Origin of the sequence: Faecalibacterium sp. AM43-5AT, from assembly GCF_003603345.1 — a bacterium.
Lineage (GTDB): Bacteria > Bacillota > Clostridia > Oscillospirales > Ruminococcaceae > Faecalibacterium > Faecalibacterium taiwanense.
On the sequence record NZ_QVGZ01000012.1, the window covers coordinates 1 to 57671 of the forward strand.

Below are 57671 nucleotides of genomic sequence, written 5' to 3' on the forward strand. Positions count from 1 at the left end.
GGGCTGTGCAGAACCTGACTGATATAGGCACTGTCCCAATCATACATCTTTTCATCATCAATAAAGCGGCCAAACATCTCTTTCTTGTAGTAACACGGCTTCAAGACTTTTTCATCGTGGAGCCGCTTGGCGATGCGGTGAAGCCCCAGCCCTTCCTCTGCCATTGAATAGATATACTCAACAACGGGGGCGGTGTTCGGGTCGATCACAAGGTGATTGTGGTCGGCAGGGTCTTTCTGGTAGCCAAACGGTGCGCCGCTGGAGATATACTTTCCACTTTTCTTGCGTGTCCGAAGGGCACTCTTGATCTTTCGGGAAGTGTCTTTGGCGTACATTTCATTGATGATGTTTCGGAACGGGGCAATATCCATCTGAGATTGCTCGTTGGAATCATAACCATCGTTGATTGCAATATAGCGGACACCGTGTTCAGGAAAGAAGATTTCCATATACGTTCCGGTTTCGATGTGGTTGCGTCCAAGTCGGGACTGGTCTTTGGTAATGACTGTTGCCACCTTTCCTTCCCGGATATCATCCAGAAGTTCCTGAAAGGCAGGGCGGTCAGAGTTCGTACCGCTGTAACCATCATCAACATAGTACTGGCAATTCCCGAAACCGTTGCGTGTGGCATACTCCATAAGCATTGACTTTTGAGTGCGGATGCTCAGGCTTTCGCTGTTTGAACCGTCATCTTTTGACAGTCGGCAGTATAAAGCAGTTACTTTTTTGTCCTTTTCCATGTGTACCTCCATAATGGAAAAGAGACCTCATCAATCACATTGTAGCGGATGCTGCGTGACGATGCAAGCCCTTTTCCGCAGTAAAACGTCCAATTAGCCAGCGGCGAGATACGATTCGGCAGTTTTACGAATTTCTTCTTCCACAAGCCGCTGAAAAAGCGTATTCATCGGCACATTGCCGATATAATGGCGTTCCACGATCAGGCGCACGGACTTCGGACTTCTCGGCGCACGTTTGCGTGTGGTGGGCTTCTTCTCAGATTTTTCTTTGTTCAAGGGCAGACCTCCTCATTCATGTGGTGCAAATACGGAAAGGAATGGATGGATTCTATTCGTTTTTCTCTTTTTGTTTTATTACGTTGGTTAGGTGAAAGTTTTCTTCGATACAGTCTTAAAGGCTGCTATACTGCATAGGAAAAATATCTTTTGCAGATGCCATTAAGAATCTGCATCACAGAATCGTGATTTTGGCGGTTCTTGAATCGTGAAAAACGCAGAACTATTCAACATTTGGAATTTTCACAAAGATGTGATTGGGCGAAGAAAACCGCGTTCGTCTGCGCTCAATCAATCCCGCAGCGTCCAATTCCTTAAGCGCACTGGAAACACTGACAGTGCTGCGCCCTAGCTGCTCAGCCAAAGAGCAAATCGTAAAAATGACAAACACGAATCCACGTTCATCTATCCAGAGATTTTTCTGCGAGAGTGTGGCACGGTCGAGTAGCAACACATAAGTCATTTTTGCAGTCTGACTCAGGTCAAGTTCCAAAAGGAAGCGTGGGTATGGGAGAAACGGCGGCAGCGGAGTTTGCGTGGTAAGATATTCTGAAATGTTGATCACCTCCAGCTGAAGCAGAAATCAGGAACAAAGAGTATGTAACGAGAATTGGAGGGTTCCAATTCTCCAGTCGCAGAAAAGCACGAAACAAGTGCTCAACTGCGTTAATAAGTTAAGGTCTCCCATATTGGTCCTCGACTTCCCTAGGAGTGGGGAATCGTCCGGCGGCGGGCTTGCACCGCACCATTGGCATTTCAGCCACCCCGTCTTCGTTATGACCGGGCTGCGAGTTACAGAAGTACCTTTTGTGAAGTACCGGACGATTGAACTATTCACTTGTCAAGGAACATATGGAAGATTTCTGGACTTTGACGGACGAAAAACATCCTTCTACTTGGTAGCCGATGAAAAAGGCCATTTCGTAGCATTGCAAGCAATTTTGTAAACAAAACGTCATAATAGTCCGAGAATGGTCTTGAAAAAGATGCCCTACACTTGGTAGGCATCGAGAACGCCTGTTTCGTAGCATTGGTGAGAAACTTGTAATTGAATTGTAATTCTTGAGACCAAATCTCCGCTTTTGAAAAAATCCTCTCAATAGGTAGGCAACGAAAACAGCCCAAAGACAACCATCTTTTTGAGAATTAACAAAAAGGTCACAAATGACCGGCTTTCAAAGAGGCGCTTCTACTATTAACAGAAAAAGTGGCCTAAAATGGGGGGTGTTGGAGAAAATTTCTGCCTTAAAAGTACGCCTCTACTCACTAGCCAGCGAGAATAGCCAAAAGCCAGCAAAAAACAAATGAATTATGTACTTCTGCCACTGATTGCAACGGCATATCGGTGACAGAAAGATCGTTTAGAGCGATTCTTCGCGGTTTGGGGTGGTAGAAATCGTTTTGTAGTTGGACTTTTTCTGCTGAAGCTGCTCCAGCTGTTTCAGCACCGATTCCTTCTCCGGGGGCTTGCCGCCCGGTGTGGAAAGCTGCTGCTTATTCAGCACCATGTCGATATACTTGCGGATATTTTTCAGGGCAGAGACATCCGGCTGCAAGGTTTCCAGTTGGGTGCGAAACTCTGCGCTGCCGGATTGCAGCGCAGAAAATTCGGCATCCAATGCCGAAAAATCTACCGCTGTGCTGCCGTTCAGTTTCATCAGAGTGCGGACAGCTTTATTAAAGGTGTCCAGCTCCTCTTTGTGCTGGGCGGCATAAGCGTCCTTGGTCAACTTGAAGTTCTTCTTGATAAAGGTGTCGTGGATGGGCTTCAGCTTGGCATGGGCGGCGGCAGCATCCTTGATCTGGGCGATTGCCCGCATACGGTTTTCGTTCTGCTTCAACTGCCTACGGAGAGGGGCGGCGGTCTGGTTCAGGTTAGAAATTGCGGTATCCAGATCCTCGATGGTGTTCAGAGAATGGGCTTTCAGATAGTCCACCGCCCGTTTGACTTCCTCAAAGTCTCGGACAGTGCATTTCAGTTTTGCCTTGCCAGACCAATCGCTGCGCTGCTCGTTGCGGAGGTTGAAGTAATCCACCAGCAGGTCGGACAGCATTGGCTCCTTGGCTTGTTCCAGTGCATCCAAAAGAATCTGCTTCTTTTCATTCAGGTCTGCGATCCAGCGTTGCAGCCCACGAATCGCACTGCGGATGGACTGCATCAGGCTATTGGCGGCGCGAATATCCCGGTTCAGGTTGCCGAGAAAAGTTTCCACTCCACGCTTTTCCATCTGGTGTGCGGCGGGACCGAGATGCACGGTCGGTATCTGCTGGATGCCCTGTCGCTCAAAGGAGCGCAGGTCAACACGTTCCGGGCGGCCAGCCGCTTCCAAATAGCGGTTGGTAATGGTCTCCCAGCCATGCCGCCAGACCTCGGCATACTTCTGGTCGTTCCAGTCCACCGTGTTTTCCTTGTGGCACTTCCAGTTGCCGGAAGCGAGCCGGATGCGCTCACCGTTCTCGTCAAGGTCGTACACCTTTCTGGCTTTCGGGAGCCACTTGCCGTGTTCATCTATTGCCCGGAGCGTCAGCAGAATGTGAGCGTGTGGGTTTCCATCTCCCTTGTCGTGGATGGCAAAGTCGGCAATCATCCCTTTGGAAACAAACTGCTCCTGACAAAACTCTTTTATCATGGACAAATACTGCTCCTTCGGCACCTCCACCGGGAACGCCAGCACGATGCGCCGGGCAAGCTGGGAGTTCCACTGGTTCTCCACAGCTTCTACGGCGTTCCAGAGGGTCGCCCGGTCTGCATATCCGGGCGGCGCATAGGATGGCAGCATGATCTCAGCGTGGACAAGCTCTTTCTTCTTGTTGTAGAATTTTGTTCTCTGGTCGTACTCGCTGAACAGCCGTTCGCCGCTTTGGTAAGCGGCCCCGGCAACAGCGGACTGCCCTTGGCTGCGCTTGACGATGGTAATTTTGAAATGCGGACACGGAATAGGCATCACCCCCAAACAAAAAGACCGCCCAGCAAGATTGCTCTTGGTGAACGGTCTGGAATTGTATTCGGTTTTGCTCGCCGCCTTAGAACGGAGTGCCATGCGCTTCGATCTCAGGCGGGAGCCGCAAAAGGATAGCTGCAAAGCAGCGCAAGGAAAATGCAGTTTTCCTTGGGATGGAATCGGGCTGGCGCACAAACGCCAGCTTCGATTTCATCGAGCCGTCTGCAAGACCGCAATTTCACCGGAACGGTGTATAATTGCGCCCTTTATTCTAAAGGGTGCGGAACGCTGCGGCTTTCGTGCAGGTCGTGAATCATCTTTGCAAGAGCCAGCGCAACTTCCGGCTGACGGAACGCAATTTTCAGCAGCTCCATCACCTGATCGTTGGTGAGTTCTTCCGGCGCAATCAGAAAACTTTCCAGCATTCCGGCACGGGTACACAGCCGATGCACACGGGCCTTGCGGGTCAGCTCCGGTATCTGGTGTTCCAGAATTTTCTCCCGGTGCTGGTAGTAGCGCAGCTGCTGTTCTGCTTTGGCTTTCTCGCTGCGGAGATAGGCGAGATCGGTTTTCGGTTGGGTCAATGGCATCACGCTCCTTTTCAAAAGTTGGTTGTATTCGACATTTTTATTGGTTCGTGGTACACTACACACAATCAATGTGAATAGAGGTGACTGCGTTGCTTGCGTTATATCTAAGTGTGCTTGATGATCGAAACTTTGAAGAAGATTTTACCGAGGTGTACAATACATACAAACGGCTGGTTTACCATACCGCTTACAAAATCATGGATGATTCGTATCTGGCAGAGGATGTGCTACAAGAGGTATTTTTGTACGTTGCAAAAAATTTTTCTAAAATTCATCGAGAAAACTGTCACGAACTCGCTGCTTATCTCGTTAGTTGTAGTAGAAGCCGTGCATATGATATGCTTCGCAAACAACGAGAAGAATTGCTGGAAGATGTCCCAAACGAACCAGATGCCGCTCCGGTGCCGGATGATGCAGCAGTTAGCACCGATAACATTGAACGTCTAACAGAACTGATTGGCCAAATGAAACCGATGTACCGTGATCCGCTACGCCTTTTGGCAATGGGATATACAAACCGTGAGATTGCAAAATCGCTGGGATTAACGGATGAAGTGGTACGAACACGGCTCTTTCGAGGACGAAAACTATTATGGAAGGAGATGAACAGCCATGAGTGAGCGGACAGACATTTCATTTGATGCGGCTTTGATGATGGCACTTCGTGCAGATGCGCAAAGAGAACTGGATTCGCTTCCAACGCCAAAGCAGTTTGAGGAAATCTACCCAGATACGTCCCAATGGGACGAACGAATGACAGAGGCCTTAAAGAAGAAAAAGCACCACCCAGTGTTGAAACGAGTACTAATTGCGGCATTGACACTCGTAATGCTGACGGTTGGTGCTCTTGCGGTCAGCGCTGATTTCCGCAGGGCAGTCTATACGATGATTCAAAAATTTCTGCCCATTGAGATGCAGCTGACTTATCAGGTGGATGGCGAACCGCTGGAGTGGCTCCCGGATGGATACAGCGACCATTATGTGCCGAACGGCTTTGAAATGGACGATGTGCAGAAATTTGAGCGAGCAGAAAACTTTTTACATGTTTACTCGTCAAAAGAAACAGAGGAAAGCTACACAGTCCGTTGCTCAATTATCCAGCCAGGGCAGCAGTCCCTGTTTGATAATGAGCATACAGTGTACGAAACCGTAAAGGTCGGAGAAGCAGATGGTGTACTTGGAACCAGTACGGATGAACATGGAAAGAATGTTTATACTCTAAGTTGGGAACATCGGGGGATTACACATACCGTTATGGGAAACATTCCATACGATGAGATTATGAAAATTGCGGAAGGTATCCGTTAAGAAAGCTGGACACTTGTGAGAGTTCACAAATGTCTGGCTTTCTTTTTGTCTGAACTTACAAAGATGGAAAATTTGAAAAATTTTCTCCTGAAAATTGAAACGAAGCGAATGCGAATTGCGTTGATTATACAAAGGCTCTTGATGGGAGCAAAAAAACGGAGGTGTATGTCTATGTCGAAAAAGCGTTTGTTGTCCATTGTTGTTTCAGCGGTGATTCTCTTGAGCTTTGCCTGCACCGCAATGGCCGCTGAAAAGTCTGAACGGTATGTAGGCGATAGTACGGTCAACGGATCTATTTACCAAACATACTATCAGGTTGATGCCCAGACTCGAACTGGAGTAAAGAAAATCAGCGTTTCAGGCGTTCTCTATGAAAAGGGGACAATTGGAACATGGCAAAAAGTAAGTAGCTGCTCAAACAGCAGCACGACCTCAACCTGCATGGTGAGCAGTAGCTTTAACACTAAGCCCGGAAAATCTTATAGGCTTGAGTATTCTGCGACCTTTAGCTATTCCGATGGACGGAGCGAAACCATTACCGGAAGTACCAGTAGATAAGTGGAGTTTGTTATATATTTCAGCAAGTTAGAAAGGTGTGAGGTAATTATAAAGGCGAGACCAACGCGAGTTATCCGATACCTAGCTATAGTCGCACTGTGCTTGCTTTTGGGCTTTATGCTTGGAAGAAAAAGCAAATATGAAAAACGAGATTATTTGAAACAATTCAAAATTGGAAAAGCAACATACTCTGAATCGTTGATATATGAGGCTTATGGCGGATTGCAAAATGATGGGATAATGTTAGCGGTATACTACGATGTGGATGCAGCCAAAATTATTCATCAACTCGATTCATGGGAGAAAATTAATGATTCTCCAACCATATCTTCTATATTAAAAAATGTGTCGTCATATTTTGGATTAGATTTTGTGATTCCTGAAATTGCAAGTGGAAATTTTTTTCTTTATGATAATAGTCAGCATAAGGAACTACGCTCGGAAGCCGAAATGAATACATTGCTTTTACATTCTGAAGATGTGAATTTTAGTCTCGTTGTCTGGGATGATGAGAAGCACACAATTTATATAGTAGAGTACAGAATTTAAGGAGGTTCGTTATGAAGAGGTTCGTATCATTAATTCTTTCAGTGTGTTTTTTGTTTTCGATAAATACTGTGTCTTATGCTGCTAACATAAGCAGCCGTAAAGCTAGCAATCCTGTTATTCAAAGCATGAATGATAAGTATCATGTTGATTTTTCGGGAATGTCGATAGATGAATTAAATAAGTTTATCGATAAGATGAAAGATGAAGATCAAACACGTGCATCTGGAAATTTGTTAAATAATACACAGCTTGCATGGTTGGCAGCTGCGCAAATTGCACGGGATAAGGGATATGAATGTGCGGCTCTTATGGTTGAATTCTCTGTATATAATATTGACTATTCTGAGAGTGTGACGGATTCTTCGACGCCATTGCTTGACAAGTTAAACACGACAACAGTTTTTAATAATTATAAAAACAAAGTACTTAATAGTGGCTTGAAAGATTTTAGTGGAGGAAGTTGGTCTTTTACAATTCAAAAGTCTGATAATGCAGATTTATTCTATGCATTGCATAGGGTAAGCACCTCTGGAACAGGCTTCATGATTGGTAATTCTATAATGTATTACTTGATTACCGTTCATGACACATTTGATTTTGCATATGACAACAACTATGACGACTTGTTTACTACTACAGTGAACAATTGGGCTTGGTTGTGCCAGCAGACGCATGTGTTGAATCCCATAGAGATAAATCTTAGCACGGCTATTGGATAAAAAATCAGTGGTATTTATTTTTTTGCGAAAGTAAAAGTTGAAATCTAAAATAAGGATGGCTCTAACGTATGAAAAATTTTACGGAGGTGTTTCCAATGCAGAGCAACTGATGTATAAGAAATCTTGTGTATACTCTAAAAGTAAAGAAGGAAAATTAAAATAGCTAGTGAAAAAATATCTCGTAGAATTTTTTTGAAAGCAAGTGGGATTGTGGCTCTTTCTTCAATGGAGCTTAACTCTGGGCTGACTGCTTTTGCAGATAATCAAAGTGATGGAAGCAAATCTCATATCGAGAGATACCATAGATACGATTTTGATACAAAAGAAGAATCTATAGAGGAAATTATAGTTGAAACCAATTCCTTCACGGATGGAGAGACAACTGCAGGCTATTTTCCAAATGGAAAGATTTCGGATATTGATCTATCCGATCTGTATGCGATTATCGGAAGCAATGATATCACTGTTGTTGATAATCCAACGGCAACACCATATTGTAGTACGGTATGCCTACAGATAACGACCAATAATGGAGGGACAAATTATGGTTCTGGATTTATGATTGGGCCTAATGCACTTGCAACAGCAGCACATAATCTATACAGTATAAAGGAAAAAGCCTACGTTAAGTCGGTAAATGTCGCACCTGCTCGATCTGATAATAGTAAACCTTTTGGAAGCGAAAATGTATCGGCAAGTTCGATGATTGTTAGTGATTCTTATCTTGCTGGAACAAGTTCGGAGGATTGGGCGATTATTACGCTCAAGAATAATTTAGGAACGAAAACGGGATGGCTTGGGTTACATTGGCAGTCTAGCAATTATTCATCATCACAGTTGGTGTATGCTTATGGCTATCCGAGCCAAATAAATGGTGCCGATGCGAGATATCGGATGTGTAAATCTTCTGGGTATATTAGAAGTCAGACTTCAAAATATCTCAAGGGCGATTGGGATTTGACAGGTGGCTTTAGTGGTGGTCCTCTTGTAGAATATATTTCTGGAGCTGGGTATGTAGCTATCGGAATCCATAAAGATGGAAGCACAATTGATGGTTCTTCATATCCAACTTCTTATACAGGGGCATTGAGAATAACACAATCGCTTTATACGCTGTTCCTTTCATACAGAGGTTGATAAAATGAAATGCAAACGGAAGATTATGGTTGGCATAGCATTTGTGGCAGTGGTTCTCTGCATTCTATTTCAATCGAATACATTCGGAAGAAAAAAATCGGAACTTATAATTGAAGAAGTTGACCTGAAGAACAATTGTATTTATGCGACTGCAAAAAATCAATTATATGATACGGATGACAATTATATAATTTATGGCGTATCAAACTACTTGAAAGGAAATCTTCAGTTGTCGTATCTTAAAGAAGGCGAAAGCATTCTTGTGATATCAAACGGTAAGGTGTTGCTATCAGATCCGTATCAATTTGATAAAATATACAGTATTCAACTGTTGCAATAGCGTTTCATTTTCTCAATAAATAATATAAGCTATTTACAGCTGCCTCCTCTGTTAAGTGGTGGTGCAGTGCTTATTCTCAATAACGATGCGATTGATGAAAATGATAGACCTTTTTGGAATTTAGAATTTTCTCAATAATCAAGCCCCCAAAATGGCAAACTTGAAATCATCGAGAGATACATAAAATATAGGGTTAAATCGACTTTCGTGTCGAAAAAACAAGTGCTAGAAATAGCAAAATCCATTGAATTTTAGAATGACATTTATAAGAAACCAGTAGATTTGCCTGATATTTGTGATTTCTTTGACCGTTGGGCCATTGATTTTGCACTACATTGATTTTGCACTACTATGAGCAAAGGAAAAACTTAAAATAAGCAAACAACCCGCCATTTGCAGCGACTGCAAGTAGCGGGTTGTTTGGCCTATTTAGAGGTTAGTCTTTCAGTTTGCCATGGTCACAGCCAAGTGAGAGATAATGCTCAATCTCACCACTCAGCACAAGCTGGACGCACTCCAAGGGCTTGTTGTATAGTAGCCAATCAAGTTCAGCTCGCTGTGCCGGGGTATTGCCGTATTCGTCCTCGATGGCAAGGCAGTCAATGGCAATGGCAGAGCCATCAGCGAACTGGGCTTCCGCTCGGTTGGTGTCCATATTATAGTGCCAAGAACGTGCTTTTTGAGAACTATTCTGGTCAAAAATTCGATTTTGTTTCATTTGAATGCCCTCTTTGATGCTTTTATGATTTAGTTTTTTGACGAGATGAGGTCTCTTTTTTCTTTCTCTTGAGTCACCCAACCGCACTATCCTGCATCCGTTGCACAGACAATGCTATCCACATCTGGGCGGTCCATCAGCTTTTGCAGGATACCAAACTGCTTTTTGGTGGACGCAGACACCAGATACTGCCACCTTTCCGGCAGGATGGGCAGATCTGCGATGCTCCACTTGACGTATTTGGCATCGTAGATATTGGGCGGAGCAAGCTCCACCAGATGACCCACGCACCAGCTTACCAGATAACCGTTGCCCTCAAGGTAGCCGTCCTGACGGTTGGTGGCACCGAGGACTTTGGCGTAGGACATGGCAACCGAGGGCTTTTCTGCTACAACTAGAATTGAAATAAGCGTTCCCTCCAATCTGTTTTCATTTGGATATGTACGGCGGCAAAATGCCGCCTTGAAATCAGATGGGTTCAGTGTCCTGCTCGTCCGGGGTTTCGTCCTCGTCCGGCACATCGGTAGGGATCTCAAAATCGCCCTTGTCCTCGGTGTAGTTTGCATCGGGGTCGAGGGCTTCTTTTTCGGCTTTTTTCTTCTGCATCTGCTGGTGATAGAAATAGAAGCCGCCACCTGCTGCCAGTGCAATCAGCACCACCACACCCAAAAAGCCGGATGCGATCTTTGTGACCTTGTTTTCCTTGGGCTGTTCCGTGCCGGATGCTGCCGCTTCTTCGGCGGCTTTTTTCGCTTCTTCCTCGGCTTTCAGCCTGTCCTGTTCCGCCTGCGCCGCTGCTTCTTTTTCAGCGGTGTAGGCATCGGCAGCATCTTCCTCCATCAGAGCCAGAAGGTCGGCTTCGTCCACAAGGTTCATAAAGTGAACGGTCTGCTGCCCCTTGGCGTTGCGGTCGATAACCAGATAGAATGTGTTGCCGGACTTACTGACCAGCGTGATAAACTGCTGCCCGGAGCCATCCGAATAATTGGTGTAGTAGTCATCCACCAGTGTCAGATTGCCCTCCGGGGTCAGTGCGCCGGAGGTTTCGTCCGTGACGGTAACAGCATCTTCTTTGCTGCTGTCCGTCAGGACAGGCTGCTCGACTTCTTCAACAGGCTCGCCGCCATAGGCAAATGCCGGAGCCGCCATACCGACACACAGCACTGCCGACAGCAGCAGTGCGCCGACCTTATTCATCATCTTCATCCGAATCTTCCTCCTTGCTGAACGTGGCACCGACTGCGGACAGCGCAGCCGGGTTCGGGGTGCTGGTGGCAGACTGCCGCAGCAGGGCGGCGAGCTGTTCCGGCGTTACCTTGGCTGTGCGCACCATCTCGTTGACCTCGGCGGCTTCGGCCTCCTGAATCCGCCGCTCCAGACTTTCGATGCGGTTGTTGATCTTGATGCGCCGTTCCTTCTCTTTTTCCAGAGAAGCGCGCAGTTTGTCGAGTTTTTCGCTCATAGTGTTCTCCTATTATTTGGATAGCCGCCCGAATCCTGACAGATATTTCTGCCAGTAAGACGAGTGAATGTTTGCGTACTTGATGGGGTCTCCGGCACTGACCATCATGCCGTTTCCGAGGTAAATGCCCACATGGCTCTTCCCGACGGTATCATACGTTCCTTCAAAGAAAACAAGGTCTCCGGGCTTTGCATCGGCCTCGGAAATGTGCTGGCTTTTCTGCCATAATCCGTTGGCGGTGGTTCTTCCCACATCGTAGCCGTTCTGGTTGTAGACCCAGCAGACGTAGCCGGAGCAATCGAACCCAGTTTCCGGGGTAGAGCCGCCCCACACATAGGGCGTACCCACATACTTTTGGGCTTCCTTGTAGATGGCGGCAAATTCGCTGTCCGTCAGGGCTTCTGCCGGAACCTGATAATCAATACCCGGTGCGCCGGAGCCGTCCGAACCACCGGGCGGCAATCCGCCGTTGAACAGATAAGGCCGACCACCCAGCGTATCCTGAAAGATCTCATAGCGTTTCCACTGGTCGTTGTCCAGTTCCTCCCGGATAACCACTTCCAGCCCTTTATTCACCAATTTAGTGTGGAAGATGCGGTACTCATAGGGCACCTGCGTAGGGACTGGGATTCCTGCCGGACTGATGACCCAGACGGTCTTATACCGTATCTGCACCTCCACCCATGTGGTCAGCTTGTACTGCTTTTTGAAGGTTTCCTTCAATTTACCCTGCACCTCCGACCGGGTGTAATCGTCATACAAAGTGGTCAGGAACGAGGTGAGCTGCCACGGGTCGTGCTCGATGGGGTCAAGGTGATACTGGTACTCGTTGTAGCCGGGGTGGTCGGTGGGGGTGCGCTTAATTCTTTTATCCAGTTCCTTTTCCAGCTTCTTGTAGTCGGTTTCGGCTCCCCGGATGTCCCGGTCCTCTGCGGTGTAAATGGTCTGCCCGGATACATGCGTGGTGCCGGAAAACAGAATGGAACAGGACGAAAAGCCGGACATCACCATCAGAATGAGCAAAAGAAAAACGCCCACGATCAAAAGAACGTGCGCGTTGCTTTTTGCAAAATTGGCAATGCCGTTGACTGCGGTGCTGACCACCGATTTTCCTTTGTCAATGACCTGCTCCATGCCGGACTTCGCAGCAGTGGTGCCATTGGATACCGCTTTGCCGCCTGCGGTCTGCGCCGCTGTGCCCGAATGGGCGGCGGCATAGTAACTTTGCCGGATGTCCTGTTTCTGCCGCCATCGGGAGAGCCAGTTGGAGCCACCCTCGCCGGTTCCGGATGTGCTTGCATTTTGTGCCGCAGTCGGCTCCTGCGGGGAAGATTTTGCGATTTTGGCACCCTTCTTGCCCTGCATCTTGGCTTTCTTTTTCAGCTTCCTTACATAACGATTCTTTGAGAAATCGCTGACTGCTTCTTCGGACTTCACGCCTTCATTGAGAGCCTGCGTGCCCACATTATCGTCCTCGTACTGGTCAATCTCCCGATGTGCCGCAGACCGGGCGGCAGCGGCGGCATACATAGCACGTTTCTGCTGCTTTGTCATGCGGGATGCTTCATCCGGGGTGATCTCGGCTTTGCCAAAACGCAGGTGCTGCGCCCTTTCCGCAGCTTTATCTGCATCGGTTTTCAGTTTTTTCTTTCTGGGCACCGACTGTTCCACCCTCGCTTTCTTCGGGGGAGAACGGGTCTTTTTTGCGGACGATTCCTCTTTGATGTTCAGCTTCGGATTACTCATTTCTGTGTGCCCTCCGAGATCTCGTTGAGTTTGGTCGTGAGGATGCGGTAGAGTTCAAGGTCTTTCGGGAAGTGGTCAACGAAGGGCAAAATCACGTTACCGAAAAACAGCAGTCCTTCGCCCTCGCCGGAATGGGTCACATAGGAAAGCTGGTGGGGCGAGATGTTGAGCTGCTTTGCGAGGATCTGCCGGTCTCCGTTCGCCTGATTGAGCATATACATAAAGTCCGAGTTCTCGAAAATGTTCGATACTTCGGGACTTGTCAGAAGGTCCTTCACATTCTGTGTTAATCCTGTCGGAATGCCGCCCCACTTACGGAAACGCTTCCAAATCTCCACAGAATAAGCGGCAGTCTGCTCCTCTTTCAGCAAAAGGTGGAACTCGTCCACAAAATACCGGGTGGATTTTCCGGCTTCACGGTTGGCGGTCACGCGCCCCCAAACGGCATCCTGCACGATGAGCATGGTCAGCGTTCAGCTTCATAAAGCGACTGCGTACCACCTCGGCGGGCTTATCGTCCCCGGCAATGCGCAGCGTCTTGCGGTTGGTGGCACAGGTGTCCACCAGCAAATCTACGATCTGATAGATGGTATCCTCATCGTCCGGGCAGAGCCGGAGCAGAAGGTCTACCTCCAAGGACTGCGAAAAAATATTCTTCCAGTTGGGCGCGTTTGCTCATCCAGTCGTTTTCATCGCAATAGATAGGATCAGTATCGCTTACCTCTGTATTATTTCTCTCAGTCTTATTACATCGTAGTTTGGCCGGGTCTTGAAGCGTATTCTGGACGGTTCCAGAATCGTCATTATCACGATTCAAGTAGGGCGTTTTTGACGATTCTGACGAAAAATTCTTTACATAGATGAGATCGGGCTTGCCCAGCCCCCTCCGTTTGCGTTCAATCAGGCCGTACTCTTCCAGTTCTCGCAGCAGCTTGGTGGCCTTTTTATCGGCACAGCCCAGTGAATCCTGCACCTCCTGCACAGTATAGATGATGAACACCCGCCCAGCTTTGTCCAACCAACCATTCCGGGCTGAAAGGCTCATGCGGTCCAGCAGGATACCGTACAGCGTTTTGGCATCTGTGGAAAGCGGTTGGAAGCGGCTATCCTGAAACAACAGCTTGGGAATCCGGTAGAAGGAGAACAGCTCGCTGGACCGCCCATAGAAGTAATCAAGGTCTGCGGTTCTTGTCGGCTTTCTTTCGGGCATAGAGAATATCCCATTTTTCAGGTGTGGAACGGAATACATTGACCTGCTTCTTATAAGGGCAGTGGGCATACAGGCAGGTGCGGAACTTGAAATCGGGTCGATAGTACGGGCACAGCTTGCAGCTGTCCGGGGCACGGTCGGAACCTTCGCCAGCGGCGATCACATGGTGCATGGAGTGCTGAACATGGCGCAGAGCTTCGTTTCGCTTGTGGCTCACTTGGCATCACCTCGTTTCTCCAGCGGTGCCATCAGGTCTTTGTAGCAGGGAACCAGCACACAGGGCTTTGCCCGCTTGTAGGGGCACCCTTCGCACTTGCTGGGGCCTTTGGGCGGCTCGATCAGATAGTAGCAGTTCTCTTTACCGAGAACGCAGCCCTTCTTTCGATTCTTCCAGAAGAAGCAGTGCCGGCAATCTGCCGGGCGGGAAGCGTGGTAGCGGATACCGTCCATCGTGACGGTCAGAACTTTTTTCATTGGTAAACCCTCCTTTGATGGATTCGGGAAGTTCAGCCCGAAAACAAAAAAGCGCGTTCCTCTTTCTGTTCCGAGAGAACAGCGAGTGAACGCGCTATGTATGGAGAAAAGTGTTTTGCACGGTTTCTGGTAGGAATGTGAAAAATAGATTTACACAGTTTATCTTGTATTTCCATGGATTTACAGGAAAGCGGCTGCCAATTTTAGCAGAGAGCCGGAAAACAGAGTTCAAAAGGTGCTTTATGGGGCTTCATTAGCTGGAAACCTGATTTTATTAGCTGAAACCGAAAATTCTGCTAATGGCATTAGCTGGCTAATTTTGGTGATAGGTTCAAAATGAAAAATGCGAAGATCGTCTTTCACATGGAAAAATGACCTTCGCATTTTCATAAAGGGATACCCCAGACAGGATTCGAACCTGCGGTCTCCTCCTTAGGAGGGAGGCGCTTTATCCAGCTAAGCTACTGAGGCATATTATGTATTATCGTTGATTTTTCGAAATTCAACGTGCTTGGAAACGAATATGCAGAATGATTTTCACACCGAAGTGACCGACTGCTTTGCAACCGGGACGATGGTAAAGTTGTTGCATCAAAATTTGTTGGGAAAATCTCGATCCTCAGCCTTGCTTTTGATTAGAGCAATCACTTCTACCCCCAAGGTATCAGGTTGACCGAATTCTTAGGAGGCTTGCGCTCTATCCAACTGAGCTACGGAGACGGATACCCTATTATAATACAGCATTTTGCGGATAAAATCAAGTTGAACCGGCGGGCAAAATGGTGTATGCTATAGAGGAAATGAAAATAGCCGCGGCAGGCTTTGCCGCGTGCGGAGGAGCTTATGGAAAAAGCAAAAGGGAAAAAGCTGTTTTACCGCCCGGCGGGCAAGCGCAAGGGGATGTATACGCCTACGCAGATCATCTGTGTGAGCTTTGTCATCGTGATCGCGCTGGGCACCTTTCTGCTCAGCCTGCCGGTTGCCAGCAAGCACGGGCGGCTGGATGTGCTGAACGCCATGTTCACCGCCACAAGCGCTACCTGCGTTACTGGTCTGATCGTGCGGGATACCTGGACCCAGTTCACCTACTTTGGGCAGGCGGTGATCCTGCTGCTCATTCAGGTGGGGGGTCTGGGGTTGGTCACCCTCACCAGCTTCTTCGCGCTGGCTATGCGGCGGCGCATGGGCTTCCGCGATCTGCGGCTGCTGGGAGAAAGCGTCTCAGCGGACGGATATGCGCAGGCCAAGGACGTGCTGAAGATCGTGGTGGGACTGGCTGGCCTGTTTGAAGGCATTGGCATTGTGCTGCTGATGTTCGCCTTTGTGCCGCAGTTCGGGCTGGAAGGCATCTGGGTGAGCGTGTTCACGGCCATCTCGGCTTTCTGTAACGCGGGCTTTGATCTGTTTGGCCGGTTCGGCCAGTATTCCTCACTGGCACCCTATGTGAACAATTACTATGTTCAGGCCGTTGTGATGTTCATGATCATCTCCGGCGGTCTGGGTTTCATGGTATGGGTGGAGATCGGTCAATACCGCAAAAAGCACCGGCTTTCCCTGCAGGCCAAGGTGGTGCTGAGCTTCTCGGTGATCCTGTGGCTCGGCGGCGCGGCGCTCATCGCGCTGATGGAGTGGAACAATCCTGCCAGCATGGGCGGGCTCTCTGTGCCCGGCAAGCTGATGGCGGCGCTGTTCCAGTCGGTGTCCACTCGTACTGCGGGCATGAATACCATCGACCTTGCGGCCTGCGGCCCCATCACCAAACTGCTGATGAGCGCGCTGCAGTTCATTGGTGCGGCACCCGGCTCTACCGGCGGCGGCGTGAAGGTGACTACGTTCGCTGTGATCATCCTGACGATCCGCAGTGTGGCTCAGGGCCGCGATGACTGTGTGATCGCAGAGCACCACATCGAGTCCAAGACGGTTTATCGTGCTTTGACCATTATCGTGCTCGGCGGGCTGGCGGCGGTTGGCTCGGCTGTGGTGGTGTACTACAACACTTCGGAGGCGGTATCGGTCATTGACGCTATTTTCGAGTCCTGCTCTGCCTTTGGCACAGTTGGCCTTTCGGTGGGCGTTACCGCTCAGCTGAACCGGGGCGCAAAGATCCTGTATATGCTGGTCATGTTCATGGGCCGTGTCGGCCCGGTGTCGCTGGCCATGAGCCTGACGGCAAAGCCGGATGACAACAAACGGAAGATCATGCCGGTGGGGCATATCAACGTTGGTTAAACGATTTTGAATGCCCTCCTAGAGTTGCGGCTCCCAGCATCCACTTCATGCCTTGAGCGGCATTCGTGTCTTGCTGGCCGCGGCCCCAACAACTCCTCCCTGCTTCTGCCGCAGGCAGCGGTCGTCGTCGTTGTACTCTGGGCATGTTCGGTGGAATTTGATTTTTATTTTTCGCATTTGTCACAGCCCCGACGCTTGTCAGGGCGAATCCCTTCCATCTGCTAACGCAGATCGCTCGCCTGCTTGAAAGCCCCACTGGGGCTTTCATTGCTACGCAACCGCAGGGCTGCTCCAAATGCATTTTCACGAGTGGAGTCGTAGAGATAAGCGTCAGAGTATAATAAAAGTGGGTGCTATCCGAAAATAGCACCCACTTTTTTGTATATTGAAAAATAAAATTTACTCTGCGTACAGCTTGATGATGTTCAGCAAGATCTCGGTGCAGCGGTCCATGCGCTCAGCGGTGATGCACTCGCATACGCCGTGGAAATTGAAGCCGCCGGTGCCCAGATTGGGGCAGGGCAGGCCTTTCCAGCTCAGCATGGCACCGTCGGTGCCGCCGCGCACCGGAATTTCCTCCGGTTCCAGCCCGGCCATGCGGGTGGCTTTGCGGGCGGTCTCTACTAAGTGGAAATGCGGCTTGATTTTTTCCAGCATGTTGCGGTAGCTGTCCTTGATCTCCACGGTCACGGTGCCTTCGCCGTACTTTCCGTTCAAAAATTCGGCAATATCCAGCATGTTGTCCTTCTTGAACTGCAGCTTTGCGGCATCGTGGTCGCGCAGGATGTAGCCCAGCTTTGCGGTGGTCACATCGCCGTACATCTGGCACAGGTGGTAGAAGCCCTGACGGCCCTCGGTGGTCTCCGGCCGGGCCGTGACGGGCAGAGCACCGTGGAACTCCATTGCTACGTTGGAAGCGTTGATCATGGTGTCCTTGGCGGTGCCCGGGTGCACCGAGAAGCCGCGGATGGTCACGGTGGCGGAAGCGGCGTTGAAGTTCTCGTACTCAATGGAGCCGGCATCGCCGCCGTCCACCGTATAGGCAAAGTCGGCACCGAAGCCCGGAATATCGAACAGCTCTGCACCCTCGCCGATCTCTTCATCCGGAGTAAAGGCGATACACAGCTTGCCGTGGGGCAGGCCTTTTTCCTGAATGGTCTCAACAGCGGTCAAAATTTCGGCAATACCGGCCTTATCGTCGGCACCCAGCAGGGTAGTACCGTCTGAGGTGATGAGGGTCTCGCCCTTCATGGAAGTAAGAAAGGGGAACACAGAGGGCTTCATCACCATGCCGGTGGCGGGCAGAGTTACGTCGCCGCCGTTGTAGTTTTCCCACACAACGGGCTGCACATTCTCACCGCTGGCATCGTCGGCAGTGTCCATGTGGGCGATCAGGCCCAGAGCGTGTTGATCCTCACAGCCGGGCGTGGCAGGCAGGGTGCCATAGACGTAGCAGTGCTCGTCCACATGGGCATCCTCCATGCCGAGGGCCTTCATCTCCTCCACCAGCTGGCGGGCAAGGTCAAACTCCCGTTCAGCGGAAGGGTGCGTACCGGAGTTTTCGTCCGAGGTGGTATGCACCCGGACATAATTCAAAAGCCGTTCATAAGCGCGCATAAGGCACACTCCTTTTATATTTCAGTGATGTATACTTCTCAGTTCTTTTATCATACCCTCTTTTCCGACAATTTACAACTGTTTTGCACGCATTCATATGGAAAGATGAATCCTCATTTTTAAGATGAACAAAATTCACGCAGTAAAATGCATCCATCTGTGCAGAACGTGTTACAATAGGTACAAAATAAGCCGGGAGGGAAGTTTTATGGCAACAAAAGTCTTTTTTTACACCCTGCGCCCCTACGATGAGCTGGGTATCGCGCAGCGGCTGGCACCGAAGCTGGATGTTGAGTTTGGCTCTACGCAGGAGTATCCCACGCTGGAAAATGCTGAACTGGCAAAGGGCTATGATGCCGTGTCGCTAACGCCTTGCGATATGAGCGCGCCTATGGTCAAGCGGTTTCACGAGCTGGGCGTAAAGTCCATCTGCTGCCGTTCCATCGGCTACGACCACGTAGACCGCGAGACGGCCCGGGAACTGGGCATGAAGGTGGCCAATGTGGATTATCCGCCAAACGGCGTTGCAAACTTTGCCATTATGCTGATGCTGATGAGCCTGCGCAAGGCAGGGCACATCCTCAAGCGCGGCGAAGCGCAGGACTACTCCCTGCAGGGAAAAATCGGCCGCGATATTTCCAACTGCACTGTGGGTGTGATCGGTACGGGCCGCATTGGCCGCACGGTGCTGCAGCATCTGTCCGGCTTTGGCTGCCGCCTGCTGGCCTACGACCTGTACCCCAACGACGAGGTAAAGAAGATCGCCGAGTATGTGCCGCTGGAGACCCTGCTGGCGGAAAGCGATGTCATCACTCTGCACACCAACGCTACGGAGGAAAATCACCATCTCATCGACACCAAAGCAATTGAGAGCATGAAGCCGGGCGTGACCATCATCAACACCGCCCGCGGCAAGCTGATCGACAGCGATGCACTGATCGCCGGGCTGGAAAGCGGCAAGATTGGCGCGGCGGGCCTGGACGTGCTGGAAAATGAGAACGGCCTGTACTATTATAATCGCATGGGCGATGTGATCCCGAACCCGGAGCTGGCGGCTCTGCGCAGCATGCCCAATGTGATCCTGACCGACCACACGGCTTTCTACACCCACGAGGATGTGGAGAGCATGGTGCGCGGTGTGCTGGAAAGCGCAGCTGCCTTTGAAAAAGGCCAGCCCACCCGGCATGATGTGACGGAAAAGTAAAAAATACCGGTGCAGCTTTTTGAACTGCACCGGTATTTTTGTGTCTGTAGAAAAATCAGCTCAGGTCTTCGCCGTTGGTGGCAATGACCTTTTTGTACCAGTAGAAAGACTTTTTGCGGAAGCGTTCCAGTGTACCAGAGCCGTCTTGGTTGCGGTCTACATACACAAAACCATACCGCTTACTAATCTCCGCAGAGGCTGCACTGACGCAGTCAATGGGGCCCCAGCTGGTATAGCCAAACACTTCTACGCCATCTGCAATCGCACGTTCCATTGCCTGAATGTGGCCCCGATGGAACAAGATGCGTGCATCATCTTCCACCGTCTGCGTGCCATCCTGCAGCATGACCAACTGCTCACGGGCGCCGATCCCATTTTCTGCTACGAAAAGCGGTTTGTGGAAATGCTCGTACAGATAGTTCAGGATATAACGCAGCCCCTCCGGATCAATTGGATAATCGTAGTCCGAAACCGGCACGAATGGATTTTTCAGCCCACGCATCACATTTCCGTTTGCCATCTGATACTTGCTTTCGTCTGCGGCCACCACTTTACTGCTGTAATAACTGAACGAGACAAAATCGACTGTATTCTGCAAGGCGATTCGGTCATCTTCGGTGATATTCAGCTGGACATGGTTTTCCTTCCAGAGACGCTGTGCATAGTAGGGATAGCTGCCGGTACAATGCATTGTGATGAAGTAATCCAGCTCCTGCTGTGAGAGCATGGCTGACATCACATCATCCGGATTGCAGGTCATTGGATAACGCGGTGCCGAAGCTGCCATGCAGCCGATTTTCAGGGTGGCGTCCAGCTGGTGTGCAAACTGCGTCACAAGTGCACTGGCCACCAGCTGATGGTGGGCAGCCTGGTATTTGTCCTGTGCGGTAAGCTTGGATTTTGGTGTCATCACACCGGCCCCCAACAACGGCGAAATCAGGGTCACATTGATTTCGTTGAAGGTCAGCCAGTATTTTACACGGTCATGGTAACGGGTCAGTACTGTCTTGGCATAGCGCACAAAGTATTCGATTGCTTCACGAGAACGGAACCCATCCAGTCTGCGGCACAGCTCCAGTGGCATCTCATAATGGGAAAGTGTGATTAGCGGCTGGATGCCGTATTTCAGGCACTCATCGATTACCTGATCATAGAACGCAAGGCCTGTTTCATTGGGCTCCTGTTCAAAACCAGTAGGATAAATACGGCTCCACGCAATGGAAAAACGGAACACCTTGAATCCCATTTCGGCCAGAAGCGCAATATCTTCCTTGTAGCGATGATAAAAATCCGTACCCAGCAGTTTGAGATTGTCCGGCGTAGGTGCTTCCGTCACCGGACCTTGTACGCCGTGCGGCATGACATCCTGCTGGCTTAGGCCCTTGCCATCTTCCAGATAAGCACCCTCACACTGGTTTGCTGCCAAAGCACCGCCCCATAAAAAATCTTTCGGAAAACTCATATTTTACTTCTCCTGAACCGGATCCTTAAAGGTAATATAGGAAAGGATGAAAGCACTGACCATGGCGATTGCAACAGCGATGCACATATTGATAAACGAGTTATCCTCGCCAAGGTAGACAGCAAGTGCAAAAATGGTAGAAGTACCGTAGGCCCACTGCTTAACATGCATCAGGCCTGCAAACAGTCCGCCAAGAGCGCCGCCTGCCATTGCACAGTACAGGGGTGTTTTATACTTCAGGCCAATGCCATACAGGGTGGGTTCAGTAATACCGCACAGCGCGGTAACACCAACGGTGGAAGCCAGACTCTTGATCTCGGGGTTCTTGCTCTTCAGGGCAACGCCAAAGGTTGCAGCGGACTGTGCCATGTTGCTGCAGACCATGCCGGGAGCCAGAATAGTAGCGTAACCCAGCGTAGCACGCTGAATGCTCTGTGCACTGCCCAGTGCATAGTGCATGCCGGTCATGACCAGCAACGGGCACAAGCCGCCGACCAGCGTGGGACACAGCCAGCTTGCATAAACATCCAGTGCGGTGAATCCCTTTGCCAGATAGGTGCCGATAATGGAGCCCAGAGGGCCAAGCACAACGTAACCGACCGGGACCGTAATCAGAACAGTGATCATGGGGACAAAGAAAACTTTGATTGCTTTTGGCGTTTTCTTTTCAAAGAATCTTTCAACGATGGACTGGAAGTAGACGATCAGAATAATGGGTACAACACTGGAAGTATAGCTTGCCAATGTGACTGGCAGGAAACCGAACAACTTGACTGCTTCACCTGCGGTGCGCAGCGCAATATAATTGGGGTGCACCAGCATTGCGGCAAAGATCAAAGACAGATATGGGTTGCACTTAAACTTCTTGCCCGCAGAGAATGCCAGAAAGAAGGGCATATAATAGAAAACGCCGTCAGCCACCAGATAGAACAGTTGGTAGGTCTGGGAATCCGAGCTGATCACGCCGAACTGGGTCAGAATGGACAGGATGGCCTTGATCATACCGGCACCAGCCAGAGGTCCAATCATCGGCATAACGATGCTTGCCATCGTATCGACCAGGCGGGAGAAGATATTCTTCTTTGCCCCGTCCTCGGCTTCGGCCTCGGCATCTGTAACCGCCGGCTCGCTCTTGACGCCAGTCGTTCTGATCAGTTCATCATAAACTTCGTTCACATTGGGGCCGATAATGACCTGAAACTGCCCTGCCTTGTAAACGCAGCCTGCCACGCCATCGATTTTTTTTACTTCTTCAATATCTGCTTTTTTCACATCAATCAGGCGGAAACGCAGGCGGGTGATGCAGTGCGTTGCGGACGAGACATTTTCCTTGCCGCCAACTGCGCGCAGGATCTCGTTGATAAGTTTTTCGTTGTTCGCCATGAAGGGAACCTCCTCTTTTCTTTCCGGCTCCCCGAATGTGACCGTAAGGCGGCCGCGGCGCAGGGCGGCGGATGCAACATCCGGCAGCTTTGCCACAGCGTTTTCATCGGCCAGACCGGCGTCCTTCAGGGTGATATAGAGCATATCGTCCTGAAACTCGCACAGGCTGGTGTTTTCTTTTCCGCCGATCAGCGGAAAAAGCTTTTCCAGAAACTTCTCACGATCCATAGGGGAAACCTCCGTTTGTGGATAACTCTATCTGAATCCGGCCCGGACGCGCGCATCTCCGGAGCCGGAAACATTCAAAAAATCAATCGCTTTCGCGGTTCTGCACACGGTAGATGTGCAGCATCAGGTACAGCACTTCATCACGGCTGCAATGCCAGCCGTGGCGCTGCTCAATATTCTGTGCCACGGTGCAGGCACAATGATAGACGGCGGGGTATTCGCGGGAAAGCTCGTCCAGCATCTTCCCGCTGCCCTGTTCCATGGCTACCCCGGCGGAAAGCCGCCGCACCAGAAACTGGATGTGCATGGCAAACCGGGCATAGTTGTAGCTTTCGCGATCTAGCACAATGCCAAGCTCCTGCTCGACGGAGGCCGTCACTTTGTCCAGAACTTCCACGGCGGTCAGGGTGCTGGACAGGTCACTGCCTTCCAGCTCGGCATTAACGATATGCAGCGCAATGTTTACGGCCTCGGCGCGGGGCAGGGAAGAACCGGTACGCAGACGCACGGTCTCCAGTGCCCGCAGGCCTAGCTCGTATTCATGGGGATACAGATGCTGCACGTCGTAATGCAGCGGAGCTGCCATCCGGATGCCCTGCTTTTCCCGCTGCTGTGCAAAGGCGATGTGGTCGGCCAGCGTGAAGGGCAGGTTGGGGTTCAGCTCGGTGTGCAGGGTGATCTCGGCCTGCTCGGTAATATCTGCCGCTGCCAGAAGCGCTTCTTCCGGCAGGCTGGCCAGCATTTCATAATACTGCGGGTCTACGTCGTAAAACGTGCGGTAGACCACAGAAAGATCGGTCAGCTCATAGGGCATCGGATGGAAGCCTACCCCGCGGCCCAGAACGACCATCTCACGGCCGCGATTATCCTGCGCCACGGCAGCGTTGTTGTTGATCTTACGCAGCAGCTTCATGGACAGCTTCCTCCCGACAGAATGTTGAAAAATACGCAATAAAAAGAAAAAACCTCCGAAAGCATCTACCTGTGCAGAACCGATAACACACCCATAGTGTCTTTCGGTTAACTGCCAGTAGCGCCTCCCGAGGAGTAACGACTGGTTTAATTGTCTGCAAATATCTTACCAGAACAGACAGAGAAAATCCATTCGCGATTTCGACAAAAGATATTCTGAAAAATCAGACGGGTTACCCAAATGTTGGATACAATAAACCCCTGCCGACAGGAGAAATGCCATCGGCAGGGGGAAAGCATACTATTTGAAGAAAAATCAACCCAGACTGATGCCCATGCGGCGGGCGACGGTGAGCAGGTCGCAGTTCTCCGGCACATTGCGGGTCTTGCCTGCAATGTCGGCCAGACGGTTCTCGGTGACATGGCGGTTCACCATGGCAACGGTCACGCCGTAGCGCTCGATCTCCACCAGCTTTGCCGCATAGCTGCCGAACTGGGTGGCCAGAACACGGTCGTAGGCACTGGGGCTGCCGCCGCGCTGCATGTGGCCCGGGATGCACACACGGGTCTCCATGCCGGTTTTTTTCTGCACGGCCTGTGCAATGCGGTTGGTGGCGGTGGTGCCAAAGCCTGCCTCGGCGCGTTTTGCCATCCATTCCTTGCGCTTCATGCCGGCTTCCTCGCAGTTGATGGCACCCTCGGCCACAGCGATGATGGAGAAGTTGGAACCCTTCTTTGCGCGGCGTTCCACGGCAGAACACACACGGTCGATATCATAGGGCTGTTCCGGCAGCAGGATAATATCTGCACCGCCTGCAATGCCGGAGTACAGCGTCAGCCAGCCAGCCTTGTTGCCCATGATCTCAATGCACATCACGCGGCTGTGGCTGCCTGCGGTGGTGTGGATGCGGTCGATCACATCGGTGGCAATGTCCACGGCGGTGTGGAAGCCGAAGGTTACGTCGGTACCATAGATATCGTTATCAATGGTCTTGGGCAGGCCGATGATGTTCAGACCCTCCTGCGAGAGCAGGTTTGCGGTTTTGTGGGTGCCATTGCCGCCCAGGCACAGCAGGCAGTCCAACTTGGCTTCCTTGTAGGTCTTTTTCATGGCGGCAACCTTATCAATGTTGTCGTCCTCCACCACACGCATCATTTTAAAGGGGGTGCGCTTGGTGCCCAGAATGGTGCCGCCCAGCGTCAGGATGCCGCGGAAATCGTCCTCGCACATCTCCTTGTAGTCGCCGTTGATCAGGCCGCTGTATCCGTTCAGGATGCCAATGATCTCCACGTTATCGCCCATGCGGGCATACAGTGCTTTTGCTACGCCGCGGATGGTGGCGTTCAGACCCGGACAGTCGCCGCCGGAGGTCAGGATTCCAACACGTTTTTTCATTCAAAAGCCCTCTTTCATTTGGTATTCAGCGCCGCGCGTTCTGCCTTTTAAAGTCAGTCTGCCCGGAGACCTACCTGTTTATAGTATAAGATTATTCCGGATGGGGGCCGCTGTCAAGAGAAGCGCAGAAAATTTACACGCTTCCACGGTGCATTTCTGCGGGCAGGAGAACAGCGGGAAAACTTTTGCAGAAAAAATAAAAAAATGGTTGACAAGCGCGGGCCTTTTGAGTATAATATCCCTTGTCAGCAGCGCACGGCGCGGCAGACAAACAGAATAATGGGGATTTGCATAGTGGTAGTGCGGTAGACTCTGACTCTACTTGTGGGAGTTCGATTCTCTCATCCCCAACCAAGAAAACCGCAGTCTCAACTGGCTGCGGTATTTTCGGGGCATAGCGCAGTTGGTAGCGCGCCTCGTTCGGGACGAGGAGGCCGTGGGTTCAAATCCCGCTGCTCCGACCAAAAAGAACCAGTACACATTCGTGTACTGGTTCTTTTTTTGTCTCTGTGCGGGATTTGAACAGGGCGGCGGTGCGAAGCACCGCAAACAAAGCCATAGTATGGCTTTGTTTAGCCCGCGGGTCCCAACCCGTAGGAATGTCTAACAGGGTGCATGCTGCTAACACATTCGTGTACTGGTTCTTTTTTGTCTCTGTGCGGGATTTGAACAGGGCGGCGGTGCGAAGCACCGCAAACAAAGCCATAGTATGGCTTTGTTTAGCCCGCGGGTCCCACCGGCTAGGAATGTCTAACAAGGTGCATGCTGCTAACACATTCGTGTACTGGTTCTTTTTTGTCTCCGCGCGGGATTTGAAGGAGCACGGGCCGCGCCGTAGGCGAGGTAATCAAAGCCCCAGTGAGGCTTTGATTAGTGCGCGGGTCCCAACCCGTAGGAATGTCTAACAAGGTGCATCCCGCCAGGAGTAGCGGGATCTGCAATCCGCAAAATTTTGACTTGTGTTCTAAATATGATATACTGGAAGAGCAAAGCCATATCTGGCTGCAGAACGGACAAAAAAGCGAGGAAAAACAGAAACTATGCAGGAAACAAAAAAGAAAAAACGGGCGGTCGCGCTTTTTGTGATCGTTCTGATCTGCCTTTGCGGCTGGTGGGCTGTGCGGAAAGAGGGCTTCTTTCTGGATGAGATCTACTCCTACGGCCTTGCAAACAGCAGTTATGTTCCGTTTTTAAGCTGGCTCCATGGTGGAGAACAGGTGGCAAACGGCAAGCTGCCGGAGGCAGTGTTCACGCAGAGCGAGTTTCTGAATTATGTTGCCCCGCAGGGAAGCACACGGTTCGACTATGCGTCGGTCTACTATAACCAGACGCAGGACGTTCATCCGCCGCTGTTCTACTTTTTGCTGCACACGGTGTGCTCATTATTTCCGGGCAGCTTTACAAAATGGACGGGTCTGGGGATGAATTTTGTGCTGCTGGGCGGCACGCTGGCAGCGCTGTATGCGCTGGGCATGGAGCTGTTTGCAGACTGGAAAAAAGCGTTGTTCGTCTGTGCATTGTATGCGTTCAACCGTGAAATGATCTCGAATGTGACGATGGTGCGCATGTATATGCTCATGACCTTGCTGACGATCCTGCTTGCGCTGCTGGTGGCAAAGTCTCTTCGCAGGCCGTCTGTGCCCAGATATCTTCTGATCGGTGTAACCATCTATCTTGGCATGATGACCCAGTATTTCTTTGTGGTCTATGCCTTCCTGCTGTGCGCAGCGTATGACCTTTACCTGATGTTCCGGCGCGAATGGAAAAATGCTGCTGCATTTTCGCTTCCGGCGCTTGCGGGCGTTGGCGGAATGCTGCTCACCTTTCCGTGCTGGTATGCACAGCTGCACTCGCAGGATACGGTTTCGCTGGAGTCAACAGCAAACAATCTGCTGGATCTGGCGCAGTACCCCAAAGGCCCGCTGGAGCTGATCGGCTGGAGCATCGTCGGTTTTGCTGTAGGCGCAGGCATTATGGCCGTGCTGGTCCTGACGAAGCTGGGGCAGCGCTGGCTGCCGGGCAAGTTGCGCGGCACTACGCTGATCCCCGAGGATGTCAAGCTGATCGCGGTCCCGGCGCTTGCTGCATTTCTGGTTATCGCGGTGATCTCGCCGTATAAGTCGCTGCGGTATGTGTATCATCTGCAGCCGCTGGAAGCGCTGTTTTGCGGCTGCGGCCTTTTCTCCATTCTGGATACGCTGCGTGCAGGCACCAGAAAGCGCGTTCTGCAGATCGTGTGCCTTGCAATGGTCGTGCTTGCATTTGTGATCGAGCCGGAGCGCATGTACAGCGGTACTTATAAGATAGACAAAGAACTGGAACAATACAGTCAGGCCGCCTGCGTGGATATTACCGGGGACCTTGGCAGTTTCACCTCCGGTGTGCAGGAGCTTCTCAAATTTCAGGAGGTCTGTGTGGTGCCGGACGATTCCAGTGAGCTGCTGGTGCAGTATAACACCGGCGAAAATGATACGCTTGTGCTGTTCATTGGAGGCCGGGGGCTGTGGCAGTTCGTGACGGCAGAACAGGTGGAGCAGATCACGGCCCAGAACATGGAAACTGCGTGGAACGTTGCCCGACAAGGCGACTATGAGGATGTTTCGCTGCTGGCAACGCAGGAGTTTGAACAGATCTTTGTTTTGAAAAAGTGAACGCTTTGCCGCACAGCAGAAGGGAAAACTGCCTTTTTTGCGTGTGCTATATCGTTTTAAGGTAAAGTGTGCTAGAATAGTACCATCAACGATTCAGGAGGGTATCCCATGCTCAAACGACTGCGCAAAGCGCACCCGATCTTATTCTGCGTTCTGGCAGAAGTGATTTTTCTGGCAAGCCTGTTTGTAACAGATCTGGTCTTTACCATTGCATTGGTTCTTTTCCGGACGGATTTTGCGTCCATTGATACATACCTCTACAGCACTCTGCAGGAGCTGGTGGGGGCCATGGTGGCGGTGCTGTTTCTGGTACGGACAGACCGTGCCGGGCTGCTGCGCCGCCGCGGCAGCGGCTTTTTCAATGGCCTGCTGGTGGGCATGTACCCGCTGGTGTTCATTGGCTACAATGCCTTTGGGTCGCTGGTGCTGGGCCGGCCGGAGAACGGCGTGCTGCAGCCTGCGGCACGCATCTGCACCTTCCTTGTCAGCATGGCCATGGTGGGTGTGGCCGAGGAATTCATCTTCCGCGGTGTCATTGCCCAGACCCTGCTGGAGCACTTTGGCACCAGCCGCGCCGGTGTGTGGAAGGCCTGCCTTTTGTCCGGTGTGCTGTTTGGTGCGGCGCACCTGACCAATATCCTCAGTTCGGCACCGTTCGGTGTGCTGATGCAGTGCGTGTTTGCAGCATCGCTGGGCACTCTTTTTGCGGCAATCTACTTCCGCACCGGCAATTTGTGGGTGACGGTATTCCTGCATGGTGCCATGGATATTTCGTCCATGCTCATCGGTGGGCTGTACGGCACCACTACCGTGGCCGATGCGGTAAGCGGCTACGATGCATCCATGCTGCTTTCGGTGCTGCTGTATCTGATCCCCACCGCAGTTCTGCTGCGCAAAAAGAAGCTGCCGGAGGTGCAGCTGTACTGGCACCAGTACGTAAAAAAATAAAGGCAGGATGCAAAAAATATCCTTGCATTTTGCACAGGGTTCTGGTATACTGTATCTGTTACCGTGGTACGGGGTTGGGAGTATGCCCGCTTTTTGGGAATGCCGTTTCCCGCCGCTGTTCCATTGGCACATAAAATTTTATAAAGAGGTATGTAACTATGAACAAGCAGGAAGTTATGGCCAAGGTCGCTCTGACCGAGAAGGACACTGGCTCTCCCGAAGTGCAGGTCGCTCTGCTGACCGCTCACATCAACGAGCTGAACGAGCACCTGAAGAAGAACCCGAACGATCACCACAGCCGCCGCGGCCTGATGAAGATGGTTGGCCGCCGCCGCAATCTGCTGGCTTATCTCCAGAAGAAGGACATCGAGCGTTACCGTGCTCTGATCGCAACTCTGGGTCTGCGTAAGTAATTTAAACAGAGGGCAGGTACCGCAAAGGTGCCTGCCTTTTGCTTTTGTATACAAATGGCAGCGGCTGCGTATTGCAGCAGTAAATCGAACGCCTGTGCCCCGAATGCTTTTTCATGGCGCGGGCGGCTCACATCAACGGCAGAGACATTCCCCCGGTGGGGGAAATATCTCAAACAAAACCGGATGTGAACGGCACGGACGCTGGATTTATTGCTATGATGCGCGTGCCACCGCCTTTTGGATAGAAAAAAATCCGAAAAAACAAGGAGGCAAAAACAATGGCAATTGAATTTGGTTCCCGCAGAGAGACCTTTGAGAACTACAAGGTCTACGAGACCATGCTGGCAGGCCGCCCGTTCAAGGTAGAAATGGGCAAAATGTGCGGTCTGTCCAACGCCAGTGCACTGATCCGCTACGGTGAGACCTGCGTGATGTGCAACGTGGTCATGAGCCCCAAGCCCCGCGAGGGCGTGGATTTCTTCCCCCTGAACGTGGAGTATGAGGAAAAGCTCTACGCCGCAGGCCGCATCCCCGGCAGCTTTATGCGCCGTGAGGGCCGCCCCGGTGAGCGCGCCATCCTGACCAGCCGCGTGGTGGACCGCCCCATGCGCCCGCTGTTCCCCAAGGAAATGCGCAACGACGTGTGCATCACCATGACCGTCATGAGTCTGGACCCCGACTGCAGCCCTGAGATCGCCGGTATGATCGGTGCTTCTCTGGTCACTGCCGTGTCCGACATCCCGTGGAACGGCCCCATCGGCGGCGTGCAGGTGGGTCTGGTGGACGGCGAGATTGTGCTGAACCCCACGCAGGAGCAGCGCAAGGTGAGCGACCTTGCCCTGACCGTTGCCGCCACCATGGATAAGATCGTGATGATCGAGGCCGGTGCCAACGAGGTGGACGAGGACACCATGCTGAACGCCATCAAGGCCGCTCACGTGGAGATCAAAAAGACCATTGAGTTCATCAACCGCATCGTGGCCGAGCGCGGTAAGCCGAAGATCGACTTCCAGGTGGTGGGTCTGGATATGGACGTGTTCCACGCCATCCAGAACAAGTATCTGGACGACTTCAAGGCCGCTATGGACACCGACGACAAGAATGTGCGCGATGCCGCTCTGCTGCCCATCATGGACAAGATCGCCGAGGAGTACCCCGACCTGACCGCTGCTGACCTTGATCTGGTCAGCTACAAGATGCAGAAGTTCGTGGTGCGCCGCTGGCTGCTGGACGAGGGCAAGCGCGTGGACGGCCGCGGCATCAACGAGATCCGCCCGCTGGCTGCCGAAGTGGGCATCCTGCCCCGCGTGCACGGCTCCGGCATGTTCACCCGCGGCCAGACGCAGGTGCTCACCACCTGCACTCTGGGCGGCACCAAGGACAACCAGCTCATGGACGACCTGACCGATGAGCAGACCAAGCGCTATATCCATCACTACAACTTCCCGCCGTACTCTGTGGGCGAGGCCCGCGCACCGCGCAGCCCCGGCCGCCGCGAGATCGGCCATGGCGCACTGGCAGAGCGTGCTCTGGTGCCCGTGCTGCCCTCTCTGGAAGAGTTCCCCTACACCATCCGCTGCGTGTCTGAGGTGCTCTCCTCCAACGGTTCCACCTCTCAGGCATCTATCTGCGGCTCTACGCTGGCCCTGATGGATGCAGGCGTGCCCATCAAGGCACCCGTTGCCGGCATTTCCTGCGGCCTGATCACCGAGGGCGACCGCTGGATGACCATGCTGGACATTCAGGGCGTGGAGGACTTCCACGGCGATATGGACTTCAAGGTGGGCGGCACCCGCAAGGGCATCACCGCCATCCAGATGGACATCAAGATCGACGGCCTGACCTACGACATCATTGCCGAGGCTTTCGAGAAGTGCCGCAAGGGCCGCCTGTATATTCTGGACGAGATCATCAAGCCGGTGATCGCAGAGCCCCGCCATGAGCTGAGCCGCTACGCACCCAAGATGTTCAGCATGATGATCCCCACCGATAAGATCAAGGACGTGATCGGTAAGGGCGGCAAGGTCATTCAGGACATCTGCGCTACCTGCAACTGCAAGATCGACGTGCAGGAGGACGGCCATGTGTTCGTCTCCGCTGTAGATCAGGAGGACGCAAAGCGCGCCATCTTTACCATCAAGACCATTGTGGAGGACCCCGAGATCGGTGCCATCTACAAGGGCAAAGTGACCCGCCTGATGAACTTTGGTGCCTTCGTTGAGATCGCACCGGGCAAGGAAGGTTTGGTGCACATCTCCAAGCTGGACACCAAGCGTGTGGAGCGCGTGGAGGATGTGGTGGCTGTGGGCGATGCCATCGTTGTCAAGGTGACCGACATCGACCAGCAGGGCCGCATCAACCTGAGCCGCCGCGATGCCATTCTGGCGCTGGAAGCCAAGCGCGCCGAGCAGGCACAGCAGCAGTAAACCCTGACTGCATAAAAGAAACCGAAAAAGAGGACCCGATGCATCTGCATCGGGTCCTCTTTGTTGTATCGAAAGAAAATTATACTGTGCGGTATTTGCGATCCAGCGCCCAGCCGAATGCAAACAGCACCACACCGCTGACAGCCAGCACCGGCACGGGCCAGTTCAGCTGACCGGTCTGCGGCAGACCGCTCATTACCGGATTATCCGGGTGGCCCGGCAGAACGGGGCTGTCTGGATTACCGGGTGCTACCGGATGATCCGGGTGGCCCGGAGCCACGGGATTGTCCGGATTACCGGGAGAGACCGGGTTATCCGGGTTGTCCGGGTTGTCCGGCGGGGTAGGCGTATCAGGATGATCGGGCGTATCCGGCGGCGTAGGCGGGGTAGGGGGCGTAGGCGGCGTGTCCGGCTTGGTGGGGGTGTAAGCACCCACCTTGGGGCTGGCATCCACCGCATAATTCCACTTGCCATCCTCCGCCATGGGCAGAGAGACAAGGAACGGATTGATCGGCTCATAGCCCTTGGAAGCCTCGGTCTGCACGATCAGATACAGGCCCAGCTCCAGATCACGGAAGGTCACGCTGCCGTCCTCGTCAATGGTCTTCGCAGTGCCCTCGGCGCTTTGGGGCAGATACTCCTGCAGCTGGGCCGCAAGGGTGCTGTCAGTCAAATCGCCCAGCGCAATACCGCAGCCGTAGAAATCGCCGCAGTATTCGTAGCTCAGGTTGCCGTTTTTGCGCTTTACCTCGGCCACACGGTACAAAGTGAGCTTGCCGCCGCTCAGCGCCTTATCGTTGGCGCTGTCGTACAGCGTAACGCGGATGGTGCCGGTAGTGGGATTGCCGCTGCTGTCCACCAGCTTGATGTTTGCGCTGGTGGCAAGGGCAGGCAGCGCACTTGTTACCAGAAGGCACAGCACCAAAAGCAGGGCCGCAGCGTGCTTTTTGAGATCAGTGCGTTTCATGTTTTTCACCTCTTGTAGATTTGCGTTTGCGGTTGGAGAACAGCAGCCAGAGCAGCAGCACCAGCAGCAGGGGCAGTGCCATGATGGGAGCTGTGATGATCGGTTCGATCTTGACGGCATCGGCTGTTACACGGATGTGCTTGAGCTTGTCCGGCGTGGTGATGCGGCGTCCGCGCACCAGCAGGCGGTGCGTGTTGATGCCGTAGGGGGTGCAGGTCATCAGGGTGACGTAATCCTTGCCGTCCACCACCTTGAGGTTGTCCGTCTCGGTGGGCAGAACGATGGAGATGTTGTCCACCTCGTAGGTGAGCACGCGGTCCAGCACGGTGATGGTAAAGGTATCGCCCACTTCCAGCCGGTCGAGATTGGTGAACAGCTTGGCGCTGGGCAAGCCGCGGTGGGCCGAAATGACCGCGTGGGTGCTGCCGCCGCCCACCGGCAGGCTGGTGCCCTCCAAGTGGCCTGCGGCGATCTGCAGCACGCTATCGCTGGTGCCGTGGTAGATGGGCAGCTCCACACCGATCTTTTCAATGGTGATGTAGCCCATAATGCCGGTGCCGGTCACATCCAGCGTGCTTTCGTAGGTGGGAAAGCGCTGCGGGAAATACAACGCATCCGGGTCTGCGGCGATCTGCGCATTGAACGCATCTGCCGCCTCGAAATAAGCGGAGTAGTCGGCATCGGTCAGCTTGTCCACGTCCTCGGCATAGGTGGCCACAGCACGGGACTGATGCAGCTGGTTGACGTAATCGCTGAGGGTGGGGTATAACATCACGGATAGACCCACGAAAAAGACGAGGATCAGGATGATGGTGCTTTTGTTCTTTTTCATGGGCTACTCCCTAATGTTATAAGGATAGGAGCGGGGGCCTTGCGGCCCCTTTGCTCCGGGTTCTTGGGGGAAATGGAGCTTACTTGTTCTCCATGCGCTTCTTGGTGACCAGCAGAACGATGGCCGCAACCATCAGGCCGCCGCCGACCACATAGAACAGGGTAGTGCCCATGCCACCGGTGGAGGGCAGAGTAGTGCCGGTCTTGTTCTCAACTTCAACGCGATTTTCAGTGCTGGTAATGTTGGTAGCGGAGTCTTCAGTGCCCTGCTGCTTATAGGTGATCGTTGCACTCGCGCTGGTTTCATTCATCGTGCTATGCTCGATCTTGATTTCGATGGGGCTGGTCAGAGGATTATAGCCGGTGGGAGCCTTGGTCTCTTCCAGATAGTAAGTATCGGCATCCAGACGGCTGATGGCGATTTTACCTTCTTTATCCGAAGTCAGGGGAGTGGCCTGCTCTTTCTCGGTGACCCACTCGATCTTATCAGCGGAAATTTTTGCATACTCGGGGATGTTAGAAGAATTCTGACGGTACAGTACGAAGGTTGCGCCCTGCAGGGGCTTCTTGACAGCGGTGCTATCCTGGAAGTATTTGTAAATATCGATCTTCCAGGTATAGGTCTTGGTGGAGCTGGAAGTGCCTCTGGTGCCATCTTTGTATTCCAGGGTAGCCTCATTCGGGTTGCCAGTGGAACCAATCACAGCCTTTTCGTTGATAACAGCGGTGTACTCAACCACCACCACGTCATTCGGCTTCAGAACGTTCTCTTTGAAAGCAAGCTCAAAGGTGCAATTAGGATCAACGGTGACGCCGGCACCCTGCTTCAGCGTATAGTGAGTATTCTCGTTCAGCGTATCACTAGTAGAAGTGCCTGCGTTGGTACGGGTCACGCTGGTGATGCCTTTGAAAGTCAGACCATCGGACATCTTATCGTGCAGAACATAATTCTTGGGGTCGCCATCCGTAACTTTGATCGTAGCGCGGAAAGTAACGGTATCGCCCACATCAGCGTCATTGCCCTTGCCGTAGGTGTTGGTGCTGTCCTCGAGCACTTCCTTATCCACAGTGGGAGCGCCGTTCTTTTCGTTGATGGTCACTTCCTTATCGGTAGTGCCGATGGAGCAGATAGCACCATTGCTCAGAGAGGAAACAACCAGATACCAGCCGAGGGGCAGGTCGGTAAAGGTAACAGTGCTGCCGGAAGCTTTTTGGGAACCATCGTTTGCAATGGTATTATCACTTGCCCACTTGCCGGCAGCATCTGCAAAGTTCTGAATAGCGGAAGAATTGTTATTCTTATCACTATTTACCCAGGTAACAGTGCCGGTTGCATTGTCAACCTTTAAGTCACTGGAACGAGTGTTAATAAAGGCATTCCAAGCTGCAACTGCCGTATAGCGGTATGCGTTATTGGTTTGATCGTATTCCAGCTCCAGAATACGATAAATCGTGTAAGTCTGGCCAGAAACAGCATTGTTGATGGTGATTTTGCCATCGTTGCTGCTAGATGCCGCAAACGCGGGTACTGCCATGGCACACAGCATGGCAACTGCCAGCAGTGCGGCCAGCAGCTTTTTGATTGCTTTCTTCATCATGATTTGCGAAAGTCTCCTTTCAAGTTTTTCTGATTTTTCTGATTCCTATTTTCAGGGTCTGCTTCCGGCGCAGAATCAATTTTGCCGCCGTGTCAGGAAGGATGCAGGCTTTTTAACGTTCCCTCCTCTCGTGTCTGCGCTTTCTGCAAACCCCGCACACCAGAGCGGCAAGCATCAGCGCGCCGCCGCCTGCTGTATACAGTTTGGTACCGGCCCCGCCGGTAGAGGGGAGTTCGTATTCGTCGGACTGCGTAGAGCGGTTGACCACCTGCGCATTGACACCCTCCGACGGGGTAAGCGTGATCTGCGGGCAGCTCTCCGAGGCCTCGCCGCTGCCGATCACATAAGAGGTGGTGTAGCCATCGGTAGCGGAAACCTCTTCCAGCGTGTACCAGATGCTGCCGTCCTCGCTGGTGGGTAGGTCGCTCCAGGTATAGGTCCATTTGTTATCATAGCGCAGCTCTGTAATCGGGTAGGCATAAATGAAATCTTCCCACGTATAGGTTCCCTCATTGCAGGCCACAGCAGATGGGAACCAGCTATCCAAAGGAGATTCGACCTGAATTGTGACATCACCCTTGATATTGGTAATATAAACATTTCCGTTAGTGGAGTCTGCGCGAGTGATTGTGGCGTTATCAGCGGTTTCTGGGGTGGCAGTAAACTTTTGGGTACCATTCCAGTTAACAGTAATACTGCCGTTGCGGTAAACAGAGCAGGAATAAGAGAAGCCGTTTGTACCAACAAATGTCACAACCGCTTTTTTAGCGTGTTTGACCAGCTTTACATTGACCGGCTTCAGCACAGTCAGAATGGACTTATCGGTGATCTCATCACCGTTGGAGTCCTGCCAGACCTTGGTCACCTTCAGGCTTCCGGGCTTGACGTAGTGGGGTTTGGGGGCATTGTTGCAGTAGTAGTAAAAGCTTCCGAACGACTCATTTTCCCCCAGCTTGTAGAGGGCGAAGGAGTCACGGCCTTCGACAAAGCCCGAATCTGTCGGCAAGGTATAGGCAGTTTTGGAAATGACAAAATAGTGATACGGAGTGGGGTCTGGCAGCAGGTAACCTTCCGGCGCAGCGGTTTCATGCAGACGGTAAAGCGTATCCTGCATAAGACCGGACATGACGGAATTGCCGCTCTGAGAGGTGACATACTGCTTTACATCAGTCCACTGGCCATTTTCATAGGCTTCCAGCTGGAACTTTGCATCCGACAGCAGATTGCTCTGGGTACCGGAGTACTTCACGATCGTAACATTGTTGGTGTTGAAATCGATGCCTGCGTTACCGGAAGAATCGCTCTTGAAATCTACATTTTCATCGACGTAAGAATTATAGCCCTCCAACTGCACGGTATTCTTGAACTTATAGTTCTTAGCGGGCAGATTCTTGGTATTGACCGTATAGTGGAAAACCAGAACCAAAGCCTTGCCGTCTGGTACCTTCGTCCAGACTTGAATCTGGTTTCGATCCTTATTCCGTTTGGTGTAGTAGGTATTCCCAGTAACGTTTTCCGGAGCAGAGCTGCTGTCGTAATCTCCTTCAATCGGGGCGAGATCCTTGAGGAAAGTCGTTGCTTCCAGAGAGCCATCTGCCTGCAGCTCACCCTCAAAGACAGAGACACCTGCCAATGTTACACGGTCGGAGGTGGTACCATCTTTGCTGTACAGACCATCCGGAACAGACATGAAATCATACAGAGTCAACGACACGCCATTGTTCAGTGTGACGCTGTTAGGATTGACCTGTACCTGATAGGTCAGAAGGCCGGTTGCTTCATCATAGTTGCCGTGTTTGCCCACAACATTTCGGGTGACAGTTTCCTTAAAGGAATCACTGCCGCTCTGTTCGCCGTTCCGCTCGAATGTAGCGTTGTTGACAAAGGAGGCAACATTGCCACCGTTCCAGACCTCTGTGTTATCAGGGTCCAGTGTGGTGTCGTAGGTGATAAAAACACGTTTGCTGAGCGTTTTGTTCCCATTGACTGTAAGCGTATAGCACTCCGGCTGAAGAGTGACCACCAGTTTGGTGCTGCCGTCTGCCTGCTTTTCAGCAGAAACGGTATAGGAATTGCTTGAAACTGCGTTACCGTTCAGCTCGACCCGGACGCTGCTCTCATCCAGATTCAGGCCGGCAGGGATGAGGTCCTTAACGACCCATTCTTTGTCTTTTTCAGCATCCCATACAAGACCCTCATCCGTGGTATCGTTTATAGCGATCGTCCACGGAATCTTCTGTCCGGGTTTCAGGGTGATGGTGTCTTCTGTTTTGTTCCAGTTGCTGGAATCGCCTGCAATCTTCCGGAAGTATTTACGCTGCTCGGAAGAGTTGGTGAAATCATACACATCCGAAACAATATCGCCCTGATTCAGCTGTCCGTAGTTCGTGATCTGACAGCGTGTGCCAGATGCCACCCAAGACAAATCGGCTGTGGTCTGATATTTGATGGTTGCAGGCCCCTGAATGTTCTTTTCTTTGAAATCTACCGAGAACAGTCCGACTTCAACACCGTTTTCGGTGCGCGAATACTGATAGTTGATGGTCACCTTGTCGGTTACTTCAAGATCGGATGCATCAAAAACGTGTACGCTGTCAGCAACGATTTGCTGCAGGCGGACGCTCTTGGAAGTGTCGGCATCCCAGCGGGTGCTGCTCCAATCGTAATAGACGAGGGTGTTAAGGTCTGTTGCATTGACAGTTGTGACCCAATCCATAGTTGCGGTTTGGGTATCATGACTGCCGTTTTCCAAGTGCTTACTCAGCAGGGTAGAAGGAATTTTCACGTTGAAAGAGTCGGAACCATTGATGCCGGTACCATCGATCTTACCGGTGTTCTTGACGACCGTCTCGGATTCAGATGCGTTTTCAGGTGCTTTGGTACGATAGGTGATCTCGTAAGAATGGAAACCTTCTTCCAGAGGGTAAGTAAGCAGCTTGCTGCTGCTGTCATAGATGGTGTTGTCCAGTGTGACATCGGTGGATTTTCCATCCTTCGTGACGGTGATCTTATTGTCAACGGGATCATCAGGAAGCGTATCAGTAAACTTGGCATCTTTCGGCAGATAGCGCAGAGAGGTGTCATCCTGATCGATATTGATCTTCACGGTCCAGATGATCTCGCCATTCTCAAGCTTGCCGGACTTGTCGATCAATTTTGTGGTGAGAGAGGTCTCTTTCGTTTTACTGGTGTCCTTAAAAGTGACAGTGTTTTTGACCTTCTCGTTGTTGACGTAGTCAACATTGCCGAAGTTAGTAGCCTTTACCTGATAGGTGATCGTATAGGTTCCTGCAGCGAGGGTCTCGCCCTCCTGTCCCAGTGTGATGGTTTTTGTGCTGGAGTCAGTCCCATCCGTCCAGGAAACGGTCGTGTTGGACGCACCGTTCGAACCAGAAACATCCGGCGTACCAGTATACTGGAAGTCGGCATTGGCAGGACAACGCAAGGCATCGGTCAGGGTCAAAGGAGCAGCCATGTCATCCTTTAATTTGAGCGTGACCGTGTAGTCAATGTAGGCATCATGACTATCATAACGCAGAGAGCCAGCGTCCTTGGACAGGGAATAGTTCTTTTTATCGGACGGCTTATCTTCGCTCTGATCCTTGATCGTGATCGTGATGTCTTTGCCGTTAATGGTGAACTTATTGGATTCATCTGTGCTGATTTTAGCGGTATCCCACTGAAAATCGAAAGAAACGTCGGTTTTGACTTTACTGTCTTTCGTCGTTTCCTGCTGGTTGATGTAATCTTTATCATAAGTAAAGACAACATACCAGTCTCCGTCGGCATCCTGCACGAACTCGTAGGTGCCACAGATGGTTCCGTTGGGGCCGGAATAAGAAGAGTCCTTCAGACTGCCTTTTTCAGCGCCGCCATTATTCAGCTTGTCGAGACCCTCTGGAATCGGGACATATACTTTATAATTATTGTCCTTGATGCGGTCAGCCGGGATATCACGCAGATCGATAAAGCCATGAAGCTTATCGGTTACGGTACTCTCTGTGACGTCAGAGTAGTCGGAGTCCTGCAGCTTCTGAATCTTGAAATCGGTTACATACTGAGAACCATTCAGCATCTTTGAAAAATCAAGATCAGTGCCATCCATCGTATCCGCTCCGCTCTCCGCGGCCTGCACAGATGCCACGGGGATCATGCCGGTGAGCTGGGACGGCGCAAGGGACACCTCGGACACCTTGCCGTCCACGTTGCCGGAGATGACCGTCAGCGTGCCGGAAGCTTCGTCCACAGCCGACACGATGCCCACGGTCTCACACGAGACAGTGCGCTCTTCGGTCTGCGGCTCGGCCGCTGCCGGGGCGCTCAAAGCCTGCAGCAGCTCGGTGTCAGCATCCGGGGAAAGGTCCTCGATCTGCGGCTCGTCTGCCACAGCGACCGTCTCGGTCGTGGTGGCGTTATAGAACACGATATCACCGGGCTGCAGGCCAGTAACAGACATGTCTGCGTCCATTTCATAGGCCGCAATGTCGCTGTCCGGGTCCAGCAGATAACCGGTGGAACGCAGCTCGCTGCGCAGGGCCAGCGTACTGGCGCGCTGCGGGATCGCGCGCTGCGGGATATTTGCATAGTTCAGGCAGTAGGACAGGAACATCACGTCCCACTCGCCGTAGGGGTTGCCGTACCACTGGCCGTAGCGGGTGTAGTAGCGCAGGGTCTCGCCGTCATCGGTATCAAGCTTGAAATTTTTCTCGCTCTGCTCATAGCCCAGTTGACCCTGTGCCACGGTGAGCAGGTCTTCGTTCCACATGCCGGACAAGGCCGTGCCGGTCTTGTCCAGCCATTCGTCTTCGTCCTGCGTGCCGTCCAGCGGGTCGGACAGGCAGTTCACCGTGTGGTGATGCTCCGGCAGGCCGCAGACCAGCACTTCCTCGTAGCAGGCATCGGTGTGGTGGTGCACCGGGGTCTCGATCACAGGATCGACCACCACGGGCTTTGCGGCCACCGGCTCCTCAAACAGGGCCACCGGGTCATAATCGGGGTTCACTTCTTCTACAAGCTCGCCCTCTTCCAGACCGCACACCAGCTCATAGGTGGTGGTGTAGCAGCTGTCGTCGTGGGTGTGCTCGAACAGATCACAGATCAGGCTGCCGTCCTCGGGGTCAAAGCAGTCGTCGGTGTGGGTGTGCTCTTCTTCCAGGCAGGTCAGCTCCTGCACTTCCTGGTAGCAGTCGTCGGTGTGCTCATGGGGCACAAAGATGTACTCCGGCTCTGCGGAATAGGCTGCAATGCCGGGATCATCCGCATCCACGCCGAACGCATCATCATCCATGCCGAATGTATCATCAAAAGACATGCCGTCGTCCGTCATGGTAGCGTTCCAGTCCTCCGGTTCGCCTTCCTCATAGCCGCACACCAGCTGCTTTTCATAGCAGGCAGCGGTGTGCTCGTGCTCCAGCTCGCCGCACAGATATTCGGCCGTTTTGGCAATGCCCACGCCGTGCAGCTGCCAGTTCACGAACAGGCTGGTGGTAAGCGCCAGTGCCAGCAGCAGCGCAGTATAGCGTCTGGCGCGCTGGTGGTTCCGACGGAACTTTTCCTGATATTCTTTCACAATATCCCGCATGATTCCTAAACCTCCTTAGGGGATCAACCAGAAGCTGGATAAAGGCCATACCCGCAAAAAAACCTTGCCCACGATCTGACTTTTTTCCACACAGCCGATCACACTGCTGCGGCTGTCAATGGAGGTGGCCCGATGGTCACCCAGTACGAAATACCGGTTTTCCGGCACCTGATAGGGAAATTTGATGTCGCATTCGCCCAGAGCCAGTTCATCTACATAGGGCTCATCCAGCGTCTGGCCGTTCACAGTGACCACACCGTCCTCGTCCAGTTCGATCACATCACCGGGCAGGCCGATGATGCGCTTGAGCAGAAGTTTGTTCTGCCAGTAAAATCCGCAAAGGTCGCCGGTCTTCATGTCGCTGCCTTTGACCAGCAGAATGATGTCCCGGTCCTGCAGAGTGGGGTTCATGCTGTCGCCGGAGACCTGCAGCACCGGCAGAAACAGGGTGGCCACCAGCACGGCAACGGCCGCGACCACCAGCAGCGTGTAGACCGTGCTGCGCAGCACCCGCATATAACGGCTGCGGTAGGCCAGACGTTCGCGCTCTGCTTCCACCTCTGCTGTGGATGGAATGGGCGTGAACCTGATCTTTTGCTCTTTCATTTGGCACGCTCCTCCGGCAGGAATTCCGTGCTGTGATAGCCGTCCAGCAGTTCGCTGGCCCGGTGGTCAAAAGCGGCCCAGCGCTGTTGGATCTCCTGCTGCGTCCGGGCAAGCATTGCCTTGCAGTCCGCTTCGGTCTGGGCGCGCTTGCGTGCGGCGGCTTCCACTTCCGCGTCGCACTGCTGCTGGGTGCGGGCCTTCAGGTTCGCGGCCTCAGTCTGTGCCTGTGCAAGGATCTGCTGGGCTTCGGCTTCCGCCTGAGCGCGCAGAGCGCTGGCGGCGGCATTGGTGTTTTTGTTTGCTGCGTGCACCGATGCAACGTATTCATCGGCCGCAGCCTGCGCCGCTTCAAACACCTTGTTCAGCTCCAGTGCAGCCTGCGCAATGGAACCTGCGTTTTCAATATGGATCTGCCGTTCCTGCAGCTGGGCAGACAGGGCAGCGTTTTCTGCCCGGAGCTGGTCCTCGCTCTGCTTGAGCGCCAGAATGATCTCGACTAATTCGGTGCGGCGCATGTGCCGCAGTTCACGGTCCGGCATAATGATCGATTTCTCCCGCAAAAAGTGGTCGGATCAGGCGAACGAAAACTTTCGACAAATCCGAAAATTTTCGCACCACAAAACCACATTTGATATATTAGTTTTCGACGTGACAGCGCCAGTTTGATGGATAAACTTCTACCCTGTATGTTAGCACAACATGCGCAACAGAAGCGTAACAAAAATGCTTTTTCTGTGCATTTTTTTGCCAAAGAATAAAAAAATTGTTTCTTTTGATGTAAACGATTACGCCGGATACACCGGACTGAAAATGCATTAAAAACAAAAAGAACTGTCCCCACAACGGAAACAGTTCTTGAAAAACAGATGAAAATAGAAGCCGGATCAGAAGCTCTTCAGCAGATCGCCCAGAGTCAGGAAGGACTGGTAGATCACGTTGACATTGTTGATGATGGAGCTTGCACCGGAGAAGATGCGGGCAATGGCGTTGAACACCTTACCGATATTCAGGAAGCTGTTGTAAGCGTCGCTGGCACCACCGTCCAGATAGACCATTTCCTCTTCGCTGATGGAGGCATAGTTTGCAGGCAGTTTCATAGTAGACATGGAGATTTTCCTTTCTATTGATAAAATTGATACAGTGCGTGGAAAGACTTAAATAAAGGCAGCCACGGCCAGCGTGGTGATCAGAGCACCGGCTACCGCCAGAACGCTCAGAACCGGGCCGTCATCGTATTCCTGCGCGGTCTGTTCCGGCTGAGCGGGTGTGGATGTGCTGGTGGAAGTGGTGGCATTTTTCACGGTCCAGTGTGCGTACACAGTGGTATCACCGGTAAACACCGTAGAGGTGCTGATTTTTGTGCCGCCCACCGGCTCGGTATACCAGCCGTCAAAGGTGTAGCCTTCCAGCGTAGGCTGCGCGGGCAGGGCACTGAGTTTGCCGCTCAGATTGGTGGTGACTGCCACAGCGGAGCTGCTGCCGCCCATGGCATCCAGACCAATGGTGTAGACCTGCGAATCCTTGTCTTCTGCGGCAAAGGCAGAGGGCAGTGCACAGCAGAGCAGTGCAGCGCTGAGCAGACCGAGGACCAGCATTTTCAAGATCTTTTTCATATGACTCCTCGCTTTCCTGACGAATTGGGATGTGGTGCCTGCCGGGAACGGAAACACCAGAACAGACCTCGATGTCCCCGCCATGAGGCAGTAGACGAAAAAGCCGGGAAGAGGAGGTTTATTCAATCCTATATTTACCACATATAATGCAACAAAAGTGCAACAAAATGGGCGTATTTTGTTGCTATGATGAAAAAAATTGGTTTTTCACAAATTGCAGGCTGCAAAAGGCATCACAGAGCCGCCGCAAAAGCGGAAAAGTGGAACCTTCCCCTTGTGGAAAAACAAAGAATATGGTATAATATCTTGCATGATGCGCCATCGCCAAGCGGTAAGGCAGGGGACTTTGACTCCCCCATCGTAGGTTCGACTCCTGCTGGCGCAACCAAAAGCCCCGTCATCCTGAAAAGGCTGACGGGGCTTTTTGCGTCACTTTTCCACAAAATGCGGCTGAACGGTACAAAGCTCAGCGGCGGCGGATCTTTCTGGTGGGCTTGCGGCGGTTCCAGTTGTTCAAAAGGACCCACGCAAGGTAGATAATGATGGAAATAATACTCAATGTTATTACAACTTTGAGGTACAGACTGCCTAAGAATTCCTGAAAACGCGCCACAGTGAACAGCAGCGGGTTGCGGCTGACATCCTGCCCGGCGATCAGGTCCACCACGCCAATGGTCTCACCGGCAAGCTTCAGCTCCACGGTGCCCACCACATCGCCCTGCTGGACGGGGGCACACACGTGATCCGGCAGGTGGAAATATTTCTGGGTCACGCTGCCGTCGCCGGTGGAGGGCAGCAGGGTCATCATGCTGTCGGCGGGATACAGCTGCAGGGAGCTGGTATCGGAGGAATACTTCACCGGGATCTCAGCCAGCGTAAGGTCGGTATCCAGCGCGGCCTGAATGGAAAAGCTGTCGAACACCCAGTCCATCAGCTTCACGGTCTCGCACAGGGCCGGGCGGCGATTGGCGTAGCCGAAATCGTCGCAGGTGTCCGGGCTTTGCATCACGCAGAAAATATAGGTGGCACCATCCTTATTGGCCCATGAAACATAGCTCTGATTGCCACTGTCGTTTTTGAATGCGGTCACATCGCACATGCCGCCCTGCATGGCGCTGCGGTAGTATTTGCCGCCGCTGGATTTGCTCAGCGCGGCGTTCTGGCTGACCAGAACAGACGAAGAACGGTGTTTTTCTTTGGCGGGCATGGTAAAGCTGGGCGCACCGGAAACCTCCACAAAGGCATCAAAGCTCATCAGATAGCGCAGGATCAGGTACATATCCACGGCACAGGTCACGTTGCCGCTGTCGATGCCGCAGGCATCCGTCCATGTGCTGCCGGTGGTGCCGATGCGCTGGGACAGGGTGTTCATCTGGCTCACCCAGCCCGCGAGGTCGCCGCCGGAAAGGGCATAAGCAAGGCCCATGGCGGCTTCGTTGGCGTTGCGGGTCAGCATGGCGTACATGGCTTCGCGGTAGGTAAAGGTCTCGTTGGAGCGCATATCGGCGTTGTTGGTGTTATAAACGTAATCCGAGATGGCAAAGGGCATCTGGAAGGTGTCGTCCAGATGGTCGGCATAGTTGGTCAGCAGCAGGGCGATGGTCATGTACTTTGTCAGACCACCGGCGGATACCTGCTTTGTGCTGTCCTTATCATAGACGATGATATTGGTATCGGTGTTGACGATATAGGCACTCTGTGCCTGCACCTGATAGACCGGGGTGGGGTCGAACATAGCCCCGGCGGGCAGCACAAGGCAGCTGAACAGGACAGCGAACGACAAAACCAGCGCAAAAATACGTTTCATGTGGACAATTCCTTTAAAAAGCGATAATATAAAACAACAGGCAGCACGGCACAAGCGCTGTGCGCCGGGTAAGAACGAGATCACAGCGGAAGGCTGTATTCTTTATAATAACAGGTTTGGCGGGGTGTGACAAGGCTTATTGTGCCGATTTCACATCCGGTCAGGGAGGACAGGAATGGTATATCTGACAGGGGACACCCACGGCGACATCGACCGCTTCAAGCACGGCAAGCTGCGCTGGCTGGGCAAACGGGATACCGTGGTGGTACTGGGCGACTTTGGCTTTGTGTGGGACGGCAGCAAGGAGGAACAGAAAAAGCTGGATTGGCTGCGCAAGCGCCCGTATATCCTGCTGTTTCTGGACGGCAGCCACGAAAACTACGACCTTTTAAAGCAGTATCCCACCGAGGAACGCTTTGGCGGGAAGGTGCAGGCACTGGGTGGCAATGTGTACCATGTGTGCCGCGGCAGCGTGCTGGAATTGGAGAATAAAAAATACCTGTGCTTTGGTGGTGCGGAAAGCCAGGATGTGGAGGATCGGGAACCCGGCGTGAACTGGTGGAGGGAAGAAATGCCTTCGGAGGAGGAATACGCCTTTTGTGAGGAGAACCTTGCAGCGTGCGATTACAAAGTGGATTATGTGCTGACCCACGATGCGCCAAGCAGATTTTTGGATTTTACCGCCCTTGCCAGCGGCGAGACCAACCAGCTGCACAGTTTTCTGGATAAAATTTTGTTGAAGCTGACTTACGACAAGTGGTTTTTTGGCTGCTACCATAAGGATACCCAGCTTTCCACCAAAAGCCGCTGCGTGTTCTGCGATGTGATAAGCATGGGCGAACGGCACGCAAAGCGTTCTGTTCGATAACAGGGGCCGCTGCACCAGCCGTGCAGCGGCTTTTGCATTTGCTGCTTGTGCGCAAAAAACCTCCGGATCAGTTCATGGCTCCGGCTTTCTCGAACATCTGCTGCACCTGCTGTTCCAGCAGTGCGTGCTCCGGCGCTTCCAGCAGAGGGTCGTCGGCCAGCATGGCAACGGCTTCCGCCTGCGCAGCGTGCAGGGTGCGGGTGTCGTTCATCAGGTCGGCGATCTGCAGGGTGGGCAGGCCGTGCTGGCGGCTGCCGAAAAAGTCGCCGGGGCCGCGGGTCTCCAGATCGTACTGCGCCACCGCAAAGCCGTCCGTGGTGCTGCACAAAAATTTCAGCCGCTTTTGTACGTTTTCGCTTTGGTTATCGCTGACAAGGAAGCACCAACTTTCCGCCGCACCGCGTCCCACGCGGCCGCGCAGCTGGTGCAGAGCGCTCAGACCGTAGCGCTCTGCGTTTTCGATCACCATTACGCTGGCATTGGGCACGTCCACGCCCACCTCAATGACGGTGGTGGACACCAGTGCGTCCAGCCGTCCGGCTTTGAAGTCCTCCATCACGGCAGCTTTCTCCTTGGGCTTGAGCTTGCCGTGCATCAGGCCTACCCGGCGCTCCGGCAGCAGGGCTTTGGCAATGTCCTCGTAGTAGCTCTTAACGGCGTTCAGCCCGCCATCCGGTGTGTCCTCGATGGCGGGGCAGACCAGATACACCTGCCGCCCGCGCCCGATCTCCTGATCGAGAAAATGGTAGAGGTCGCGCCGCTTTTGGCCGGTGATGCACCGGGTCTTGACCGGTGTGCGGCCCGGCGGCAGCTCGTCCAGAATGGAGATGTCCAAATCGCCGTAGATGAGCAGGCCCAGCGTGCGGGGAATGGGCGTTGCGCTCATCACCAGCAGGTGCGGATTCGCGGCCTTTTCGGCCAGCATTCCGCGCTGCCGTACCCCAAAGCGGTGCTGCTCGTCGATCACGGCAAGACCCAGCCGGGCAAACTCCACGCCTTCGCTGAGGATGGCGTGGGTGCCCACCACAAGGTCGGCTTCGTCGTTCCGGATGGCGGCAAGGGTGGTGCGGCGTGCAGCGGCCTTCATGCCGCCGGTCAGCAGGGCCACCCGCATCCCGAAGGGGGCAAGCATCCGGTTCAGGCCTTCGGCGTGCTGGGTGGCCAGAATTTCTGTCGGGGCCAGCAGCGCGGCCTGATACCCCGCCCGGATGCAGGCCCAGATGGCAGCAGCCGCCACCAGCGTTTTGCCGCTGCCCACATCGCCCTGCAAAAGGCGGTTCATGGAAGTCTCGCCCGCCATGTCGGCCAGAATCTCGCTCACGGCTCGGCGCTGGGCACCGGTGGGGGAGAAGGGCAGGCTGGCCCAGAACGGGGACGGGTCGGCAAGCTGCATGGGCGCACCGGTGGCAGCGGCACCCCGGTTTTTCATCCGGCCAATGCCCAGCTGCAAAACCAGAAGTTCTTCATAGATCAGCCGCCGTCGGGCTGCATAGGCCTGCTCTTCGGTGGCAGGGCAGTGGATGGCCCGCACCGCATCTGCCTTGGAGAGCAGACGGTATTTTGCCAGCATTTCCGGCGGAAGAGGGTCGGGCAGAAGTTCTGCATGGGGCAGCAGCTGCCGCACGCACTTGGCGATGGCATTGCTGGTCAGGCCCTCGGTCTGGGGGTAGACCGCTTCAAAGGGAGAAGCCTTGATCTGCTCGGCGGTGCGCACCTGCGGGTTGACCATCTGGCGGCGCAGCATCCCGCCGGTAACGATGCCCTGAAAATAGTATTCCTGCCCCAGCTGCAGCTTCTGGGCGGCATAGGGATTATTGAACCATGTGATCTCCAGACTGGACACATCGTCCCCGGCAGTGATGCGCTCCATCCGCCGCCCGCCCGGCAGGATACGCCCACCGGGTTTGGCGAACACCTCGGCCCTGACGACGCACTCCACATCGGTGGGCGCTTCGGCGATGGAATAGGGTTTGGTGAAGTCGATATATCTGCGCGGGTAGTGGCACAGCAGGTCGGCCAGCGTCACGATGCCCAGCTTCTCGAACCGCTCAGCGGTCTTGGGGCCAACGCCCTTCAGGTAGCGCACCGGCGTATCCGGGGTGAGGGTGGTATGGTTTTCGGCGGGCACAGGCATCAGCTCCTTTGCAAAGTAGTATAGCCATTGTAGCACCTTCCCGTTTGCAAATCCAGCTAAACCGGCGATAATCATTCCGGGAACAACGCAAAACAAAAAATCCCGGAAGCCGAAGCTTCCGGGAATCTTTTGGAGGTGACGACCAGATTTGAACTGGTGGATGAGGGTTTTGCAGACCCTTGCCTTACCACTTGGCCACGTCACCATATTTAGGAGTGAATTTCCACTCCTGTTGGAGCGGCCGACGAGGCTCGAACTCGCTACCTCCACCTTGGCAAGGTGGCGCTCTACCAGATGAGCTACGGCCGCATATTCGGTGCATTTTACCTTGCACCCATCATTTCTGATGCCCTGAAAACAAGTTTCAAAGTAGGTGAAAGCTTACGCTTTCTTGGTGGCGACCCGGATCGGGCTCGAACCGACGACCCCCAGCGTGACAGGCTGGTGCTCTAACCAACTGAGCTACCGGGCCATATTGGAGCAACTGTTGCTGCTCCGTTATGGAGCGGCCGACGAGGCTCGAACTCGCTACCTCCACCTTGGCAAGGTGGCGCTCTACCAGATGAGCTACGGCCGCATATTGGAAACCCTGCTGGGTTTCCTTGACTGGTGCCTCCGATCGGAATCGAACCAATGACACGGGGATTTTCAGTCCCCTGCTCTACCGACTGAGCTACAGAGGCGCACCGGACGATGATTATTATACCTGAAATTTCGATTTTGTAAAGGGGTAAATCCAAATTTTTTTCAGAAAATTGAAACTTTCTTGATTTTGGTCGCTCCAGCGCGTAAAATAAGAATGACTTTTTCAACCTGCTTTCGGCTCATCCGGCATAGGACGTGCTGTGTGCGGGCGCGCCAAACAGAAATTGACAAATTCAACAACCTATGGTTTAATGAAAATGAAATGATTCAGGCACTTTTGCCCTTTTTCTCTGTGTATACCTATATTATAGTAAGAAAAGGGCAGAGGCGTTTTATGATTTGACTACAGACGGCCCGCTTTTTGCAAGAAAGGCCGGGCCGGGAGGAGCAGCATGGCAAAAAAACAGGAATATGGCAACGAGAGCATTACTTCTTTGAAGGGTGCCGACCGTGTGCGTAAGCGCCCGGCCGTTATCTTTGGCTCAGACGGCGTGGAGGGCTGCGCCCACTCCATCTTTGAGATCGTCTCCAACTCCATCGACGAAGCCCGCGACGGCCACGGCGATACCATCAACGTGACCCGCTGTAAGGATGGCAGCGTTATCGTTGAGGACTTTGGCCGCGGTATGCCCGTGGACTGGAACAACGGCGAGGGGCGCTACAATTGGGAGCTGTTGTTCTGCGAGATGTATGCAGGCGGCAAGTATGGCGAGGGTGAGGATAACTACGAGTTCAGCCTTGGCTTGAACGGTCTGGGCCTGTGCGCTACCCAGTATGCTTCTGCATGGATGACCGCCGATATCTACCGTGACGGATACCACTATCACCTTGATTTTAAAAAGGGCGAGAATGTGGGCGGCCTGCAGAAGGAAGCCTACAAGGGCCGCCGCACCGGCAGCATCATTCACTGGAAGCCGGACGACGAGGTGTTTACCGACATCGATGTGCCTGGCAGCTACTATAAGGATACCCTGCGCCGTCAAGCGGTGGTCAACGCAGGCCTGACCCTGAACTTTACCGATGAAAAAGAGAAAGACCCTGCCACTGGCAAGGCGTGGTACGAGAGCTGGTGCTATGAGCACGGCATCGCGGACTATGTGGCCGAGGTGGCAGGGGAGGATACCCTGACCCCGGTGTTCAGCTGCGAGAGTGAGGCATCCGGCCGAGACCGCGAGGACCAGCCGGATTACAAGGTGCGCATGAGCGCGGCGTTCTGCTTCTCCAATAAGGTGCAGATGCTGGAATATTACCACAACTCTTCCTGGCTGGAGCACGGCGGCAGCCCGGAGCACGCGGTGCGCACCGCCTTTGTCTACCAGATCAACAAGTACCTGAAGGAAAAGAACCTCTATAAAAAAGGTGAGAGCGCCATCAGCTTTCAGGATGTGCAGGACTGTCTGGTGTATGTCTCGTCCAGTTTTTCCACCCGCACCAGCTACGAGAACCAGACCAAAAAGGCCATCACCAACAAATTCGTCTCGCAGGCTATGACCGACTTCCTCAAGCATTATCTGGAAGTGTATTTTCTGGAAAAGCCGGACGAGGCTCAGAAAATCTGCCAGCAGGTGCTGGTGAACAAGCAGAGCCGCGAGCACGCGGAAAAAACGCGCCAGAGCATCAAAAAAACCCTGTCCACCCAGATCGACCTTGCCAACCGGGTGCAGAAATTCGTGGACTGCCGCACCAAGGATGCATCCCGCCGCGAGCTGTATATCGTGGAGGGCGATTCCGCTATGGGTGCGGTCAAGTCCAGCCGCGACAGTGAATATCAGGCCATCATGCCCATCCGCGGCAAAATTTTGAACTGCCTGAAGGCCGACTATGCTCGCATCTTTAAATCGGATGTCATCGTGGATCTCATCAAGGTGATGGGCTGCGGCGTGGAGCTGGGCGGCAAACACAACAAGGAGCTGGCGACCTTTAACCTCGACAATCTGCGGTTCAATAAGATCGTCATTTGTACCGATGCCGATGTGGACGGCTACCAGATCCGCACGCTGGTGCTCACCATGCTCTACCGCCTGACCCCGACCCTGATCGAGAAGGGCTATGTGTATATCGCAGAGTCGCCGTTGTATGAAATTACAACGAAAGAACGAACTTATTTTGCCTACACCGAGCCGGAAAAGACAGCGTTTCTGGAAGAGATCGGCGAGAAAAAATACACCATCCAGCGCTCCAAAGGTCTGGGTGAGAACGACCCTGAGATGATGTGGCTGACCACCATGAACCCGGAGAGCCGCCGTCTGATCAAGGTGATGCCCACTGATGTGGTGCAGACCGCGCAGGTGTTCGATATCCTGCTGGGTGATAACCTTGCAGGCCGCAAGGAACACATTGCGCAGCACGGCGCAGAATATCTGGACGATCTGGATGTGAGCTGATGATTTTAAATTGCCTCCGCTTGCGCTCTGGCAATGACAGAGGTAACGTTATTTTAATTTGGTGATTTGTCGCAGCCTGCGGGCTGCTCCAAATCACGTTTTCACGAAGAAGGCCCCAACGGGTCACGGCATTTTAAGGGAAAAATGCAGAAAACCGGAACGGCTCCATCTGTGAAAGAGTAGCTCAGGATGGCCCGCAGGCCATCCTGAGCTGCAAAAATAAAAAATATTTTCCGCTAAATATGGGCAGAGCGAGAGTGGCGCCCATTTAAAATCGTCAAGAGGTTAGAAGATGCCTAGAAAATCGACCAAGAAAACACTCAAGCCGGTGCGCCCGCAGCTGGGCTACGGCGTTGAAATTTTAAATGCCGGCAGTGTGCTGGAGGATCCCATCACCCGCACGCTGGAAACCAACTATATGCCCTACGCCATGAGCGTCATCGTCAGCCGCGCGCTGCCAGAGATCGACGGCTTCAAGCCGGCGCACCGCAAGCTGCTGTACACCATGTACGAGATGGGCCTGCTCAAGGGCGCACGCACCAAGTCTGCCAACATCGTGGGCAGCACCATGCACCTGAACCCCCACGGCGATGCCGCCATCTACGACACCATGGTGCGCATGGGCCGCGGCAACGAGAGCCTGCTGGTGCCCTTTGTGGACAGCAAGGGTAACTTTGGCAAGGCCTACAGCCGGGATATGTCCTGCGCTGCTGCCCGTTACACGGAGGCAAAGCTCGAGGGTGTATGCGAGGAGCTGTTCCGGGATATCGACAAGGAGACCGTGGACTTTGTGCCCAACTACGACAGCACCACCACCGAGCCTACCCTGCTGCCGGTCACCTTCCCCACCATTCTGGCCAACAACACGCTGGGCATCGCGGTGGGCATGGCATGCAACATCTGCTCGTTCAATCTGGCAGAGCTGTGCGCCACCACCGTGGCCCTGATGAAGGACGAGCACCACGACATCTCCACCACCATGCCCGCCCCGGACTTCGTGGGCGGCGGTCAGATTTTGTATGATGAAGCGCAGATGCGTGAAATTTACGAGAACGGCCGCGGCAGCGTGAAGGTACGCGCCCGCTACAATGTGGTACCCGGCGAAAACATGATCGAGGTCACCCAGATCCCGCCCACCACAACGGTGGAGGCCATCATGGATAAGATCGCGGAGCTGGTCAAGGCCGGTAAGGTCAAGGAAATCAGCGACATGCGTGACGAGACCGATCTGAACGGCCTGAAGCTGACACTGGACCTCAAGCGCGGCGTGGATGCCGATAAGCTGATGGCAAAGCTGTTTAAGGCTACCCCTCTGGAAGACAGCTTCAGCGCGAACTTCAATATTCTGGTGTCCGGCCAGCCCCGCGTGATGGGCGTGCGCGAAATTCTCAAGGAGTGGACGGCCTTCCGTGTGGAGTGCGTGCGCCGCCGCACCTACTACGACCTGCACGGCAAGGAAAAGCGCCTGCACCTGCTCAAGGGTCTTGCTGCTATCCTGCTGGACATTGACAAGGCAATCAAAATTATCCGCACCACCGAGGAAGAGACCGAAGTGGTGCCCAACCTGATGATCGGTTTTGGCATCGATGAAGTGCAGGCCGACTATGTGGCCGAGATCAAGCTGCGTCATTTGAACCGGGAATATATCCTCAAGCGCACCAGCGAGATCGAACAGCTGGAAAAGGACATTGCCGACCTGAACGATATCCTTGCAAAGCCCGCCCGCATCCGCCGCATCATCATCAATGAGCTGAACGATGTTGCCAAGAAGTACGGCCAGTCCCGCCGCAGCGAGATCTTGTACGATCTGCCTGAGGAAGAGAACGGCTCCGAGGAGGAAGAAACGCCGGATTACCCCGTGACAGTGTTCTTTACCCGCGAGGGCTACTTCAAAAAGATCCCACCGCAGGGTCTGCGCACCGCCGGTGCCCATAAGCTGAAAGAAGGCGACGAGATCGTGCAGCAGATCGAGACCCGCAACAACGTGGAAGCACTGTTCTTTACCGACAAGCAGCAGGTGTACAAGGTGCGTCTGGCAGAGCTGGAGGACGGCAAGGTGGCCCAGATGGGCATTTTCATCCCGGGCCGTCTGGGCATGGACGAGGGCGAGAACGTGCTCTCCATGGTGATCACCAGCGACTACAGCGGCTATATGCTGTTCTTCTTTGCCAGCGGCAGGTGCGCCAAGATTCCCCTCAGCTCCTACGCCACCAAGCAGAACCGTCGCAAGCTGCTGAAGGCCTACTGCGACAAGGAACCGCTGGCGAAGCTCTTCTTCCTGCCGGAGGAGACCGAGCTTGCCATCCGCACCAGTGCCAGCCGGATGCTGCTGGTTGGCACGGCGCAGATCGCGGCCAAGGCCACCCGCGACAGTCAGGGCGTGGCAGTGGTTACTTTGAAAAAGAACCAGACCATCGCTTCGGTGGTGCCTGCGGACACGCTGGAGCTGGCGAACCCCCACCGCTACCGTGTGCGCAGCCTGCCCGCTACCGGTGCGCTGCTCCGCGCCGAGGACGAGGGCGAGCAGATGAGCCTGCTGTAAAAAAAACTCCCCCAGTCTCGCATTCGCTCGACAGCCCCCTCTAGGATGGGGCCTTTGGCATGGCGGCAAAGCCTCTGGTTGAATTGCAAAGTATCCGGTTTCGCCAGAGGCTCCCTCTCCGAGGGAGCTGGCACGGCGTAAGCCGTGACTGAGGGAGTTCAAGCAGTAGCGGAGACAATTTTAAATCGTTTCTATATAAAAGAGGAAACTGCAATGCAAAACATCGACCTGATCTGTGTGGGCAAGCTGAATGCAAAATATTTCGCCGAGGGCGTGGCCGAGTACCAGAAGCGCCTTGCCGCCTTCGCGTCCTTCCGCATCATCGAGCTGCCGGAGGAAAAGATCGAGGAGAAGAACGCCTCGGATGCCGTGGTAAAAAAGGCACTGGACAAGGAGGGCAAGGCCATCCTGTCCAACGTGCGCAAGGGTGCTGCCATCGTGGCCATGTGCATTGAAGGCAGGCAGATCTCCTCCGACGAACTGGCCCAGTTCCTTGCCGACCGCGCAAACAGTGGGGCAGGAGACGTGGCTTTCGTCATCGGCTCGTCCCACGGCCTGTCCGATGAGGTGAAAAAGGCCGCTGCACTCAAGTTCAGCATGGGACGCATCACCATGCCCCACCAGCTGGCCCGCCTTGTGCTCACGGAGCAGATCTACCGTGCCTGCACCATCAATGCAGGGATGAAATACCATAAATAAGTGCAAAAACCGGTCTGTTCCCCAAAGCAGGCCGGTTTTCGGCTTTACAAGCGGCGCAAAACATGGTACAGTAAAGATACTGTGCTTTCCCTTTGAAAAGCACGCCCGGCAGTGGGGAAAGCTGCCGGAACGATACAACAACGACACGGCAAACCAGCCGCGGACGGAAAGGATGTACTACAATGGAACAGAGCGAAAAGACCCTTGATATGATCGTCAATCTCTGCAAGAACCGTGGTTATGTGTTCCCCGGTTCCGAGATCTACGGCGGTCTGGCCAACAGCTGGGATTACGGCCCGCTGGGCGTCGAGTTCAAGAACAACGTCAAAAAGGCATGGCTGAAGAAATTCGTGCAGGAGAGCCCCTACAATGTGGGTCTGGATGCAGCCATCATCATGAACCCTCAGACCTGGGTGACCACCGGCCATGTGTCCAGCTTCTCGGACCCCCTGCTGGACTGCCGCGCCTGCAAGGCGCGCCACCGCGCCGACAAGCTGATCGGCGAGGAGCACCCCGAGGTGAACGTGGATGCCATGAGCTTTGACGAGATGGATGCTTTCATCGCAGAGCATGAGGACATCGTCTGCCCCGTCTGCGGCAAGCACGATTTTACCCCCATCCGCAAGTTCAACCTGATGTTCAAGACTGCCATCGGCGTTACTGAGGATAGCTCTTCCACCTGCTATCTGCGTCCTGAGACCGCACAGGGCATCTTTGTCAACTTTGCCAACATCCAGCGCACCACCCGCCGCAAGCTGCCCTTCGGCGTGTGCCAGGTGGGCAAGGCCTTCCGCAACGAGATCACTCCGGGCAACTTCACCTTCCGCACCCGCGAGTTCGAGCAGATGGAGTGCGAGTTCTTCTGCAAGCCCGGCACCGATCTGGAATGGTTCGCTTACTGGAAGGACTATTGCGAGAACTGGCTGCTGAGCCTTGGCATCAAGAAGGAGCACCTGCGCCTGCGTGACCACGAGCCTGCAGAGCTGGCCTTCTACAGCCGCGCTACCACCGATATCGAGTACGCCTTTCCGTTCACCGACTGGGGTGAGCTGTGGGGCATCGCGGATCGTACCAACTATGACCTGACCCGCCATCAGGAAGCTTCCGGCAAGAGCCTGGAGTACTTCGACAGCGAGACCAACGAGCACTACATCCCCTACGTCATTGAGCCGTCTCTGGGCTGTGACCGTGTGGCTCTGGCCTTCCTGTGCGAAGCATACGACGAGGAGCACCTGACCGACAGCAAGGGCAAGGAGGATATCCGCACCGTGCTGCATCTGCATCCGGCTCTGGCTCCCTACAAGTGCGCCGTGCTGCCCTTGAGCAAGAAGCTGGGCGAGAAGGCCATGGAGATCCGCAACGAGCTGAGCAAGTACTTCATGGTGGATTACGACGATACCGGTTCCATCGGCAAGCGTTACCGCCGCGAGGACGAGATCGGCACCCCGTACTGCATCACTGTGGACTTTGATACCGTGGGTGACGAGGCCAAGGGCATTGCCGCCGACAACTGCGTCACCGTCCGTGACCGCGACACCATGGAGCAGGTGCGTATGCCCATCTCCGAGCTGAAAGCTTATATCGAGAGCAAGATCGAGTTCTAAACTGCTTTTTCAAGGAGCCGTTCCCGGCAAAAAAGGGAACGGCTCCTTTTGCTTGTTTTGGGCACCGGTTTGCGGTATACTGAAAACAAAAAATGCGTTTTGCACCGCAGGAGGTTCTACCGTGGAAAACTTTGACGAACTGCTGAAAAAATATGCCGATTTCATCGTCCGGGTGGGGGTGAACCCGCAGCCGGGCCAGACCCTCATCATCAACTGCCCGCTGGAGGGCGCGCCGCTGGCGCGGCTGTGCGTGCGCAGTGCCTACGAAGCCGGTGCCCGGGATGTGCAGGTGAACTGGAGCGATGACGCTGTGGCCCGCGCCCGCATGGAGCTGGGCAGCGAGGAGGCCCTGACCGACCTCAAGCCATGGCAGCTGCGCCGCTATCTCGACTATGCCGAAAGCGAGGGCGGCGTGTGTGTACTGCATCTCATTGCAGACGACCCGGAGCTGTATGCGGGCATTGACGGAAACAAGATCAGCCGGGTGAATGCTGCCCGCCGCGCCTTTATGGAGGAGTGGCAGGAGTACACCATGAACGACCGGGTGCAGTGGTCCATTGCGGCCCTGCCCAGTGTGCCGTGGGCAAAGAAGGTCTTCCAGGAGCTGGACGCGGATGCCGCAATGGAGGCTTTGTGGAAGCTGATTTTTGACGTCTGCCGGGTCACCGGCGGCGACCCGGTGAACGAGTGGCAGGCCCATATGGAGCGGCTCAGCACTCTGCGGGATAAAATGAATGCGCTGGACTTGGAAAGCGTGCATTTTGAGAGCAGCAACGGCACCGACCTGACCGTGGGTCTTGCGGATCAGGCTGTGTGGGAAAGCGCCGCCAGCAAGAGCGAAAAGGGCGTGGTGTTCCTGCCCAACATTCCCACGGAGGAAGTGTTCACTGCGCCCCACAAGGACAGGGCAGAGGGCATCGTCTACGGCACAAAGCCCTATGTGTTCAACGGCCAGCTCATCAAGAACTTCCGTGTCACCTTTGAGAAGGGCCGGGTTGTGGACTACCACGCCGAGCAGGGACAGGTGCTGCTGGGCCGTCTGCTGGACGGCGACGAAGGCTCCCGCAGCATTGGCGAAGTGGCACTGGTGCCGGCAAGCAGCCCCATCAACCGCAGCGGCAAGCTGTTCTACAGCACGTTGTTTGACGAAAATGCCGCCTGCCACATCGCGTTCGGTGCCAGCTACCCCGGCACTACGAAGGGAGGAACGGCGCTGACGAAGGAAGAGCTGCTGGCCCGCGGCATGAACCAGTCCCGCCTGCACGAGGATGTGATGATCGGTGCAGAGGACAGCCATATCACCGGCAAATGCCGCGATGGCCACACCGTGGAGCTGTTCCGAGACGGCGTGTGGGTGCTGTAAAAGACCCTGCGGCGAAAAAAATCTGCGAAAATGCTTGCATAATCGCGGGATGTATGGTATATTCTAGTAGTACGATATAGTTTAACCTGAAACGTGGGCCGCAAGGTCCGCGTTTCTTGTTTGTTTGGAGGTTTTTTATGGCGAAGCAGTCTGGCGGCAACACCGCCCAGAGAGTCGAAGCGCTTGTCCGCCCCACCGTGGAGGGCATGGGCCTGCGCCTGTGGGATGTGGTTTTTGAAAAGGAAGGTCCAGACTGGTATCTTCGCGTGCTCATCGACAAGGACGGCACCATGGATACCGACACCTGCGCGGATGTTTCCCATGCGCTGGACCCCATCCTTGACGAGGCAGACCCCATCGACCAGAGCTATTATCTGGAAGTGGGCAGCCCCGGCCTTGGCCGTAAGCTGACCCGCCCGGAGCACTATGAAGCCCTCAAGGGCCAGAAGATCCGGGTAAAGCTCATCCGCCCGAATGCAGACGGCGTGCGTGAGTTTTCCGGTATCCTGACAGGCCGCGAGGGCAGCACCGTTACGGTGAACACCGATGCGGGCGCTGTCACCTTTGAGGTGAACGCCGCATCCAGCGTGAACCTGTGCGACGATGAAGACCTGTTTGACTAACATAGATAGAGAGTAAATTACAGGAGGAACCCGAAAAATGGCAGCAGCGAACAATGAATTTTTTGAAGCTCTCTCCATGCTGGAGCACGAGCGCGGCATCACCGCAGAATACCTGATTGAAAAGATCAAGGCTGCGATCATCATTGCCGTCAAGAAGAACTATGAGGT

General features: G+C 53.5%; 45 protein-coding genes, 9 tRNA genes and 3 pseudogenes (1 of these 57 running past the window's edge). 23 read left to right on the plus strand and 34 right to left on the minus strand.

The features are described 5' to 3' along the window. The 4 genes from DW937_RS12115 to DW937_RS12135 all read right to left on the minus strand — a co-directional run. Positions 1 to 740: recombinase family protein (locus DW937_RS12115; protein WP_243111479.1), on the minus strand; the 740-nt coding region annotated here is incomplete at its 3' end. Positions 741 to 833: 93 nt separating this feature from the next. After that, the gene (locus DW937_RS12120; RefSeq protein WP_005945116.1) at positions 834 to 1016 is read right to left on the minus strand and encodes a hypothetical protein; all 183 of its coding nucleotides are present in this window, start codon (positions 1014 to 1016) and stop codon (positions 834 to 836) included. A gap of 1361 nt (positions 1017 to 2377) precedes the next feature. Further along, positions 2378 to 3961 (minus strand): MobQ family relaxase, encoded by a 1584-nt coding sequence (mobQ, locus tag DW937_RS12130; protein WP_181967591.1) that lies wholly within the window; start codon positions 3959 to 3961, stop codon positions 2378 to 2380. Positions 3962 to 4224: 263 nt separating this feature from the next. After that, on the minus strand, positions 4225 to 4548 hold the full coding sequence (locus DW937_RS12135) for a DUF3847 domain-containing protein (RefSeq protein WP_005924694.1): 324 nt from the start codon (positions 4546 to 4548) through the stop codon (positions 4225 to 4227). An 80-nt stretch (positions 4549 to 4628) separates the two neighbouring features. Between DW937_RS12135 and DW937_RS12140 the strand changes: the two genes are divergently transcribed. The 6 genes from DW937_RS12140 to DW937_RS12165 all read left to right on the plus strand — a co-directional run bounded on the left by DW937_RS12140 (position 4629) and on the right by DW937_RS12165 (position 8819). Then, positions 4629 to 5168 carry a sigma-70 family RNA polymerase sigma factor gene (locus DW937_RS12140; protein WP_223383315.1) on the plus strand — a complete coding sequence of 180 codons (540 nt, stop codon included), beginning with the start codon at positions 4629 to 4631 and terminating at the stop codon, positions 5166 to 5168. Next, positions 5161 to 5856 (plus strand): DUF4367 domain-containing protein, encoded by a 696-nt coding sequence (locus DW937_RS12145; protein ID WP_005924698.1) that lies wholly within the window; start codon positions 5161 to 5163, stop codon positions 5854 to 5856. Before DW937_RS12140 ends, DW937_RS12145 begins: the two co-directional genes overlap by 8 nt. Positions 5857 to 6027: 171 nt before the next feature. Next, a complete protein-coding gene (locus DW937_RS12150) occupies positions 6028 to 6414 on the plus strand; it encodes a hypothetical protein (RefSeq protein WP_223383317.1) in 387 nt (128 codons plus the stop codon). Positions 6415 to 6570: 156 nt separating this feature from the next. Then, complete coding sequence (locus tag DW937_RS12155) at positions 6571 to 6963, plus strand: hypothetical protein (RefSeq protein ID WP_223383318.1); 393 nt, start codon at positions 6571 to 6573, stop codon at positions 6961 to 6963. An 11-nt stretch (positions 6964 to 6974) separates the two neighbouring features. After that, positions 6975 to 7682, plus strand: coding sequence for a hypothetical protein (locus tag DW937_RS12160; protein WP_015536562.1), 708 nt, complete (start codon positions 6975 to 6977; stop codon positions 7680 to 7682). Between the two features lie 210 nt (positions 7683 to 7892). Then, positions 7893 to 8819, plus strand: coding sequence for a trypsin-like serine protease (locus DW937_RS12165; RefSeq protein WP_005924705.1), 927 nt, complete (start codon positions 7893 to 7895; stop codon positions 8817 to 8819). Positions 8820 to 9595: 776 nt separating this feature from the next. On the opposite strand, the gene DW937_RS12175 is transcribed toward DW937_RS12165, so the two are convergent. The 10 genes and pseudogenes from DW937_RS12175 to DW937_RS12215 form a co-directional block, all read right to left on the minus strand. Beyond that, positions 9596 to 9877 carry a DUF6061 family protein gene (locus DW937_RS12175; protein ID WP_015536560.1) on the minus strand — a complete coding sequence of 94 codons (282 nt, stop codon included), beginning with the start codon at positions 9875 to 9877 and terminating at the stop codon, positions 9596 to 9598. Positions 9878 to 9966: 89 nt separating this feature from the next. Continuing rightward, a pseudogene (locus DW937_RS15440) lies at positions 9967 to 10284 on the minus strand (toprim domain-containing protein); the annotation flags it as partial. Between the two features lie 61 nt (positions 10285 to 10345). After that, entirely contained in the window at positions 10346 to 11083 is a 738-nt protein-coding gene (locus DW937_RS12185; RefSeq protein ID WP_120121078.1) for a DUF4366 domain-containing protein, read from the minus strand. Next, entirely contained in the window at positions 11067 to 11339 is a 273-nt protein-coding gene (locus DW937_RS12190) for a DUF4315 family protein (protein ID WP_120121080.1), read from the minus strand. The genes DW937_RS12185 and DW937_RS12190 overlap by 17 nt, the downstream gene beginning before the upstream one ends. 12 nt (positions 11340 to 11351) lie before the next feature. Next, positions 11352 to 13085 carry a C40 family peptidase gene (locus DW937_RS12195; RefSeq protein ID WP_120121082.1) on the minus strand — a complete coding sequence of 578 codons (1734 nt, stop codon included), beginning with the start codon at positions 13083 to 13085 and terminating at the stop codon, positions 11352 to 11354. Further along, positions 13082 to 13549 (minus strand): annotated as a pseudogene (locus DW937_RS12200) (conjugal transfer protein TraE); the annotation flags it as partial. The gene DW937_RS12195 and the pseudogene DW937_RS12200, both read right to left, overlap by 4 nt. Then, positions 13548 to 14295, minus strand: a pseudogene (locus tag DW937_RS12205) (replication initiator protein A); the annotation flags it as partial. The pseudogenes DW937_RS12200 and DW937_RS12205, both read right to left, overlap by 2 nt. Then, positions 14258 to 14512 (minus strand): hypothetical protein, encoded by a 255-nt coding sequence (locus DW937_RS14750; RefSeq protein WP_005924919.1) that lies wholly within the window; start codon positions 14510 to 14512, stop codon positions 14258 to 14260. The gene DW937_RS14750 and the pseudogene DW937_RS12205, both read right to left, overlap by 38 nt. Then, complete coding sequence (locus tag DW937_RS12210) at positions 14509 to 14769, minus strand: hypothetical protein (RefSeq protein WP_005945283.1); 261 nt, start codon at positions 14767 to 14769, stop codon at positions 14509 to 14511. Before DW937_RS12210 ends, DW937_RS14750 begins: the two co-directional genes overlap by 4 nt. A gap of 397 nt (positions 14770 to 15166) precedes the next feature. Then, positions 15167 to 15240, minus strand: a tRNA-Arg gene (locus tag DW937_RS12215). 372 nt (positions 15241 to 15612) lie between these two features. On the opposite strand from DW937_RS12215, the gene DW937_RS12220 reads away from it, so the two are divergent. Beyond that, complete coding sequence (locus DW937_RS12220; RefSeq protein ID WP_118529298.1) at positions 15613 to 16998, plus strand: potassium transporter TrkG; 1386 nt, start codon at positions 15613 to 15615, stop codon at positions 16996 to 16998. 399 nt (positions 16999 to 17397) lie between these two features. Here DW937_RS12220 and pepT read toward each other — a convergent pair whose 3' ends face one another. Next, entirely contained in the window at positions 17398 to 18615 is a 1218-nt protein-coding gene (gene pepT / locus DW937_RS12225; RefSeq protein WP_120121084.1) for a peptidase T, read from the minus strand. A 208-nt stretch (positions 18616 to 18823) separates the two neighbouring features. Between pepT and DW937_RS12230 the strand changes: the two genes are divergently transcribed. Further along, positions 18824 to 19819: a D-isomer specific 2-hydroxyacid dehydrogenase family protein gene (locus DW937_RS12230; protein WP_120121085.1), complete on the plus strand. Its 996-nt coding sequence runs from the start codon at positions 18824 to 18826 to the stop codon at positions 19817 to 19819. Between the two features lie 55 nt (positions 19820 to 19874). Here DW937_RS12230 and DW937_RS12235 read toward each other — a convergent pair whose 3' ends face one another. The 4 genes from DW937_RS12235 to DW937_RS12250 all read right to left on the minus strand — a co-directional run bounded on the left by DW937_RS12235 (position 19875) and on the right by DW937_RS12250 (position 25200). Beyond that, entirely contained in the window at positions 19875 to 21281 is a 1407-nt protein-coding gene (locus DW937_RS12235) for a family 1 glycosylhydrolase (protein WP_118529295.1), read from the minus strand. 3 nt (positions 21282 to 21284) lie between these two features. Further along, entirely contained in the window at positions 21285 to 22892 is a 1608-nt protein-coding gene (locus DW937_RS12240; RefSeq protein ID WP_120121087.1) for a PTS transporter subunit EIIC, read from the minus strand. 82 nt (positions 22893 to 22974) lie between these two features. Then, positions 22975 to 23805 carry a PRD domain-containing protein gene (locus DW937_RS12245; RefSeq protein WP_120121089.1) on the minus strand — a complete coding sequence of 277 codons (831 nt, stop codon included), beginning with the start codon at positions 23803 to 23805 and terminating at the stop codon, positions 22975 to 22977. A 315-nt stretch (positions 23806 to 24120) separates the two neighbouring features. Next, the gene (locus DW937_RS12250) at positions 24121 to 25200 is read right to left on the minus strand and encodes an ATP-dependent 6-phosphofructokinase (RefSeq protein WP_097776657.1); all 1080 of its coding nucleotides are present in this window, start codon (positions 25198 to 25200) and stop codon (positions 24121 to 24123) included. A gap of 280 nt (positions 25201 to 25480) precedes the next feature. Here DW937_RS12250 and DW937_RS12255 point away from each other — a divergent pair. The 6 genes from DW937_RS12255 to DW937_RS12280 all read left to right on the plus strand — a co-directional run bounded on the left by DW937_RS12255 (position 25481) and on the right by DW937_RS12280 (position 31638). Continuing rightward, positions 25481 to 25554 (plus strand) — tRNA-Gln (locus tag DW937_RS12255). 34 nt (positions 25555 to 25588) lie between these two features. Continuing rightward, a tRNA-Pro gene (locus DW937_RS12260) sits at positions 25589 to 25664 on the plus strand. Between the two features lie 576 nt (positions 25665 to 26240). Continuing rightward, positions 26241 to 27851 carry a glycosyltransferase family 39 protein gene (locus tag DW937_RS12265; RefSeq protein ID WP_120121090.1) on the plus strand — a complete coding sequence of 537 codons (1611 nt, stop codon included), beginning with the start codon at positions 26241 to 26243 and terminating at the stop codon, positions 27849 to 27851. 108 nt (positions 27852 to 27959) lie between these two features. Then, a complete protein-coding gene (locus DW937_RS12270) occupies positions 27960 to 28799 on the plus strand; it encodes a CPBP family intramembrane glutamic endopeptidase (RefSeq protein ID WP_118529220.1) in 840 nt (279 codons plus the stop codon). Between the two features lie 158 nt (positions 28800 to 28957). Next, complete coding sequence (rpsO, locus tag DW937_RS12275; RefSeq protein ID WP_005933138.1) at positions 28958 to 29212, plus strand: 30S ribosomal protein S15; 255 nt, start codon at positions 28958 to 28960, stop codon at positions 29210 to 29212. Positions 29213 to 29490: 278 nt separating this feature from the next. Next, positions 29491 to 31638 carry a polyribonucleotide nucleotidyltransferase gene (locus DW937_RS12280; protein ID WP_097776654.1) on the plus strand — a complete coding sequence of 716 codons (2148 nt, stop codon included), beginning with the start codon at positions 29491 to 29493 and terminating at the stop codon, positions 31636 to 31638. Positions 31639 to 31717: 79 nt separating this feature from the next. Here DW937_RS12280 and DW937_RS12285 read toward each other — a convergent pair whose 3' ends face one another. The 8 genes from DW937_RS12285 to DW937_RS12320 all read right to left on the minus strand — a co-directional run bounded on the left by DW937_RS12285 (position 31718) and on the right by DW937_RS12320 (position 42834). Beyond that, on the minus strand, positions 31718 to 32605 hold the full coding sequence (locus tag DW937_RS12285) for a SpaA isopeptide-forming pilin-related protein (RefSeq protein ID WP_120121092.1): 888 nt from the start codon (positions 32603 to 32605) through the stop codon (positions 31718 to 31720). Beyond that, entirely contained in the window at positions 32592 to 33437 is an 846-nt protein-coding gene (locus DW937_RS12290) for a class C sortase (protein ID WP_120121095.1), read from the minus strand. Before DW937_RS12290 ends, DW937_RS12285 begins: the two co-directional genes overlap by 14 nt. 79 nt (positions 33438 to 33516) lie before the next feature. Beyond that, entirely contained in the window at positions 33517 to 35034 is a 1518-nt protein-coding gene (locus tag DW937_RS12295) for a SpaH/EbpB family LPXTG-anchored major pilin (protein WP_120121124.1), read from the minus strand. A gap of 112 nt (positions 35035 to 35146) precedes the next feature. Beyond that, the gene (locus DW937_RS12300; protein ID WP_120121097.1) at positions 35147 to 40615 is read right to left on the minus strand and encodes a SpaA isopeptide-forming pilin-related protein; all 5469 of its coding nucleotides are present in this window, start codon (positions 40613 to 40615) and stop codon (positions 35147 to 35149) included. A 15-nt stretch (positions 40616 to 40630) separates the two neighbouring features. Next, positions 40631 to 41221, minus strand: coding sequence for a signal peptidase I (gene lepB, locus DW937_RS12305; RefSeq protein ID WP_120121099.1), 591 nt, complete (start codon positions 41219 to 41221; stop codon positions 40631 to 40633). After that, the gene (locus DW937_RS12310; protein WP_118529226.1) at positions 41218 to 41760 is read right to left on the minus strand and encodes a hypothetical protein; all 543 of its coding nucleotides are present in this window, start codon (positions 41758 to 41760) and stop codon (positions 41218 to 41220) included. Before DW937_RS12310 ends, lepB begins: the two co-directional genes overlap by 4 nt. Before the next feature lie 345 nt (positions 41761 to 42105). After that, positions 42106 to 42327, minus strand: a complete 222-nt coding sequence (locus tag DW937_RS12315; protein ID WP_242959145.1) for a hypothetical protein — start codon at positions 42325 to 42327, stop codon at positions 42106 to 42108. 48 nt (positions 42328 to 42375) lie between these two features. Further along, the gene (locus DW937_RS12320) at positions 42376 to 42834 is read right to left on the minus strand and encodes an InlB B-repeat-containing protein (RefSeq protein WP_242959143.1); all 459 of its coding nucleotides are present in this window, start codon (positions 42832 to 42834) and stop codon (positions 42376 to 42378) included. A gap of 314 nt (positions 42835 to 43148) precedes the next feature. On the opposite strand from DW937_RS12320, the gene DW937_RS12325 reads away from it, so the two are divergent. Further along, positions 43149 to 43222: transfer RNA gene (locus tag DW937_RS12325), tRNA-Gln, on the plus strand. Between the two features lie 78 nt (positions 43223 to 43300). On the opposite strand, the gene DW937_RS12330 is transcribed toward DW937_RS12325, so the two are convergent. Continuing rightward, positions 43301 to 44641 carry a D-alanyl-D-alanine carboxypeptidase gene (locus DW937_RS12330; RefSeq protein WP_120020155.1) on the minus strand — a complete coding sequence of 447 codons (1341 nt, stop codon included), beginning with the start codon at positions 44639 to 44641 and terminating at the stop codon, positions 43301 to 43303. A gap of 175 nt (positions 44642 to 44816) precedes the next feature. Between DW937_RS12330 and DW937_RS12335 the strand changes: the two genes are divergently transcribed. Beyond that, a complete protein-coding gene (locus DW937_RS12335; protein ID WP_120121101.1) occupies positions 44817 to 45509 on the plus strand; it encodes a metallophosphoesterase in 693 nt (230 codons plus the stop codon). A 67-nt stretch (positions 45510 to 45576) separates the two neighbouring features. Here the strand turns inward: DW937_RS12335 and recG are convergent, their stop codons facing one another. From recG to DW937_RS12365, 6 genes are all read right to left on the minus strand, one after another. Beyond that, the gene (recG, locus tag DW937_RS12340; protein ID WP_120121103.1) at positions 45577 to 47637 is read right to left on the minus strand and encodes an ATP-dependent DNA helicase RecG; all 2061 of its coding nucleotides are present in this window, start codon (positions 47635 to 47637) and stop codon (positions 45577 to 45579) included. A 136-nt stretch (positions 47638 to 47773) separates the two neighbouring features. Beyond that, positions 47774 to 47848, minus strand: a tRNA-Cys gene (locus tag DW937_RS12345). Positions 47849 to 47876: 28 nt separating this feature from the next. Continuing rightward, a tRNA-Gly gene (locus DW937_RS12350) sits at positions 47877 to 47952 on the minus strand. Between the two features lie 86 nt (positions 47953 to 48038). Next, positions 48039 to 48115, minus strand: a tRNA-Asp gene (locus tag DW937_RS12355). Positions 48116 to 48144: 29 nt separating this feature from the next. Next, positions 48145 to 48220: transfer RNA gene (locus tag DW937_RS12360), tRNA-Gly, on the minus strand. Positions 48221 to 48250: 30 nt separating this feature from the next. After that, a tRNA-Phe gene (locus tag DW937_RS12365) sits at positions 48251 to 48326 on the minus strand. A gap of 354 nt (positions 48327 to 48680) precedes the next feature. On the opposite strand from DW937_RS12365, the gene DW937_RS12370 reads away from it, so the two are divergent. From DW937_RS12370 to nusA, 7 genes are all read left to right on the plus strand, one after another. Further along, complete coding sequence (locus DW937_RS12370) at positions 48681 to 50672, plus strand: toprim domain-containing protein (protein WP_118529228.1); 1992 nt, start codon at positions 48681 to 48683, stop codon at positions 50670 to 50672. Between the two features lie 292 nt (positions 50673 to 50964). Next, positions 50965 to 53214, plus strand: coding sequence for a DNA gyrase subunit A (locus DW937_RS12375; protein WP_120121104.1), 2250 nt, complete (start codon positions 50965 to 50967; stop codon positions 53212 to 53214). 213 nt (positions 53215 to 53427) lie between these two features. Beyond that, positions 53428 to 53913, plus strand: coding sequence for a 23S rRNA (pseudouridine(1915)-N(3))-methyltransferase RlmH (gene rlmH, locus DW937_RS12380; protein WP_044954166.1), 486 nt, complete (start codon positions 53428 to 53430; stop codon positions 53911 to 53913). Positions 53914 to 54095: 182 nt separating this feature from the next. After that, on the plus strand, positions 54096 to 55517 hold the full coding sequence (locus DW937_RS12385) for a glycine--tRNA ligase (RefSeq protein ID WP_097773884.1): 1422 nt from the start codon (positions 54096 to 54098) through the stop codon (positions 55515 to 55517). Positions 55518 to 55638: 121 nt separating this feature from the next. Beyond that, a complete protein-coding gene (locus DW937_RS12390; protein ID WP_120121106.1) occupies positions 55639 to 56880 on the plus strand; it encodes an aminopeptidase in 1242 nt (413 codons plus the stop codon). Between the two features lie 137 nt (positions 56881 to 57017). Next, positions 57018 to 57503, plus strand: coding sequence for a ribosome maturation factor RimP (gene rimP, locus DW937_RS12395; RefSeq protein ID WP_005945397.1), 486 nt, complete (start codon positions 57018 to 57020; stop codon positions 57501 to 57503). Between the two features lie 37 nt (positions 57504 to 57540). Then, positions 57541 to 57671, plus strand: partial view of a transcription termination factor NusA gene (nusA, locus tag DW937_RS12400; protein WP_097773881.1) — the beginning only. It continues 976 nt past the right edge of the window; 131 of the gene's 1107 nt are visible here — the first part of the coding sequence; it begins with the start codon at positions 57541 to 57543; its stop codon lies off the right edge, out of view.

Excerpts from the sequence above, each read along its gene's own strand:
- DW937_RS12320 (WP_242959143.1), bottom strand. The coding sequence starts at position 42,834 with ATGAAAAAGATCTTGAAAATGCTGGTCCTCGGTCTGCTCAGCGCTGCA.
- rpsO (WP_005933138.1), top strand. The coding sequence starts at position 28,958 with ATGAACAAGCAGGAAGTTATGGCCAAGGTCGCTCTGACCGAGAAGGAC.
- DW937_RS12220 (WP_118529298.1), top strand. The coding sequence starts at position 15,613 with ATGGAAAAAGCAAAAGGGAAAAAGCTGTTTTACCGCCCGGCGGGCAAG.
- DW937_RS12285 (WP_120121092.1), bottom strand. The coding sequence starts at position 32,605 with ATGAAACGCACTGATCTCAAAAAGCACGCTGCGGCCCTGCTTTTGGTG.
- DW937_RS12230 (WP_120121085.1), top strand. The coding sequence starts at position 18,824 with ATGGCAACAAAAGTCTTTTTTTACACCCTGCGCCCCTACGATGAGCTG.
- DW937_RS12315 (WP_242959145.1), bottom strand. The coding sequence starts at position 42,327 with ATGTCTACTATGAAACTGCCTGCAAACTATGCCTCCATCAGCGAAGAG.
- DW937_RS12250 (WP_097776657.1), bottom strand. The coding sequence starts at position 25,200 with ATGAAAAAACGTGTTGGAATCCTGACCTCCGGCGGCGACTGTCCGGGT.
- DW937_RS12385 (WP_097773884.1), top strand. The coding sequence starts at position 54,096 with ATGGAACAGAGCGAAAAGACCCTTGATATGATCGTCAATCTCTGCAAG.
- lepB (WP_120121099.1), bottom strand. The coding sequence starts at position 41,221 with ATGAAAGAGCAAAAGATCAGGTTCACGCCCATTCCATCCACAGCAGAG.
- DW937_RS12150 (WP_223383317.1), top strand. The coding sequence starts at position 6,028 with ATGTCGAAAAAGCGTTTGTTGTCCATTGTTGTTTCAGCGGTGATTCTC.
- DW937_RS12270 (WP_118529220.1), top strand. The coding sequence starts at position 27,960 with ATGCTCAAACGACTGCGCAAAGCGCACCCGATCTTATTCTGCGTTCTG.
- DW937_RS12185 (WP_120121078.1), bottom strand. The coding sequence starts at position 11,083 with ATGAAGATGATGAATAAGGTCGGCGCACTGCTGCTGTCGGCAGTGCTG.
- DW937_RS12335 (WP_120121101.1), top strand. The coding sequence starts at position 44,817 with ATGGTATATCTGACAGGGGACACCCACGGCGACATCGACCGCTTCAAG.
- DW937_RS12375 (WP_120121104.1), top strand. The coding sequence starts at position 50,965 with ATGCCTAGAAAATCGACCAAGAAAACACTCAAGCCGGTGCGCCCGCAG.
- DW937_RS12245 (WP_120121089.1), bottom strand. The coding sequence starts at position 23,805 with ATGAAGCTGCTGCGTAAGATCAACAACAACGCTGCCGTGGCGCAGGAT.
- DW937_RS12190 (WP_120121080.1), bottom strand. The coding sequence starts at position 11,339 with ATGAGCGAAAAACTCGACAAACTGCGCGCTTCTCTGGAAAAAGAGAAG.
- DW937_RS12280 (WP_097776654.1), top strand. The coding sequence starts at position 29,491 with ATGGCAATTGAATTTGGTTCCCGCAGAGAGACCTTTGAGAACTACAAG.
- DW937_RS12135 (WP_005924694.1), bottom strand. The coding sequence starts at position 4,548 with ATGCCATTGACCCAACCGAAAACCGATCTCGCCTATCTCCGCAGCGAG.
- DW937_RS12300 (WP_120121097.1), bottom strand. The coding sequence starts at position 40,615 with ATGCGGGATATTGTGAAAGAATATCAGGAAAAGTTCCGTCGGAACCAC.
- DW937_RS12235 (WP_118529295.1), bottom strand. The coding sequence starts at position 21,281 with ATGAGTTTTCCGAAAGATTTTTTATGGGGCGGTGCTTTGGCAGCAAAC.
- DW937_RS12240 (WP_120121087.1), bottom strand. The coding sequence starts at position 22,892 with ATGGATCGTGAGAAGTTTCTGGAAAAGCTTTTTCCGCTGATCGGCGGA.
- DW937_RS12290 (WP_120121095.1), bottom strand. The coding sequence starts at position 33,437 with ATGAAAAAGAACAAAAGCACCATCATCCTGATCCTCGTCTTTTTCGTG.
- DW937_RS12370 (WP_118529228.1), top strand. The coding sequence starts at position 48,681 with ATGGCAAAAAAACAGGAATATGGCAACGAGAGCATTACTTCTTTGAAG.
- DW937_RS12295 (WP_120121124.1), bottom strand. The coding sequence starts at position 35,034 with ATGATGAAGAAAGCAATCAAAAAGCTGCTGGCCGCACTGCTGGCAGTT.
- rlmH (WP_044954166.1), top strand. The coding sequence starts at position 53,428 with ATGCAAAACATCGACCTGATCTGTGTGGGCAAGCTGAATGCAAAATAT.
- DW937_RS12265 (WP_120121090.1), top strand. The coding sequence starts at position 26,241 with ATGCAGGAAACAAAAAAGAAAAAACGGGCGGTCGCGCTTTTTGTGATC.
- pepT (WP_120121084.1), bottom strand. The coding sequence starts at position 18,615 with ATGCGCGCTTATGAACGGCTTTTGAATTATGTCCGGGTGCATACCACC.
- DW937_RS12195 (WP_120121082.1), bottom strand. The coding sequence starts at position 13,085 with ATGAGTAATCCGAAGCTGAACATCAAAGAGGAATCGTCCGCAAAAAAG.
- DW937_RS12210 (WP_005945283.1), bottom strand. The coding sequence starts at position 14,769 with ATGAAAAAAGTTCTGACCGTCACGATGGACGGTATCCGCTACCACGCT.
- DW937_RS12175 (WP_015536560.1), bottom strand. The coding sequence starts at position 9,877 with ATGAAACAAAATCGAATTTTTGACCAGAATAGTTCTCAAAAAGCACGT.
- DW937_RS12330 (WP_120020155.1), bottom strand. The coding sequence starts at position 44,641 with ATGAAACGTATTTTTGCGCTGGTTTTGTCGTTCGCTGTCCTGTTCAGC.
- mobQ (WP_181967591.1), bottom strand. The coding sequence starts at position 3,961 with ATGCCTATTCCGTGTCCGCATTTCAAAATTACCATCGTCAAGCGCAGC.
- DW937_RS12160 (WP_015536562.1), top strand. The coding sequence starts at position 6,975 with ATGAAGAGGTTCGTATCATTAATTCTTTCAGTGTGTTTTTTGTTTTCG.
- DW937_RS12145 (WP_005924698.1), top strand. The coding sequence starts at position 5,161 with ATGAGTGAGCGGACAGACATTTCATTTGATGCGGCTTTGATGATGGCA.
- DW937_RS12310 (WP_118529226.1), bottom strand. The coding sequence starts at position 41,760 with ATGCCGGACCGTGAACTGCGGCACATGCGCCGCACCGAATTAGTCGAG.
- rimP (WP_005945397.1), top strand. The coding sequence starts at position 57,018 with ATGGCGAAGCAGTCTGGCGGCAACACCGCCCAGAGAGTCGAAGCGCTT.